At 63.8% G+C, this 57,443-nt stretch carries 53 protein-coding genes (2 of these 53 only partly in view); 26 read left to right on the top strand and 27 right to left on the bottom strand.

Annotation, left to right across the window (positions count from 1 at the left end):
* Together EG799_RS02290 and lepA are read left to right on the top strand one after the other, a co-directional pair.
* Positions 1-1,218, top strand: the 3' portion of a protein-coding gene (locus EG799_RS02290; protein WP_234028978.1) for an EAL domain-containing protein. The gene continues 990 nt to the left of window position 1, outside the view; 1,218 of the gene's 2,208 nt are visible here — the last part of the coding sequence; its start codon lies beyond the left edge, outside the window; it ends in the stop codon at positions 1,216-1,218.
* 48 nt (positions 1,219-1,266) lie between these two features.
* Entirely contained in the window at positions 1,267-3,087 is a 1,821-nt protein-coding gene (lepA, locus tag EG799_RS02285; protein WP_123878185.1) for a translation elongation factor 4, read from the top strand.
* A gap of 15 nt (positions 3,088-3,102) precedes the next feature.
* On the opposite strand, the gene EG799_RS02280 is transcribed toward lepA, so the two are convergent.
* The 6 genes from EG799_RS02280 to EG799_RS02255 all read right to left on the bottom strand — a co-directional run bounded on the left by EG799_RS02280 (position 3,103) and on the right by EG799_RS02255 (position 6,672).
* Positions 3,103-4,125 (bottom strand): nucleotidyltransferase family protein, encoded by a 1,023-nt coding sequence (locus EG799_RS02280; RefSeq protein WP_158610996.1) that lies wholly within the window; start codon positions 4,123-4,125, stop codon positions 3,103-3,105.
* Positions 4,115-5,203 (bottom strand): hypothetical protein, encoded by a 1,089-nt coding sequence (locus EG799_RS02275; protein WP_123878181.1) that lies wholly within the window; start codon positions 5,201-5,203, stop codon positions 4,115-4,117. The genes EG799_RS02280 and EG799_RS02275 overlap by 11 nt, the downstream gene beginning before the upstream one ends.
* A gap of 94 nt (positions 5,204-5,297) precedes the next feature.
* Positions 5,298-5,588, bottom strand: a complete 291-nt coding sequence (locus tag EG799_RS02270) for a hypothetical protein (protein ID WP_123878179.1) — start codon at positions 5,586-5,588, stop codon at positions 5,298-5,300.
* Between the two features lie 162 nt (positions 5,589-5,750).
* Positions 5,751-6,002, bottom strand: coding sequence for a hypothetical protein (locus EG799_RS02265; protein ID WP_123878177.1), 252 nt, complete (start codon positions 6,000-6,002; stop codon positions 5,751-5,753).
* A 171-nt stretch (positions 6,003-6,173) separates the two neighbouring features.
* The gene (locus EG799_RS02260; RefSeq protein WP_123878176.1) at positions 6,174-6,359 is read right to left on the bottom strand and encodes a Flp family type IVb pilin; all 186 of its coding nucleotides are present in this window, start codon (positions 6,357-6,359) and stop codon (positions 6,174-6,176) included.
* A gap of 127 nt (positions 6,360-6,486) precedes the next feature.
* A complete protein-coding gene (locus EG799_RS02255) occupies positions 6,487-6,672 on the bottom strand; it encodes a Flp family type IVb pilin (protein ID WP_123878174.1) in 186 nt (61 codons plus the stop codon).
* A gap of 293 nt (positions 6,673-6,965) precedes the next feature.
* On the opposite strand from EG799_RS02255, the gene EG799_RS02250 reads away from it, so the two are divergent.
* Positions 6,966-9,869: a TonB-dependent receptor domain-containing protein gene (locus EG799_RS02250; RefSeq protein ID WP_123878172.1), complete on the top strand. Its 2,904-nt coding sequence runs from the start codon at positions 6,966-6,968 to the stop codon at positions 9,867-9,869.
* Between the two features lie 135 nt (positions 9,870-10,004).
* On the opposite strand, the gene EG799_RS02245 is transcribed toward EG799_RS02250, so the two are convergent.
* The 4 genes from EG799_RS02245 to EG799_RS02230 form a co-directional block, all read right to left on the bottom strand.
* A complete protein-coding gene (locus EG799_RS02245; protein ID WP_158610995.1) occupies positions 10,005-10,922 on the bottom strand; it encodes a class I SAM-dependent methyltransferase in 918 nt (305 codons plus the stop codon).
* Positions 10,919-12,607, bottom strand: coding sequence for a 2OG-Fe(II) oxygenase family protein (locus tag EG799_RS02240; RefSeq protein ID WP_123878168.1), 1,689 nt, complete (start codon positions 12,605-12,607; stop codon positions 10,919-10,921). Before EG799_RS02240 ends, EG799_RS02245 begins: the two co-directional genes overlap by 4 nt.
* Complete coding sequence (locus EG799_RS02235) at positions 12,604-13,341, bottom strand: 2OG-Fe(II) oxygenase (protein ID WP_123878166.1); 738 nt, start codon at positions 13,339-13,341, stop codon at positions 12,604-12,606. The genes EG799_RS02240 and EG799_RS02235 overlap by 4 nt, the downstream gene beginning before the upstream one ends.
* Positions 13,342-13,436: 95 nt before the next feature.
* Positions 13,437-13,772: a UrcA family protein gene (locus EG799_RS02230; protein ID WP_123878164.1), complete on the bottom strand. Its 336-nt coding sequence runs from the start codon at positions 13,770-13,772 to the stop codon at positions 13,437-13,439.
* A 245-nt stretch (positions 13,773-14,017) separates the two neighbouring features.
* Here EG799_RS02230 and EG799_RS02225 point away from each other — a divergent pair, with 245 nt between their 5' ends.
* The gene (locus tag EG799_RS02225; RefSeq protein ID WP_123878162.1) at positions 14,018-14,821 is read left to right on the top strand and encodes an outer membrane protein assembly factor BamD; all 804 of its coding nucleotides are present in this window, start codon (positions 14,018-14,020) and stop codon (positions 14,819-14,821) included.
* Positions 14,822-14,884: 63 nt separating this feature from the next.
* On the opposite strand, the gene EG799_RS02220 is transcribed toward EG799_RS02225, so the two are convergent.
* Positions 14,885-15,220 (bottom strand): PilZ domain-containing protein, encoded by a 336-nt coding sequence (locus tag EG799_RS02220; protein WP_123878160.1) that lies wholly within the window; start codon positions 15,218-15,220, stop codon positions 14,885-14,887.
* A gap of 133 nt (positions 15,221-15,353) precedes the next feature.
* Between EG799_RS02220 and recN the strand changes: the two genes are divergently transcribed.
* The 4 genes from recN to ligA all read left to right on the top strand — a co-directional run bounded on the left by recN (position 15,354) and on the right by ligA (position 20,399).
* A complete protein-coding gene (gene recN / locus EG799_RS02215) occupies positions 15,354-17,018 on the top strand; it encodes a DNA repair protein RecN (RefSeq protein ID WP_123878158.1) in 1,665 nt (554 codons plus the stop codon).
* Positions 17,019-17,292: 274 nt separating this feature from the next.
* On the top strand, positions 17,293-17,769 hold the full coding sequence (locus tag EG799_RS02210) for a DUF4396 domain-containing protein (RefSeq protein ID WP_234028977.1): 477 nt from the start codon (positions 17,293-17,295) through the stop codon (positions 17,767-17,769).
* A 39-nt stretch (positions 17,770-17,808) separates the two neighbouring features.
* Positions 17,809-18,321, top strand: coding sequence for a hypothetical protein (locus EG799_RS02205; protein WP_123878156.1), 513 nt, complete (start codon positions 17,809-17,811; stop codon positions 18,319-18,321).
* Positions 18,321-20,399, top strand: a complete 2,079-nt coding sequence (ligA, locus tag EG799_RS02200; RefSeq protein ID WP_123878154.1) for an NAD-dependent DNA ligase LigA — start codon at positions 18,321-18,323, stop codon at positions 20,397-20,399. The genes EG799_RS02205 and ligA overlap by 1 nt, the downstream gene beginning before the upstream one ends.
* On the opposite strand, the gene EG799_RS02195 is transcribed toward ligA, so the two are convergent.
* From EG799_RS02195 to EG799_RS02180, 4 genes are all read right to left on the bottom strand, one after another.
* Positions 20,400-20,726 (bottom strand): PilZ domain-containing protein, encoded by a 327-nt coding sequence (locus EG799_RS02195; protein WP_158610993.1) that lies wholly within the window; start codon positions 20,724-20,726, stop codon positions 20,400-20,402. It lies immediately after the preceding gene.
* A 165-nt stretch (positions 20,727-20,891) separates the two neighbouring features.
* Entirely contained in the window at positions 20,892-21,806 is a 915-nt protein-coding gene (locus tag EG799_RS02190) for a 50S ribosomal protein L11 methyltransferase (protein ID WP_123878150.1), read from the bottom strand.
* The gene (locus EG799_RS02185) at positions 21,803-22,759 is read right to left on the bottom strand and encodes an MBL fold metallo-hydrolase (RefSeq protein WP_158610992.1); all 957 of its coding nucleotides are present in this window, start codon (positions 22,757-22,759) and stop codon (positions 21,803-21,805) included. The genes EG799_RS02190 and EG799_RS02185 overlap by 4 nt, the downstream gene beginning before the upstream one ends.
* Before the next feature lie 45 nt (positions 22,760-22,804).
* Positions 22,805-23,515, bottom strand: a complete 711-nt coding sequence (locus EG799_RS02180; protein ID WP_123878146.1) for an SDR family NAD(P)-dependent oxidoreductase — start codon at positions 23,513-23,515, stop codon at positions 22,805-22,807.
* A 109-nt stretch (positions 23,516-23,624) separates the two neighbouring features.
* Here EG799_RS02180 and sdhC point away from each other — a divergent pair, with 109 nt between their 5' ends.
* From sdhC to EG799_RS02135, 9 genes are all read left to right on the top strand, one after another.
* On the top strand, positions 23,625-24,005 hold the full coding sequence (gene sdhC, locus EG799_RS02175) for a succinate dehydrogenase, cytochrome b556 subunit (protein ID WP_123878144.1): 381 nt from the start codon (positions 23,625-23,627) through the stop codon (positions 24,003-24,005).
* Positions 24,006-24,013: 8 nt separating this feature from the next.
* Positions 24,014-24,430, top strand: coding sequence for a succinate dehydrogenase, hydrophobic membrane anchor protein (gene sdhD, locus EG799_RS02170; RefSeq protein ID WP_123878142.1), 417 nt, complete (start codon positions 24,014-24,016; stop codon positions 24,428-24,430).
* Positions 24,430-26,262 carry a succinate dehydrogenase flavoprotein subunit gene (gene sdhA, locus EG799_RS02165; RefSeq protein WP_123878140.1) on the top strand — a complete coding sequence of 611 codons (1,833 nt, stop codon included), beginning with the start codon at positions 24,430-24,432 and terminating at the stop codon, positions 26,260-26,262. The genes sdhD and sdhA overlap by 1 nt, the downstream gene beginning before the upstream one ends.
* An 8-nt stretch (positions 26,263-26,270) precedes the next feature.
* Complete coding sequence (locus tag EG799_RS02160; protein ID WP_123878138.1) at positions 26,271-26,768, top strand: hypothetical protein; 498 nt, start codon at positions 26,271-26,273, stop codon at positions 26,766-26,768.
* 45 nt (positions 26,769-26,813) lie between these two features.
* Entirely contained in the window at positions 26,814-27,659 is an 846-nt protein-coding gene (locus tag EG799_RS02155) for a glycoside hydrolase (protein WP_234028976.1), read from the top strand.
* A 191-nt stretch (positions 27,660-27,850) separates the two neighbouring features.
* Positions 27,851-29,371: an O-antigen ligase family protein gene (locus EG799_RS02150; protein WP_158610991.1), complete on the top strand. Its 1,521-nt coding sequence runs from the start codon at positions 27,851-27,853 to the stop codon at positions 29,369-29,371.
* Positions 29,372-29,373: 2 nt separating this feature from the next.
* Positions 29,374-30,096 (top strand): polysaccharide biosynthesis/export family protein, encoded by a 723-nt coding sequence (locus EG799_RS02145; protein ID WP_123878134.1) that lies wholly within the window; start codon positions 29,374-29,376, stop codon positions 30,094-30,096.
* 92 nt (positions 30,097-30,188) lie between these two features.
* A complete protein-coding gene (locus EG799_RS02140) occupies positions 30,189-32,276 on the top strand; it encodes a GumC family protein (RefSeq protein ID WP_158610990.1) in 2,088 nt (695 codons plus the stop codon).
* A gap of 3 nt (positions 32,277-32,279) precedes the next feature.
* Positions 32,280-33,470, top strand: a complete 1,191-nt coding sequence (locus EG799_RS02135; protein WP_123878130.1) for a hypothetical protein — start codon at positions 32,280-32,282, stop codon at positions 33,468-33,470.
* Positions 33,471-33,533: 63 nt separating this feature from the next.
* Here EG799_RS02135 and EG799_RS02130 read toward each other — a convergent pair whose 3' ends face one another.
* From EG799_RS02130 to EG799_RS02090, 9 genes are all read right to left on the bottom strand, one after another.
* Entirely contained in the window at positions 33,534-34,160 is a 627-nt protein-coding gene (locus EG799_RS02130) for an acyltransferase (protein WP_123878128.1), read from the bottom strand.
* 1 nt (position 34,161) lies between these two features.
* Positions 34,162-35,484 (bottom strand): O-antigen polysaccharide polymerase Wzy, encoded by a 1,323-nt coding sequence (gene wzy / locus EG799_RS02125; RefSeq protein WP_158610989.1) that lies wholly within the window; start codon positions 35,482-35,484, stop codon positions 34,162-34,164.
* Positions 35,481-36,719 (bottom strand): glycosyltransferase family 4 protein, encoded by a 1,239-nt coding sequence (locus tag EG799_RS02120; protein WP_234028975.1) that lies wholly within the window; start codon positions 36,717-36,719, stop codon positions 35,481-35,483. Before EG799_RS02120 ends, wzy begins: the two co-directional genes overlap by 4 nt.
* A 44-nt stretch (positions 36,720-36,763) precedes the next feature.
* On the bottom strand, positions 36,764-37,729 hold the full coding sequence (locus tag EG799_RS13940; protein WP_158610987.1) for a glycosyltransferase: 966 nt from the start codon (positions 37,727-37,729) through the stop codon (positions 36,764-36,766).
* Positions 37,730-37,741: 12 nt separating this feature from the next.
* Positions 37,742-38,560, bottom strand: coding sequence for an FkbM family methyltransferase (locus EG799_RS02115; RefSeq protein WP_123878122.1), 819 nt, complete (start codon positions 38,558-38,560; stop codon positions 37,742-37,744).
* A gap of 53 nt (positions 38,561-38,613) precedes the next feature.
* Entirely contained in the window at positions 38,614-39,210 is a 597-nt protein-coding gene (locus tag EG799_RS02110; protein ID WP_123878120.1) for an acyltransferase, read from the bottom strand.
* A gap of 1,258 nt (positions 39,211-40,468) precedes the next feature.
* A complete protein-coding gene (locus EG799_RS02100) occupies positions 40,469-41,773 on the bottom strand; it encodes a lipopolysaccharide biosynthesis protein (RefSeq protein WP_123878116.1) in 1,305 nt (434 codons plus the stop codon).
* A gap of 305 nt (positions 41,774-42,078) precedes the next feature.
* Complete coding sequence (locus EG799_RS02095; RefSeq protein ID WP_123878115.1) at positions 42,079-42,642, bottom strand: ATP-dependent Clp protease proteolytic subunit; 564 nt, start codon at positions 42,640-42,642, stop codon at positions 42,079-42,081.
* A 39-nt stretch (positions 42,643-42,681) separates the two neighbouring features.
* Positions 42,682-43,854, bottom strand: a complete 1,173-nt coding sequence (locus tag EG799_RS02090; protein WP_123878113.1) for an alpha-hydroxy acid oxidase — start codon at positions 43,852-43,854, stop codon at positions 42,682-42,684.
* 103 nt (positions 43,855-43,957) lie between these two features.
* Here EG799_RS02090 and EG799_RS02085 point away from each other — a divergent pair, with 103 nt between their 5' ends.
* A complete protein-coding gene (locus EG799_RS02085; protein WP_123878111.1) occupies positions 43,958-44,359 on the top strand; it encodes a BlaI/MecI/CopY family transcriptional regulator in 402 nt (133 codons plus the stop codon).
* Positions 44,356-46,077, top strand: coding sequence for a M56 family metallopeptidase (locus EG799_RS14255; RefSeq protein WP_123878109.1), 1,722 nt, complete (start codon positions 44,356-44,358; stop codon positions 46,075-46,077). Before EG799_RS02085 ends, EG799_RS14255 begins: the two co-directional genes overlap by 4 nt.
* Position 46,078: 1 nt before the next feature.
* Here the strand turns inward: EG799_RS14255 and ypfJ are convergent, their stop codons facing one another.
* Positions 46,079-46,936, bottom strand: a complete 858-nt coding sequence (gene ypfJ, locus EG799_RS02075) for a KPN_02809 family neutral zinc metallopeptidase (RefSeq protein WP_123878108.1) — start codon at positions 46,934-46,936, stop codon at positions 46,079-46,081.
* Between the two features lie 104 nt (positions 46,937-47,040).
* Between ypfJ and EG799_RS02070 the strand changes: the two genes are divergently transcribed.
* The 4 genes from EG799_RS02070 (at position 47,041) to EG799_RS02055 (ending at position 51,078) form a co-directional block, all read left to right on the top strand.
* On the top strand, positions 47,041-47,799 hold the full coding sequence (locus EG799_RS02070; RefSeq protein ID WP_181950863.1) for a 3-hydroxybutyrate dehydrogenase: 759 nt from the start codon (positions 47,041-47,043) through the stop codon (positions 47,797-47,799).
* A gap of 81 nt (positions 47,800-47,880) precedes the next feature.
* Positions 47,881-49,332: an IMP dehydrogenase gene (gene guaB / locus EG799_RS02065; RefSeq protein WP_123878106.1), complete on the top strand. Its 1,452-nt coding sequence runs from the start codon at positions 47,881-47,883 to the stop codon at positions 49,330-49,332.
* Positions 49,329-50,507 carry an RsmB/NOP family class I SAM-dependent RNA methyltransferase gene (locus EG799_RS02060; RefSeq protein ID WP_123878104.1) on the top strand — a complete coding sequence of 393 codons (1,179 nt, stop codon included), beginning with the start codon at positions 49,329-49,331 and terminating at the stop codon, positions 50,505-50,507. The genes guaB and EG799_RS02060 overlap by 4 nt, the downstream gene beginning before the upstream one ends.
* Positions 50,508-50,520: 13 nt before the next feature.
* Positions 50,521-51,078 (top strand): tetratricopeptide repeat protein, encoded by a 558-nt coding sequence (locus tag EG799_RS02055; protein WP_234028974.1) that lies wholly within the window; start codon positions 50,521-50,523, stop codon positions 51,076-51,078.
* A gap of 12 nt (positions 51,079-51,090) precedes the next feature.
* On the opposite strand, the gene EG799_RS02050 is transcribed toward EG799_RS02055, so the two are convergent.
* Complete coding sequence (locus tag EG799_RS02050) at positions 51,091-51,582, bottom strand: RNA pyrophosphohydrolase (protein WP_123878102.1); 492 nt, start codon at positions 51,580-51,582, stop codon at positions 51,091-51,093.
* Positions 51,583-51,712: 130 nt separating this feature from the next.
* On the opposite strand from EG799_RS02050, the gene EG799_RS02045 reads away from it, so the two are divergent.
* The 3 genes from EG799_RS02045 (at position 51,713) to EG799_RS02035 (ending at position 56,266) form a co-directional block, all read left to right on the top strand.
* A complete protein-coding gene (locus tag EG799_RS02045; protein WP_123878100.1) occupies positions 51,713-53,650 on the top strand; it encodes a 2-oxoacid:acceptor oxidoreductase subunit alpha in 1,938 nt (645 codons plus the stop codon).
* 178 nt (positions 53,651-53,828) lie between these two features.
* Positions 53,829-54,875, top strand: a complete 1,047-nt coding sequence (locus tag EG799_RS02040; protein ID WP_123878098.1) for a 2-oxoacid:ferredoxin oxidoreductase subunit beta — start codon at positions 53,829-53,831, stop codon at positions 54,873-54,875.
* 107 nt (positions 54,876-54,982) lie between these two features.
* On the top strand, positions 54,983-56,266 hold the full coding sequence (locus EG799_RS02035; protein WP_158610986.1) for a sugar transferase: 1,284 nt from the start codon (positions 54,983-54,985) through the stop codon (positions 56,264-56,266).
* A gap of 7 nt (positions 56,267-56,273) precedes the next feature.
* Here EG799_RS02035 and EG799_RS02030 read toward each other — a convergent pair whose 3' ends face one another.
* On the bottom strand, positions 56,274-57,443 hold the 3' portion of the coding sequence (locus EG799_RS02030) for a glycosyltransferase family 4 protein (protein WP_123878094.1). Its footprint extends 87 nt past the window's final position; only the last 1,170 of its 1,257 coding nucleotides appear in the window; the start codon falls outside the window, past its right edge — the gene reads right to left on this strand; the stop codon is at positions 56,274-56,276.

Raw genomic sequence — 57,443 nt, 5'->3', positions numbered from 1 at the left:
TCGGCGCAGGACCGGCGGGAAATCGAGGAGGAGCTGCGCGACGCGCTCGCCCGCGGTGATCTGGAAATGCATTACCAGCCCTGCGTCGATGCGAAGACCTACAAGGTTCGCGGATTCGAGGCGCTGATGCGCTGGAACCACCCGGAACGCGGCTATATCAGCCCGGCAACCTTCATCCCCATCGCCGAAGACAGCAACCTCATCGTCGCCATCGGCGAATGGGCGATGAAGCAGGCGTGCCGGGATGCGGCCGAATGGCCCGATACCATAGGTGTCGCCGTCAACGTATCGGCGCAGCAGTTCAGTTCGGACGAGCTGCCCCGCACGGTGTCGAACGCGCTCGCCGCGTCCGGTCTCGATCCCGCGCGGCTCGAACTCGAGGTGACCGAGAGCGTGTTCATGGGCGACACCTACGCGGTCGAGAAGATGTTCGGCGAACTCAAGAAGATCGGCGTGCGTCTGGCGCTGGACGATTTCGGCACCGGCTATTCCTCGCTCGGCTATCTGAAAAAGGCGCCGTTCGACAAGATCAAGATCGACCAGAGCTTCGTGCGCGGCTGTACCGAGGACAGCAATTCCAACGCCGCGATCATAACCGCCATCGTCAGCCTCGCCCAGGCGACCGGCATGGACACGACCGCCGAGGGGGTGGAAGCGATGGACGAGCTCAAGCTGGTCGCGAACCTCGGCGCGAAGCTCGTCCAGGGCTTCATCTTCTCGCGCGCGGTGCCGCAGGCCACGCTGATGGAAAAGCTGCAGGACGGCAATTTCACCTACGAACCCGTCGGTCCGTCCAAGCACCGGTCGGAGCGCCGTTCCGTGTTCCGGCGCATCGGCGTCATCCACGAGGATCATCACTACGAGGCGCTGCTGCGCAACCTTTCGCGCACCGGGGCGATGATCGAGGGACTGCTGGACGTTCCCGTCGGCACCGACCTCGTTCTCGATCTGGGGCAGGGGCAGCTCGTCGTCGGCCAGGTGCGCCGTTCGCAGGATGCGACGCAGGGACTGTCGTTCGAGACTCCGCTGGTCAGCGACGGCGCGGACGGCCTGTGCACGCGCCACCGCATTTCGCCTTACGCGCTCGCGGCTGCGGGAATGCCGCTGGCCGCGCTGCCGGCGGGCAATTACTCGATCCAGAGCGACCGGCACGGTCCCCAGCGCCCGCCGCGCTTCATGCAGGTCGATGTCACCTCCAGCTCGCAGCGGGCCAATTGAGCCGCTAATCCTGCTGACAGGGGCAATCCGGCCCGCTAATGGCGGCGCATGAGTACCGACCTGTCGCTGATCCGCAATTTCAGCATCATCGCCCATATCGACCATGGCAAATCCACGCTGGCCGATCGCCTGATCCAGGTATGCGGCGGGCTGACCGACCGCGAGATGAGCGAGCAGGTGCTCGACAACATGGATATCGAGCGCGAGCGGGGGATCACGATCAAGGCGCAGACGGTGCGCCTGAGCTATACCGCGAAGGACGGCAAGACCTACGAGCTGAACCTGATGGATACGCCCGGCCATGTCGATTTCGCCTACGAGGTCAGCCGCTCCCTCGCCGCTTGCGAGGGCGCGCTGCTGGTGGTGGACGCGGCGCAGGGCGTGGAGGCGCAGACGCTGGCCAACGTCTATCAGTCGATCGAACACGATCACGAAATCGTGCCGGTCATCAACAAGATCGACCTTCCCGCCGCCGAACCCGACAAGGTCAAGGCAGAGATCGAGGACATCATCGGTCTCGATGCGTCGGACGCCGTGCTGACCAGTGCCAAGTCGGGCATCGGCGTGGAGGACGTGCTGGAAGCGCTCGTGAAGCGCATCCCGCCGCCCACGGGAGATCGGGACGCGCCGTTGAAGGCCATGCTGGTGGATAGCTGGTACGATCCGTACCTCGGTGTCGTCATCCTGGTGCGGGTGATGGACGGGTGGTTGAAGAAGGGGCTGGAGGTGCGCTTCATGCAGGGCGGCACGCAGCACCTGGTGGACCGGGTGGGCTGCTTTCGCCCCAAGCGCAGCGATCTGGACGAGATCGGGCCGGGCGAGATCGGCTTCATCACGGCGCAGATCAAGGAGGTCGAGCAAGCGCGTGTCGGCGATACCATCACCACGGCGAGGAACGGCGCGCCCGCCCCGCTGAAAGGGTACAAGGAGGTGCAGCCGGTGGTGTTCTGCGGACTGTTCCCGGTCGATGCCGCCGATTTCGAGAAACTGCGCGAATCCATCGGCAAGCTCCGTCTGAACGATGCCAGCTTCAGCTACGAGATGGAATCGAGCGCCGCGCTGGGCTTCGGCTTTCGTGCCGGTTTCCTCGGCCTCCTGCACCTGGAGATCATTCAGGAACGGCTGAGCCGGGAATACGATCTGGACCTTATCACCACGGCCCCCAGCGTCGTTTACCGGGTCCATCTCGGCCACACGAAGAACGAGGTTGCGACGACGATCGACATCCACAATCCCGCCGACTGGCCCGACGTGAACCGCATAGAGATGATCGAGGAGCCGTGGATCAAGGCGACGATCTACACGCCTGACGAATATCTCGGCCCGATCCTGAAACTGTGCCAGGACAGGCGGGGGATCCAGACGAACCTGACCTATGTCGGCGGACGCGCGCAGGTCAGCTACGAATTGCCGCTGAACGAGGTCGTGTTCGACTTCTACGACCGGCTGAAGAGCATCAGCCGCGGTTACGCCAGCTTCGATTACGAGCAGATCGGCCTGCGCGAGGGCGATCTCGTCAAGATGAACATCCTGGTCAACAACGAACCGGTCGATGCGCTCTCGCTGATCGTCCACCGCTCCGTTGCCGAGGAACGCGGGCGCGGCATGTGCGAGAGGCTGAAGGACCTGATTCCGCGACACCTGTTCAAGATCCCGATCCAGGCGGCCATCGGCGGCAAGATCATCGCCCGCGAGACCATTGCCGCCCTGCGCAAGGACGTGACCGCGAAGTGTTATGGCGGCGACATCACGCGCAAGAAGAAGCTGCTGGAAAAACAGAAGAAGGGCAAGGCCCGGATGCGCGAATACGGCAACGTCTCCATTCCGCAGGAAGCGTTCATCGCGGCGCTCAGGATGGGCGAGGAATAGCGCGCCGCCGCGTCGTCAGGCCTTGTTGGGCTTCTGGGCGGCGAACATCCGGCGCACATATTGCGCCCGTTTGCGCGGTGGCAATCCGCGCTGTGCCCGCGCCACCGCCCCGACGGGCGGATCCACGAGCAGCGAGATCGCCGTCAGCGGCACCCGCGACAGCGGACGCTCCATTTGCCAGAGGCGTCGGCGAGATTGCAGCCGCGCGACCGGCCCGGGGGCGCACCCTGCGGGAAGGGGCACGCCGAACAGGTCGCGCAACGTCAGCAACTGGCAATCGAGTGCGCGGCGTGCGGTCGTGCCGGGGAACAGCCTCGCCAGCGCCGCGTAGTCGAGCGCACCGGTTTCGGTCACGACGGTCCGAAGGTCGAGCAGGTGTCGCAGATCGACCAGTCCGCGCCAGTAATCGCGTTCCTGTATCTGGTCATGTCCGATGACGAGCGCGGCTTGCAGCAGCGGCAGGGGAAGGCGGACGACGCCAGCGCCCAGCTGCCTTTCGGTGCTGAGCGTTTCGAAGTCGGCGTAACGCTGTCGCCCGCCCAGCGAGCGAACGCGGCAATGAAGGTCGATCCCCCCGGCATCGCGCTCCCGGTAGAATGTCGCCTCCCCACCGGCGGAATTGAGCACGCAATAGCCTAAGTCCTGCAAGGCCCCACGGGCATCGTCCCCGGCGTTGTCCGCGATCAGCAGGTCGAGATCGCAGAACAGCCGGCCGGCGACCGGCTGGGCGGCCTCCGCGAGGCCGGCGGCCCCCTTGAACAGCAGGGGTACGATGCCGCGGGCGTGAAGGGCGGCAACCGCCTCTTCGAGCTGCGCCCGCATCATCGTGTTGCGGGCGAGCGTTCGCGATCCGATGACCCCTAGGAACTGCCTCACGTCTCTCGGAATGCGACTGTCGCCGTCGAACAGCGCGGCGAGGGCGGGGGTGACGAGAAGTCGGTTCGCCAACGGCAGGAGTGCGGGCCAATCGTCGTCGGCCGGTCGTTCGCCCGCCAGGGCGGCGCACAGCAGCAGCAATCTTCCGCCGCTATCGGACAAGGCGTTCGGCCAGCAGGTCGGCCGCGTCGCTGGCGTCGGAATAGGTCAGGTCAGCCACGTCGCCCTTCTGCAACAGGGCGATCATGGCGTCCATGTCTTCCACCGAAGCACGTCCCGAAGACGAGCGGGAATCCGCGCACAACCTGCGAAGGAAGTCCTGCTTGCGGCCAGCCCGCAATGCAGCGGCCCCTTCGTGTCGGCGCTGGATTGCGACAAAGACGCAACGTTCGATTTCAGGCGGCGCGCTGTATCCGGGCAGGGGAAGGTATCCGACCTCGACACCGTCCTGCCGGGTGGTTCGGTGCATGGCGATGGCAGGGCCAGCGTCATCGCCGAAGCGATCCCAGCTTCCCTCCTTCAGCGTCGGGGGGAGGGGCAGGGGGCGGATTACGCCCTGCGCGGTGTCGATCAGCGCGATATCGTCCCCCGCGAGGCGCATTTCCCTTCGCGCGGCGCACATTGCAAGCGTCGATTTACCCGCGCCCGGTTCGCCCAGCAGCAGGACGAGCGTGTTTCCCATTATGAGCGAGGCGCAATGCAGTGCGATCGATGAACTGGTCGCGAGCACCGCCTCGACGACCCGGAAGCGAAAGGCCGCCGGCAACAGATCGGCGGGAACGAGCCTGCCTGGAAGCCCGGTAACGGTGACGATTCCGAGTTTCCTCCATGGCGCGGCGACGGCGCGAAGCGGGGCGCCTGCTGATCGAGGCAGATGCGACCAGGCGGAAAACCATGCGCTGCAATCCGGCGAAGCTTCGAGGCTTATCGCGCTCCGATCGAACGGGAGGATCGAACGCAGCGCCCGGCCGGGATGCGCGCCGCGCGTTTCCATCTTGATAGACAGCAAACCCTTATCCGAAAGATCGCACAGGAAGGCATCGAGCCACCCGGTGCCGTTTCGCATGCCGGTATCGAACTTGTCATACAGTCCGGCAAGAGGTTGTGGCTCGACCAGATCCGCCACGACGGCGGCGGCGCTGCCGTCCAGATCGTAGATTTCCTGCCGTTCTTCGGAGAACAGCGCGGCCGATCCCTCGAGCGCGAATGGCAGGGAAGTTTGCGACAGGCCTATCGACACGGTCTGGTCGATGCCGTCGCCCGGTGCAGACGATTCCCGCTCGTCGCCCGCGTCGAGGTCTGATGCCGGGTGCAGGACTGTTAACGCGAGATGACTACTTTACCCGTCCACGCCCCGGATTGCCAGGAGAGCTTCCGGGGCCGTCATTCATCGGAGGGTTGCCCGGGGGCGCGGGGTCGATCCCGTTACCGACACCGTTATTGCCCTTCGTGCCATGACCCTTGCCGTTGTTGCCCCCGCCGGATTTGGCGATGGCCGGAGAGGAGAGCGAGGTCGACAGCAGGATCGTCATGGCAGGTGGAACGGTCGCCGAATACTTGCCGCAAGCCGCGAGGAAAGAGCGTCGATCGCTCCTGAGGCCAGTCCGGGATTCTTCGCTTTCCATGATAGCTGCTCCGTTCGGTTCGAGCCAGTTTCGCCGTCGGGAACCGCGCCGTCAATTCGGCAATCGGTACGATGCGTTAACCCTGTTTGATAGGCGCGAGTGATCCTTAAGACTTAAACGACGCTGCGCACGGACGCGCGAAAAGGGGGTCTGACAGGAGGCCTAGTGGCCGCCTGTCTTGCCGCCGTCGGCGCCCTTCTTCCCCCCGTCGGCACCCTTCGCGCCGATGTCGGCGCCGCCCTTGATACCGGTATCGCCGCCGCCCGACTTGGCGATGGCTGGCGAGGACAGGGAGGTCGAAAGCAGCGCCGTCATCACCGGAGGCACCGTGGCGGAATATTTGCCGCAGGCAGCAAGAAACGCGCGACGATCGCTCTTGAGGTTTGCGATCTCGCCGGAAATTCGATCGGTCATTGTTCTGGTTCCACTTCGAGCCCGGTGATCCTGCGAAACCCATCGCGGGTCAATTCGCAAGATCACGCAGGACTTCGAAGCTATACCAAATAGTCGCCATCGCGGCCGTGAGCGGGACTTTCCTAAGCCTAAAGATTGGCCGGCCGGCAAGCCGCAATATCGTGTGGCGACCTACTGATTCGTCTGGTTGGCGGTCTGCAGTTCGGTGTCGACATTGTTGAACGTGGCCGACAATTCGTTGCCCAGCGATTGCAGGGCGGTAATCGCGGCAACGGCGATCAGGGCGGCGATCAGGCCGTATTCGATGGCGGTCGCGCCCTGCTCGTCTCGAGCGAGGTCGTGAAAGATGGCGAACATGACTGTGCTTCCTTCGCTGTGATCGGGACGATCCCCCGGGGACCGATGACGCCTGCATCACCCGGTGCTGGTGAATTCGCTCCTGAGAAAACTGGTTAACGCCCGCGTGATCGCGTCAGCGCGCCGTTCAGTTGTTCGCCGCTTCGCTGTACTTGTCGCCGACGCCTTCATATTGCGTCTCCACCTTGTCGCCGAGTGACATCATCACGCCGGCCAGGGCTACAGCGATGAGGGCGGCGATCAGGCCGTACTCGATAGCGGTTGCGCCCGTCTCGTCGTGCCAGATCGCGCTTGTTGGTCTTGCCGTTATCATTCGCAGTCTCCCTCGAATGGCGCGAGCCTAGGCCGCGAATGGTTAATTCCCGGTATCGAGCGCGGGCCGTCCGGTTTCCGTCATTCGCATGAACGGCGCATTGTTTCAAAAATGTCACAGCATTTGTCGACGTGAGGCCGCCGGGTGATCGACGATTGTGCAGTGCGTCGTGTTTGTGCTTTTGGCGCAATCAGAAAGGTGGGGCCGGACGACAGGCACGGCCATCGCACGACACGCGACACGTCGGGCGCCCGCCCTTTCGGCAAGTTTGCCCTCTTACCAGGAGCTAATTGATGCAGATTATCAGGAAAAAGGTCTCCCTGCTGACCGGCACGATCATGGCGACCGCCATGCTTTCCGCCCCGGTCTACGCGCAGGATGACGGCATGACCGAACCGGCGACCGAGCCGGGCGCGTCCACCCCCGGGGAGGCGATCGTCGTCACCGGTTCGCGCATTCAGCGCCGCAACGTCGAGACCGCCGCCCCGGTCGCCGTCGTGCAGGACGAGGAATTCGAACTGTCGGGCACGGTGAACGTCGAGAACGTCGTCAACACCCTGCCGCAGGTCGTTCCTGGCATCACCTCCAACTCGAACAACCCCGGCAACGGCACCGCATCGCTGAACCTGCGCGGTCTGGGCGAGGAGCGCACCCTCGTGCTCGTCAACGGTCGCCGCTGGATGTTCTACGATACCAACCAGATCGTCGATCTCAACACCATCCCGTCCTTCCTCATCGACAGCGTCGACGTGGTGACGGGCGGTGCGTCGGCCGTCTACGGTTCGGACGCTCTGGCCGGCGTCGTCAACTTCCGCCTGAAGGAAGTGAACGGCATCGAATTCGGCGGTCAGTACTCGATCACCGACCGCGGCGATGGCGACCGGTACGAGATCACTGGCGCGATCGGCAGCGACTTCGCCGATGGCCGCGGTAACGTCACCGTCTACGGCGAGTACTACAACCGCAAGCCGGTCTTCCAGGCCGACCGCGAGTTCTCGGCCTTCAACCTGGGCGGCGACCCGCTGGTGCAGGGCGGTTCGTCCTTCATTCCGGAATCGCGCGTCAACTATCAGGGCAACGGTTCGCTCGCCGGCACGCAGTTCGCGGGCGGCGGCAACTTCCTGTTCGATCCGGCCGGCAGCGCGCGCCCCTACACCGGTGCCGATGCCTACAACTTCGCCCCGGTCAACTACCTGCAGCTGCCGCAGGACCGCTACCTGCTCGGCGGCTATGCCAGCTACGAGGTGTTCCCGTTCCTCGAGGCCTACACCGAGGTCAGCTACGTCAACAACCAGGTGAACGCGGCGCTGGCGCCGACCCCGATCCAGGTCAACGCGAACCTCGACATCGATTCGCTGTCGCAGTTCCTCGATCCGAGCGTGGTCGCCGACCTTCGCCAGATCGATGCGACCGAAACCGGCGATCAGGCGAATGACGGCGCCGTCCTGTTCCAGGTCAACCGTCGCCTGCTCGAGGCCGGTCCGCGCCTTAACCAGGACGAGCGTAACGCCTTCCGCGTGGTCGGCGGTATCCGCGGCCCGATCGGCAACTACCTGAGCTACGACGCCTACTACCTGTATGCGCGCACCCGGAATGCGAACATCCAGCAGGGCAACGCCTCGCTGTCGAAGTTCATCGCCGGCCTCGACGGCACCGCCGTCGCCAATGGCGGAATTCCGATCAACGTGTTCGGCCTGAACTCGCTGACGCAGGACCAGGTGGATTCGTTCATCATCCAGGCCCAGAACGGCGACGAGTCCGAACTGCAGGTGGCTTCCGCCGCAGTGTCGGGCACGTTCGGCGACTTCCGTCTGGGTACGGCCGAGGCGGTCGGCTTCGCGCTGGGTACCGAATACCGTGAGGTCGCCTCGCGCTTCATCCCCGACACGTTCCTCGCCTCGGGCGACGTCGCCGGCTTCAACGCCGGTGAACCGACCCAGGGCGGCTACAACGTCAAGGAGGTGTTCGGCGAGCTGAACGTCCCGTTCGAGACCGAGAGCGGTTTCCGTGTGGAACTGTCGGGCGCCGGTCGGTATTCCGACTATTCGCTCGACGCGGTCGGCGGCGTGTGGACCTATGCCGGCGGTATCGAGATCGCCCCGACCCCGGACATCACCTTCCGTGGTCAGTACCAGCGTGCGGTTCGCGCCCCGAACGTGGCGGAATTGTTCGCCGGTTCGTTCGTGAACTTCCCGCAGGCGACGGATCCGTGCTCCACCTCGGCGGCCACCTCCGGCGCTCTGCGTGACCTGTGCATCGCGAACGGCGTTCCGGCCGGCAGTGTCGGCACCCCCGGCATCCAGCCCGACTCGCAGATTCAGGTGCAGGTCGGCGGCAACCCGAACCTCCAGGAAGAAACGTCGGACAGCTACACCTTCGGTGTCGTGCTGCAGCCGCGCTTCGTCCCGGGCTTCACGCTGACGGCGGACTATTTCGACATCACCGTCGACGACGCCATTCAGACCATCGGTCTGCAGACGTCGCTGGACCTGTGCTATCTCACCGCGGGGGACCTCAACGATCCGCGGTGTGCCGGCTTCGTCAACACGCGTAACCCGGACGGTTCGTTCAGCCGGACGAACTCGCCGCAGCTTGGCGGTGCGAACGTCGCCGAACTCGCCACCTCGGGCATCGACCTGCAGATGGCGTATTCGATGCCGATCCCGTTCTCGCTGTTCACCGATACCGGCGAGCAGGATCTCGAGCTGTCGTTCCTCGGCACCTGGTTCGAGAAGGCGGACACCGCCCCCGATCAGAACGATCCGGACAACGTCATCCGCTGCGCCGGCAAGTTCGGCGTGACCTGCGGTGCGCCGACCCCGTCGTTCAAGTGGACCTCGCGCGCGACGTTCACCGACGGGCCGCTGACGACCTCGTTCCGCTGGCGCCACCTGTCGGCAGTCAACGACGACGATCCCGCCACGGATTACTTCGTGGAACGGATCAGCGCCTACGACCTGCTCGACCTGACGCTGTCGTTCGACTTCAACGAGAACGTCCGCCTGACGGCCGGTGTGCTGAACATCTTCGACACGCTGCCGTCCACGCCGGTGTTCGATGCCAACGGGGTGGTGACCAACAACACCAACTCGCTGCTGCTGGGCGACCGCAACAATGCCGAGCAGGCCAATACCTGGCCGACCGTCTACGACGTGCTGGGCCGCGACTTCTTCGCATCGGTCCTGTTCCGCTTCTAAGCTGAACCGGCCGGGCGATAGTCCGAAAGAAAGGGCGGGGGACCTCCGGGTCTCCCGCCCCTTTTCGTAGGGAGGTCGGCGATCGCGCGGGGAGTGCGTCACCCTTGAAGTCTCTGTCTGGCGGGGCGTCAGCACCTATTTGGGGAGCGTCGCCTTAATGAAATCGGCGAAGAATTGCCCGCTATGCGGATCACGCAGTTGCTCGCGCTGTCCTATGGTCAGTCCGGCCTGCATTAGCGCCCTGACCACGCCTTCACCATTATCGGCAGCCCTGGCAGCAATTTCGAGCGAAGCAATGCGACCGCGCTCGTTCATCGCCTGGGCGACGATGTCGTCGATCAGGGCGATGACGTTTTGCGGCGCGTCCTGGCGGCCCATGACGATGCTTTGGCGAATGGCCTCGGCGATCTCCCAAGCCGCCGATTGCGGTCCGAACGCCTGCGCCCCGCGTTCGGGAGCGCTGGCGATCTCGGGCGGCAGGGCCGCAACGCCCATCTCTCGCAAGCGCTGGTTCCTGCGGGCAATCTCGGGCAGATCCTGTTCCTCGATCGCCCAGGCGATCTGAGCCAGACGCGCGCGGTTATGCGCGACAATCGGCCCGTCGAGCCGATGCGACATGATCGCGACCGTGCCCCCGGGGCGCAGCACGCGGGCGATCTCCTTCGCGATAACCGGCATGTCACCATATTCGAAGCCGAACTGGCTGGTGACGGCGGCGAAGCGCGTGTCGGGGAAGGGCAGCTTTTCCATCCGTACCCCGCCGCGCAACCTTACCCCGCGCGGGCCTTCGGGAAGGGCGGCGGCGCGGTCCGTGCCGACCAGCTTCAGATCGCGGCGGGCGCTCTGAATATCGCCCAGCACCCGCCCGTCACCGGTTGCGATGTCGAGCACCCTGACGCCCTTGTCTAGGCGCCGTGCGAAGGTCTGCCAGACGCCAGTCTGAACCGCACCGATGCCCTTCCATCCCTCCGGATCGCGTCTGCGGCCGCTTTTTCTGTGCAGGGCGTCGCGCTCCCAGAACGTGGTCCAGGCGTCATGAACATTCGAGGTCATGGTTCGCCCTCGCTGGCCGGAGCGACATCGAACGCGACCGTCATTCGCCATCCGGAGGGAAAGGGGCGGGTGCCGTGGTAGAGCGTGCTGGGAAACAAAGCGAGCCTACCCTTGCGTGGTTCGAGCGTCCGGAGCGGCGGCAGGTCGACGAGATGGCGGGGCGGGCGTCCAAGTTCGATCCAGCCGTCTTGCGACGAAGGGTCGCCGTGTTCCGGAAGGTCGCAGTAAAGCGCGGAGGAAACGATGCCCTCGGGGTGGATATGGCCCGCATGACGATCCCCGCCGCCCGACAAGCGCACCGACCAGGCCCGCGCGATGACCCAGCCCGCGTCGCGGTGGCGCAGCAGCGGGTGATCGGGATCGGCCGGGGGAAGGCGGTTCCTGAAGTCAACGAGTGCATCGCAAAGGGCAGCGTGCAGCCGTGTCAAAGCCGGCTCGGTCCGGTCGAACAGCCGGCCGCGCGTCTGCGTTCCACCCCGAAGCGATTGACCCAGCGGAAACGCCGCGTGGTCGTGCAGGTCGTGCAGCAGGGGAACGGTGCCGGCCAGAACGAGGTCGGCCGCGGGTAGCTCGACCATCTGGACGAGACCGTCCTGTCCGTGCAGCCATTCGGCCCTGTCGTCATCCATCATCCGCCAGGCCAGGTCGCGGACGGCCCAGGCTCCGATATTGTCGGGCTCCTCCCGAAGAAGACGCTCCAGCACGCCATCGGTCTTCCCGGGCCGGCCTTGCCGAAGGTGATGGCGTGCCTCCAGAAGCCGGCGTCCCGGCGTTTCGGGCGGCACCCGGTCGAACAGGTCATCCGCCCGGCAGGTCTTGCCCGCAGTACTGGCGGCGTCAGCAGCCAGGAGCGCGAAGCGTGGATCGTCGGGAAAGCGCCGGTAGGCGGTCTCGGCTTTTTCGAGGGCTTCCGAGAACTTCTCGTGTCGTTCGAGAACGGCGATATGTTCTGCGGCGATTTCCGGATCGTCCGGCCGGGCCATCGATGCCTGGGAGAAAGGGCGATCGAAGTCGTCCTCGCCCCGCGCCAGGCGCAACTGCGCCGCGAAGCGCAGCGCCGGTATCCAGCCCGGCGCCTGCGCGGCGAGCTGTTCCGCGATGTCCGCGGCGCGGGCGGAATTGCCCTCGGCATCCAGCGCTTCGGCCAGTCCCAGCCATGCCTCCGCATCGCCAGCATTGACCTCGAGAGCGCGTTCGAAACGGGCGACGGCATCATCCTCGCCCCGCTCGACGGCAATGCGCGCGCGGCCATGCAGCGCCCGCGCACCGGTCGGCGCGAGCGCGATGCTGCGATCGTACCAGGCAGCCGCCTGCGCCAGATCGCCCACCCCGCGCGCCGCGGTCGCCCGCGTTGAACAATAGCGGGCATCCCTGGCGGCGTGCCCTTCGATCGCAGAAAGAATGGTCAGCGCTTCGCGGTTCCGCTCCAGCCGACCAAGCGCAATCGCCCGGTTGACCGCATATTCGACATGGCCGCGAGCAAGATCGCACGCGCGAGCGAAGAAGCCTTCCGCCCGTTCGAACGCCCCGGCCCGCATGGCTGCATTTCCCGCGCTGTTGGCCATCGCGGCGTCTCGGGGGTGCTGTTGAACGCCCCGCGCCATCACCTCGAGCGCGCCGTGCCGATCCCCCGCCTGCGCCAGACGCTGCGCGCGAACGCGGTAGTCGTCGGGGGCAGTCGTCACCGGTCGCGCAACCAGCCGCTGATCGCGTACCGCCCTCTCGGCGCGAAAGGCGGGACATAGGTGACCGCGTGGGCCTGCGGCACGGCAAACAGGTTCAGCGTGTTGAAACAGGGCATGTAACCCTTCTTCATATCGCCGTTGTCGTCGAAGAAGACGAGGTAGCCGCCCCAGTCCGGATACCAGTCGTCGATCGTCATGTTGAGGACGTAGGCGATGCGCCAGCCTTCACCGACGTGACTGTCCTGATGCCGTCCGAGGAAGTGCTGGGGGCCGAAGCAACTGGCATTGCCATCCGCCTTCGCCAGCTCTGCGATACCCGTCACCTCGCGCATCAGCCCGAGGAAATCGGGCGCGTTGAGATGCTCAAGAAGGATTTCGTAGGGCCCCCCCGGATCCCATCCCTTCTGTACCGCCTCGACCAGCGAATACCGGTGGGAGCGGAAGGCGTAATCGCGCTCCGCCGCGGCCTTGTCGGTCCGCCTGACCATTTCGACAACCTCGTTGCCGACCGCGCGATCGCGCAGCTGGTCGGCCGGCCATGAGCGGGGTTCTGCATCGGCGCCGGCCTGGACGGCGATCCCCCAGGGCGTTGCCTCCATCATGATGGCTCTGAGTTCTCGTGCAGTCTCGTCGGTAAGGATATCGGAGATCTGCAGCCGCCGGTCGCGGGCGAAGTCCCGGGCCAGCGTTTCCCGGTCGAGATCGGGGTTGAGGCGAAACAGCGATCTGGTCATCGCACACGCCTATAGGAAAACCGGGCCGCTGGCACCAGTGGCCGGCCGGCCGGACGCTCCCGCTGATCGGAGGCGCGCCCGGCCCGCCGGATCGATCAGTCGCGTCTGGACGAGGCGAACTGCGCCCGTCGCTCCGCGCCCTGCGCGATGTGCCGGTCGACCTTGCGCAGGTTATCGAAGTAGCAGCGCCTGGCCTGCGCCGTCGGCAGGGTCGTGCCAGGCACCTGGACGTTCATTCCGCACACGTCGCGGGCAGTGCGTGCGACACGTTGCCTCAGGCGCCGCTGATCTTTCGCGGTGCCAATATCGAGATCCGCGGTATAGACCGCGACGCTGCGCAATCCGGTCTCGTTCGCGCGCGCAACGGCCGGCGAGGTGCCGACGCAGAGCAGGGCGGCAAGAGTGGCGGTGGCAATCAGGCTGCGGGTCATGGTCTTTCTCCGTCCTTCTCGTCCCACCACTGTATTACCTTGATAGAGCAGTGGGTGAGCATGCCAGTCGATTAAAGGCAGTCGCCGATCGGCAGGCGGTAACCTCCATCTGCGAGGGGATCATGCACGTCGATCAGTGTCGCGGCGCCACCCGACAGGGGCGCGGACAGCCCGCGTGGATCGCGCGGTGGATCGCTGCGCACTTCACTTGGCGTTCAGCGCACGCGTAGCTATAGCGCTGACCCATGATCACGAACAAAGCCCTTCGTGCCGCGCTTGGCTGCGCGGTTTCCGCGGCCCTCCTCGCCGGATGCGGCGGGGGTAGTCGACCTAGTGCGAATGCCGACGTCGCCTATGTCGCGCGGGACGTGGAATCGCTCTACACCGCGGCCAAGGACAGGCTCGACAAGGGTGATCTCAAGGTCGCGGCCGCCCTGTTCGACGAAGTCGAGCGCCAGCACCCGTATTCCCCGTGGGCGCGCCGCGCGCAGTTGATGAGCGCCTTCAGTTACTACGCCGCGCGCGATTACACGAGTGCGATCCAGTCCGCGACGCGCTTCCTGTCGATTCACCCGGGCAATCGGGACGCGCCCTATGCCTATTACCTTATCGCCATCAGCTATTACGAGCAGATCAGCGACGTCGAACGCGACCAGGCCATCACGCGGCAGGCCTTGTCCGCGCTGAACGAGGTCAACCGCCGCTTCCCGCGCAGCCCCTACGCCGCTGACGCGAGGCTCAAGATCGATCTCGTCAACGATCACCTGGCGGGCAAGGAAATGGAAGTCGGCCGGTTTTACGAAAGGACCGGTCAGTGGCTGGCCGCGCAATTGCGCTTTCAGAACGTGGTCGAGGATTACCAGACCACCAGCCATATTCCCGAGGCGCTCTACCGGCTGACCGAGACCAGTCTGCAACTGGGCGTGCCGCAGGAAGCGCAGCGCTATGCCGCCGTCTTGGGGGCGAACTACCCGGGGAACGAGTGGTACGACCGCGCCTACGAACTGATGCAGGACCACGCCCCGCAAACCGTTGCGGCCGGGGGCTGATCGACCGGCAAACCGCCGCCCTGGCAACCGCGGCGCGGCTGCAACGCGGGCGGCCGGCGCGGCTCAGGTGCCGTATTGCAGTTCCACCGATTCGACTTCGCGCCGGTTGGCTTCGAGCAGATCGCGCAATTCCGGAAGGTGCAGCGACCGGTTGAGCCGGACACCCGCCAGGCCGTCATGCGCCCAGCGAACGGTTCCCTCCAGCGCGGTATCGTCGGCCGTCTGGATCCAGACCTGCTCGCCGGCGACGTAATCCGCATCGCGCAGATTGCTGATGCGCGCGCCCTGTTGCGACAGTTCGATCAGCAGACCACTGGTATTGGATCCGCCGTCGCGTTCGACTTCGACCGGCAAGCGCATGGCATATCGTCTGTGTGATCTTATGGTGAGCACCGACATGGTGTTCCCGACCCTCCTGATTGCTACCCGATTACCGCAAAAACTGATTAATATTTCCTTTTAGGTCCAGTATTGAGCGACGGGCTATCGTTGCGCCGCGACAAACCGAGCCGTAAGAGCCTGAATCGACGCCATGCTGACCTCGCTCGCCATCCGGAACATCGTGCTGATCGAGGCGCTCGATCTGGGATTCGACGCGGGACTGGGCGTGCTGACGGGCGAAACGGGGGCCGGGAAATCCATTTTGCTGGATGCGCTCGGTCTGGTTCTCGGCAACCGGGCGGACAGCGCGCTTGTGCGCGTCGGGGAGGACCGGGCGAGCGTCATCGCCACGTTCGAATTTCCACACCTGCCCGCGCCGCTTGCGGAAGTCCTCGGGGATGCCGGGGTCGAGATCGAACCGGGTGAACCGCTGATCGTGCGCCGGCAGGTCAGGGCCGACGGCGGATCCAAGGCATTCGTGAACGACCAGCCGGTGGGCGTGGCGCTGCTGCGCGCAATGTCGGGCTCGCTTGTGGAACTGCACGGCCAGCACGATGACCGCGGACTGGTGAATCCACGGGGCCACCGCGCTTTGCTGGATCGCTACGCCGACGCGGATACGGCGGGGGTGGCTGACGCGTGGACCGGCTGGCGGCAGGCGCGCGATGCGCTGGCGGACGCGGAAGGCGCGATCGAACAGGCGCGGGCCGATCAGGATCTGCTGCTGGCGCATCTTGCCGAACTCGCCGCGATCGAACCCGCAGCGGGGGAGGAAGAACACCTCGCCAATGCCCGCACCGACATGCAGAAGGGCGAGAGGCTGGCGGGCGATCTCGAAGAGTTGCGGCTCGTCTGGGACGGATCGGATTCGCCATTGGCCCGCCTTCGCGGGGCGGCGCGCAAGCTGGACCGCATCGCACCCGAGCACCCCCTGCTCGCCGAGGCGCTCGCCGCGCTCGACAGGGCGGTCATCGAAGCGGGCGAGGCCGAGGAGAAGCTGGAGGCGGCGGCGGAGGCGATGACGCATGATCCGGCGGAACTCGACCGGATCGAAACGCGCCTGTTCGAACTGCGCGCGCTGGCCCGCAAGCACGGTGTCCAGGTCGACGATCTGCCCGAAACGATGCGCGGCCTGCGCGAACGGCTCGACGCGATCGAGCATGGGGAGGCGGGCCTTGCGGAACTGCGCCAGGCTGCCGAGCAGGCCGGTTCGGCCTATCGCGCCCGCGCGGAGGCGCTCCATGCGAGCCGCGTTGCCGCCGCGCTGCAACTCGACGCGGCGGTGGCCGCCGAACTCGCGCCACTCAAGCTCGACGCGGCGCGGTTCAGGACAGCGGTGGCGGCCCTGCCGGAAGACCGCTGGGGGCCGCAGGGGATGGACGCCGTCGAATTTCTCATCGCCACCAATCCGGGTGCGGACTTCGCCCCCCTCGCCAAGATCGCCAGCGGCGGCGAATTGTCGCGCTTCATCCTGGCGCTGAAGGTGGCGCTGGCCGAGCAGGGCGGTGCGGCGACGGTCATCTTCGACGAGATCGACCGCGGCGTGGGCGGGGCCGTTGCAAGCGCCATCGGCGAACGGCTGGCGCGGCTTGCCGATGGCGGGCAGCTGCTCGCCGTCACGCACAGCCCGCAAGTCGCCGCGCGGGGCCGTCGCCAGTACCTGATCGCCAAATCGAGCGAGGGTACGGTCACGAAGACGTCGGTGACGTTGCTCGACGAGGAAGGACGTCGGCAGGAAATCGCACGCATGCTGTCGGGCGCGGAGGTGACGCCGGAAGCCAGGGCGCAGGCGGGCAGGCTGCTCGAAGGGGTGTAGCGGAACCGCGATGCGACAGACCGCATTGGTTCACCATGCACGCCCACGATTTTCCGGCCTGGCTTCACACTCTATCCCTGATTTCCCTTTTCATGGCGTTCTTCTGCGCCGGATGGATCGTGATGGACGTCATCCGCCATCCGCAGAAGATGTGGATCATGAACCTCGTTTGGCCGCTGACGGCCCTGTTCGGCAATAACTGTGGCTCTGGCTCTACTGGTCGTTCGGACGGCAGAAAGGGAAGGGTATAGAAGCGCCCGAGGGCGATCCGCCGATGTGGGCATCGGTTGCGAAGGGCGCGTCGCATTGCGGGGCGGGGTGCACGCTGGGCGACATCATCGCGGAATGGAGTGCCTTCGCCGTGCCGGTGATCGCGACCTGGTTCGGTTATCGCTGGCTGTTCGCCGAGGAAATCCTGGCGATCTGGGTTCTCGATTACATCGTTGCCTACGCCATCGGCATCGTCTTCCAGTACTTCACCATCAAGCCGATGCGCGATGTCTCGGTAGGCGAGGGCATCTGGCAAGCGATCAAGGCGGATACGCTTTCCATCACCTCCTGGCAGGTCGGCATGTACGGCGTCATGGCGCTGGCGCAGTTCGTGTGGTTCCGGCAGGCCTATGGCGGGACCGCAGCCGTCGATCGGCCGGAGTTCTGGTTCGCCATGCAGGTGGCAATGCTCGGGGGCTTTCTGACGGCATACCCCACCAACTGGATACTGATCCGCAAAGGACTGAAGGAAAAGATGTAGCCGCTTCCCCCGCGGGGCCGATGGCGGCATAGACGGGCCATGACATTCGCTTTCAGAGCCTTCGCGCTGTTCGCTATCGGCATCGTGACGGGCGGTTGCGCGGGGCAGATCGGGCCAGCCGCGATGGCCGACGGGCCCGTTCCGCTCGCCCGGGATGAGGCTGGGCCGAAGCTGGCGATGTTCGAGCATATCCTGTCCAGCTATTTCGAAGCCGACATCGTCAACCCGCCGACCGTCTGCGTAGCCGAAGCGGCGGGGGCGGGAACGGAGCGCCTGCCCGAGGACGACGAAGCAGCGCTGATGGAGCGGTTCGCCGGACTGGCCCCGTTGCCGCGCTGCGTCGAACGCACCTCGGGTATCCGCGACGAGGCCACGGACGAGCCTGCCATGCTGTTCGTGCTGAACGGCTTCCGCTGCGACAGCGCCGTCGACTGCTCCGCCATAAGTTCCTACCGTTTCGGCGATACCCGTTCGGATACGGTCTTTCACCGCGCGCATTGGAGCGGGGGGCGGTGGTCGTTCTCCAGCGATTCGCGGGTCATCGCCGAGTGATGGCGAATGTGGGTTCAGAAGCCGACGCCGCAAACGAATTGATGCGGCTGGCGAAGCAGATCAGACGCGCGAACCGAATGTATCACGCGGAGGATGCACCGGAAATCAGCGATGCGGAGTACGACGCGCTCGTGCGCCGGAACGCTGAACTTGAAGCGGCCTTCCCCCACCTCGTCCGGCCCGACTCACCGTCGCAGGAGATCGGACACGAGGTGGGCACCTCGCCGTTGTCGAAGGTGATGCACGAGGTGCGGATGATGAGCCTCGACAATGCCTTTGCGAACGACGAAGTGGCCGAGTTCGTCGCACGGGTCCGCCGGTTCCTCTCGCTGGACGAAGGGGAAGCCATCGCTTTCACGGCGGAGGACAAGATCGATGGCCTGTCCTGCTCGCTACGCTACGAGAAGGGCGAACTGGTTCTCGCCGCCACACGAGGCGACGGGCAGGTGGGCGAGAACGTGACGGCAAATGTCGCCCATGTTCGCGACATCCCCCGGCGGCTTCGGGGGAGCAACGTGCCCGAACTGTTCGAAGTGCGCGGTGAAGTCTACATGGCGAAACGGGATTTTCTCGCCTTGAACGCGGCGCAGGACGAGGCGGGCGAAAAGCTGTTCGCCAATCCTCGAAACGCGGCGGCAGGCTCGCTGCGGCAGAAGGACGCGCGCGTCACCGCGCAGCGCCCGCTGCGCTTCTTCGCCCATGGCTGGGGAGCGGCGAGCGCGGTCCCTGGCGAAAGCCAGTCCGACGTCATGCGGCGCATTGCCGACTGGGGGCTGCCGGTCTCAGCGCATCTGAAAAGGTGCGTCGATCTTGAGGAAATGCTGCTTGCTTTCGAACGGCTGGCGGACGAGCGGGCGGGGCTGGGCTACGAGATCGACGGCGTGGTCTACAAGGTCGACCGGCTGGATTGGCAGAAGCGGCTCGGCTTCGTCGCCAGGGCACCACGCTGGGCCATTGCCCGCAAGTTTCCTGCCGAGCGGGCGGAGACGACGCTGGAAAGTATCGATATCCAAGTCGGACGAACGGGCAAGCTTACTCCTGTTGGACGGCTCTCGCCCGTACTGGTCGGCGGCGTCACCGTTACCAACGTTACCTTGCACAATCGCGACGAGATCGATCGGTTGGGTGTGCGCCCCGGCGACCGGGTGGTCATCCAGCGCGCCGGCGACGTCATTCCGCAGGTTGTCGAGAACCTGACGCGCGATGAAAAGCGCGTGCCGTTCGTCTTTCCCGATCATTGTCCGGTCTGCGCGAGCGAGGCGGTGAGCGAGGAGGGCGAAGTCGACGTGCGATGCACCGGCGGTCTCATCTGCCGGGCGCAGCGGTTCGAGCGTCTCAAGCATTTCGTCAGCCGTGGAGCGCTCGATATCGACGGGTTGGGCGAGAAGACGATCGCCGAGTTCCTGGACCAGGGCTGGCTCGGCAACGGGCCTGCCGACATCTTTCGACTACGCGACCATCGCGACGAGATTCTCGCACTCGAGGGGTGGCAGGACAAGTCTGTGGACAACCTGTTGGCTTCGGTGGAAAAGCGGCGCTCACCCGATGCCGCCCGGCTGCTGTTCGGTCTCGGCATCCGGCATGTCGGCAGCGTCACCTCGCGTGATCTGATGACGCACTTGCACACCCTTCCGGCACTGCGCGACGCGGCGGAAAAAGCGCGTGCGGGTGACGAGGACGCGGCGCTCGCGCTCACATCCATCGACGGCGTCGGTCCGGCAGTTGTGAACGCATTGGGCGACTTCTTCCACGAGGAGCACAACCGTGCGCTCTGGGACGATCTTCTCGGCGAACTCGACGTGCCGCGTTACGAAGTCGAGCAGGTCGACAGCGCGGTGGCGGGAAAGACGGTGGTGTTCACCGGCAGACTTGAGACGATGAGCCGTGACGAGGCCAAGGCGCAGGCCGAACGGTTGGGGGCGAAGGCGTCGGGTTCAATCAGCGCCAGGACCGATCTGCTGGTGGCGGGACCGGGGGCCGGTTCGAAACTGAAAAAGGCCGGGGAGCTGGGTATTGAAGTGATCGACGAAGCGCGCTGGGCAGAGATCGTCGCGCAAGCGGGCGCAGACGCGCGCTAGCTACGGGCTTCGGTCGATATCCCCCTTTCCCAGGATGCGCAGGTCGAAGTGCTGACGGATGTGTTCCATCACAGCCGGGTAGAGCGGACGGTCGAACCGTAGGCCGACCAGCTCGCCCTCGCGCCAGCGAGCCACCGAATCGACCGGGCCGATCGGACCAATCTTGATCGTTACGGAAGTGTTTTCGGGCAGCCTGCCCATGCGGTCGCGAATGCGGCAACCGCGTTCGGAAATGTCGAGAATGGTTACGTCGCGCGCACCGGTTGTGGTTCGAAGCCGTCCGACGATGGCGATGTCGTGTCTGCGCTCGATGCGATCATGGCTCAAAGGTTCGGTCCCATCGCAATGTATCGACCGGCCGACCGCGGCTGGCCACTTGCTCTTGCAACGGAGTCCTTCAGGACTACAGCATTGTATTCAAGAAGTTTTTTCCAAACCTTTATCAAGTTTCCCACCAGGAAACGCCGCGCCCCTTCGGCGCGCTCGTCCTCGTCAGCGGACCTGCCCCACGAAGCGGTGTCTCAGCCACAGGACCGACCAGTCGCCACGAAGGATACGCTTCTGCAAGCGGAATCCGACGCGGCGATAGGCGGAGCGGACCGCCGCATCCTGCGTGCGGAGCAATCCGGCGAGTACGATGCTGCCGCGGGGGTTCACGGCCTCGGCGAAATCCGGAGCGAGATCGATAAGCGGACCTGCCAGGATATTGGCGATGAGAAGATCGAACGGCGCGCGCCGCGCAAGCCTCTCGTCGGCCAATCCATCGGCGACGAGCATCGTCAGTTCGCCCCGCTTATCCCCCAGATCAATTCCATTGAGCGCCGCATTGGCGACAACCGCCTGATCGCATACCGGGTCGATATCGCTCGCGGTAAAGCGACCGTGGGGCCACAGGGCCATGGCGGCAAAGGCGAGAAGGCCGGTGCCGGTTCCGATATCGGCAACCGTGCGCGGACTGACCCCCTGCCGTGCCATGACATCCAGCATGGCCAGGCACCCAGCGGTGGTGGCATGCTGTCCGGTGCCGAATGCCTGCGCGGCGGGGATGCAGAACTCCACGAACGCGGGGTCGTCGGCCGGGCGGTGCTCGGGGGTACGCACGCGGAAACGCCCCGCGGTGATCGGGTCGACGCCCCTCTGGCTTTCGCTGACCCAATCGCTTTCGGGCAAGGCTTCTGCGATCAGCGGCGGAGGATCCGCGGAAAAAAGCGCGCGTACGGCCTCGCGATCCGCCTCGGTAGGCTTCGTTGCCGTATAGGCATCGAGACGCCAGCAATCGGGTTCGTCCGGATCGACCTCGAACCCCGCCAGGACGGTGGTATCGTCCCAGCCTTGCATTTCGTCCTGCCGCGCCAGCGCCCCCTCGACTACCTCCCTGGTGGCGACCGCCGACAGTTTCCAGCTCATTCGCGCGCCTCCCCCGTCAGTCGCGTTTGCAGTTGCCCTAGCACGGTTTGCGCATAGCGCCCGCATTTTGGTTCGCTGGCGAATTCCCCCGCGAGCGCCTTGTCCCGCATGCGGCTGGCCGAGGGATGCGGCGTCAACAGGATGTCGCATTCGAGAGCAGCAATCCGCGCGATACTGTCCCGGTATGCGCGCAGATAGGCCGGGTGATCCGCAAACCGGTAATCGTCACGGCTCACCGGGGTGAGACTGTCGGCAAACACGATGGTGCGGCAGTCGGACCCTTCGCAGCTTTCCCACTGCCAGCTGAGCGCCCCGGACGTATGACCGGGGGAGGCTATGGGCGTGAAGGCCATTCCCGCAAGCGTGACCGGGTGACCGGGCGTGACGGTATCGATCAGGTCGGCCGGAATTGCTCGCATCGGGGGATTGCGGCCGGATTGCGGATCGTCCGGGCTCGCCTGGCCCGACGCGAGGACCGGGGCGGCCTTCGGCGAGGTCACGACGCGCGCGCCCGTATTGCGGTTCACCCACCACAGGCCGCCGACGTGATCGAAATGTTCGTGACTCGTCAGCACCGCGACGACGTTTTCCGGCGCGAAACCGAGATTGCGAATGTTCTCCAGCACACCGACCGATCCCTGCCGCGTTCCGGTATCGATCAGCACATGCCCCTCGGGTCCGGCAACGAGCAGTGCGCTGATGCCGCAAGTCCCAACGTGATAGGTATTGCCGAAGACGCGGAAGGCCGGGGCGCGCTGGTCCCAGTCGTCCCAGTCACCGCAGGCCGCGGCCCAGTCCGCCGGAGTCGCCGCAAGATCGCGCGCGCGATCCACCACGGCGGAACTTACCTTTTGCGGCGGCCCTTGCGGGGCAACGCAGGACGACAGGCCCAGGGCTATCGCGAACAAGGAGAGGCAGGCCCACCGGCCCGGCGCGCCCGATTGCGCGCTCATCGGGGCGTTTCGGGGAGAGGGAACCGGCATCCGGCGATCCGGCTCCTACCGGACATGACTGGCACCATTGGCGTCGATGGTCGCGCCGGTCATGCTAGCCGGCGCGTCGAGCGCACAGAAAGTCACGATTTCGGCGATCTCCTCCGGTTCCGCGACCCGGCCCAGCGGGATGTCCGCCAGCAGGCCCGGCCCGCCCCGGCTGGCCAGGTAGTCACCCGCCATCGCCGTGTCGGTAAAGCCCGGCGCTATGGCGAAGCTGAGGATATTGTCGCTGCCGTAACCGCGCGCGATGGTCTTGTGCATCGCAAGCATCCCGGCCTTCGCCGCCGCGTAGTGCCAGTGCGACGGGGAATCGCCGCGATGCCCGGCGCGGCTGGCGACATGGACGATCCGCCCGCCCCGTCCGCTCGCGCGCCAGTGACGTACCGCGAAGCGCGAGAGTTGCGCCGCCGAGGTGAGGTTTATGCGCAAGGTGTCCTCCCACCGGTCGAGCCATTCGATGTCGCTCGCATCGAGCGGACTTTGTTCGAACAGACCGGCATTGTTAACCAGCACGTCGATCCGTCCCTCCATCCGGTCGACGGCCTGTTGCCAGAGCATCTGCGGGGCGGGCGGGTCGGCGAAGTCGGCTGCGATCGTGTCCGCGTCCACCGCGCTGGTCGCATGCCCCACCACGTTCGCTCCCCTTGCGCGAAGGCTTTCGACGATGGACCTGCCGATACCGCGGCTCGATCCCGTGACGAGAATATTGGTCATGCCCGGGGCATAGCGGGCCGATCATCGCTGCGAAAGGGCGGGCCGCCGCTTGCCCTCGTCCGCGAAAACGCTATCTGGGGCGCGAACCCACCCTTGGATGGAACAAAATATGGCCGACCGCCCGCTCTCACCGCATCTGGGAATATGGAAATGGGGACCGCACATGATGGTCTCCATCCTCCACCGCGTCACGGGTGACGGCATGGCGATCGTGGGCCTCGGGGTCCTGCTGTGGTGGCTGGGTGCGCTTGCAGGCGGAGAGGAATCCTACGCCGCTTTCTACGACCACGCCTCCGCCTGGTACGGGATCGCTGTGCTGATCGGGTTGACCTGGGCGTTCTTCAACCATGCCTCCTCGGGCATCCGGCATTTCGTACTCGATCTCGGCGCCGGGTACGAACTCGACACCAACCGCGCGTTTTCCTGGGTATCCATGGCGTCGGGGGTGATCCTGAGCGTGATCTTCTGGGCCGCGATCCTTCTGCTGTAGGACTGAACATGGGACGTAACACAACACTCGAACGCGCGGGCGGCAAGGGCACGGCGATCGGCCAGGTCCGCGGACTTGGCTCCTCGCACGAAGGCCCGCATCACTGGATGCTTCAGCGCTTCACCGCCATCGGCAACCTGGTCACGGTCGTGTTCCTGGGCCTTTCCCTGGCCTTCCTTCCCGACCGTTCCTACGCCAGCGTCAGCGGTTGGCTCGGCGAACCCCTGCCCGCCTTCATGATCGCGTTGCTGGTGATCTCGACATTCTGGCACGCGCGCCTCGGTCTTCAGGTGATGATCGAGGATTACGTGGATTCGCCGGGCAACAAATTCGCCGCCGTGACCCTTCTCAATCTCGTCGCCGTGGCAGGGGCCGCCTTCGGCCTGTTCTGCCTCGCCCGCCTCGCTTTCGCAGGAGCCGCCTGATGGCCCGCACCCAGACGTTCGAAATCAACGGCCGCGCCTATCCCATTACGGATCATACCTACGACGTTGTCGTGGTCGGCGCCGGCGGCTCCGGCCTTCGCGCCACGATGGGGGCGGCGGAGGCGGGTCTGCGCACCGCGAACATATCGAAAGTGTTTCCCACCCGCTCGCACACGGTTGCGGCGCAGGGCGGCATCGCGGCGAGTCTGGGCAACAATACGCCCGACCACTGGCAATGGCACATGTACGATACCGTCAAGGGGTCGGACTGGCTCGGCGACCAGGACGCCATCGAGTATCTCGCGCGAGAGGCGCCGCAGGCCGTGTACGAGCTCGAACATGCTGGCGTGCCGTTCTCCCGCAACGAGGACGGCACCATCTACCAGCGACCCTTCGGCGGTCATATGCAGAACATGGGCGAAGGCCCGCCCGTACAACGCACCTGCGCCGCGGCGGACCGCACGGGGCACGCAATGCTCCACGCGCTCTATCAGCAGAGCCTGAAATACGACGCCGATTTCTTCATCGAATATTTCGCCATCGACCTCATCATGCGCGACGGAGCATGCGTTGGCGTGATTGCCATGTGTCTCGACGATGGCAGCATCCACCGTTTCCGCAGCCACGGAGTAGTGCTGGCGACGGGCGGATACGGCCGTTGCTACTACACCGCCACCAGTGCGCATACCTGCACCGGCGACGGTGGCGGCATGGTTCTGCGCGCCGGTCTGCCGTTGCAGGACATGGAATTCGTGCAGTTCCACCCGACCGGCATATACGGCGCCGGCGTGCTGATTACCGAGGGCGCGCGGGGCGAGGGCGGTTATCTCACCAATTCGGAGGGCGAGCGCTTCATGGAGCGGTACGCTCCGTCGGCGAAGGATCTCGCCAGCCGCGATGTCGTTTCGCGTTCGATGGCGCTCGAGATGCGCGAAGGGCGCGGCGTGGGGCCGGATGGCGACCACATCTATCTTCATCTCGACCATATCGCACCGGACGTTCTGGCGGAGCGGCTTCCGGGCATTACCGAGAGCGGCAAGATCTTCGCAGGGGTGGACCTCACGCGCCAGCCTTTGCCGGTGACGCCGACCGTTCACTACAACATGGGCGGTATCCCGACGAACTATCACGGCCAGGTCGTGACCCTGGGACCGGACGGTGATCCCGATCATGTCGTGCCCGGGCTTTACGCGGCAGGCGAAGCGGGCTGCGTGTCGGTTCACGGCGCCAACCGCCTCGGCTCCAATTCGCTGATCGACCTCGTCGTCTTCGGCCGGGCCATCGGTATCCACCTCAGGGAGAACCTGAAACCGGGCGCCAGTCATGAGGAACTGGCCAAGGACAGCGTCGATTTCGCGCTGACCCGGCTCGATCACTTCCGCCACGCCAAGGGCGGATCGCCCACGGCGGAGGTTCGCAAGGCCATGCAGCAGACCATGCAGAAGCATGCCGCCGTTTTCCGCAATTCCGAACTCATGGCGGAAGGTGTCGCGCAGTTGAAGGCCGAGAACAAACGGATGGAGGACATCCACGTTACCGACCGCTCGTTGATCTGGAACAGCGACCTGATCGAGACGCTGGAACTCGACAATCTGATGGCCCAGGCCAACGTGACCATCGCGAGCGCGGAAAACCGCAAGGAAAGCCGCGGGGCTCACGCACACGAGGATTATCCCGATCGCAACGATGCCGAGTGGATGAAGCATACGATAGCCTGGTTCGACGGCTGGGGCGGCAAGGGCGGCGACGTGAAGATCGACTACCGGCCGGTCCACGATTACACCCTGACGGACGACATCGAGTACATCGAGCCGAAGAAGAGGGTCTACTGAGCGAACCCATGCGATTGTCTTCGCTCCTGTTCGTTCTGGTCGTGGGCCTCGTCGCCTGTAGCGACGGACTGGCGCATCGAAATCCCGGCGAACCGCTCCCGAGTTTTCAGCTGATGGGGATGGAGCAGGGCGAATCGACAATCGGGGAAGCGGTTTCCTCGGGCCTTGTCGAAGGCTGCGATCCGGCAGTGGCGAATACGGTCTGCAGGCTGCCCCGCTTCGGCTACGGGCGAATTCGGCAGGGCTTCCTCCTGCTGGAATTCGAGGACAGCCGCATGCACGCGGCGAAATTCTGGTTTCTTTCGGACAACTTCCCGGTGATGACCGAGAACTTCGACCGCTATTACGGAAGTCCCTGCCGCAAGTCGGGCAAGGAGGGAGTCGGTCGGGGCCGGGTATGGATCTGGTGTTTCCAGCAGGGCGATCTCGTCCTGCAGGAACGCCTGCACCTGCGTCACGGTGTGCTTCAGCGCGGGGAAATGCGCTTCGTCCCGAATGCGACCTAGGCGTTGCTCAACGTCGACCAAGGTCCAGCGGGACCAGGGAATGCCATGCGGGTCATTTCCGCCCTGGCGGCCCTCGCACTGACCGCCTGCGCGTCCACCGCCGTGCCACCCCCGAACGGCTTCTACACCAGGCAGGTCCTGGCTGCCGGCATACCCGTCCGCTCCAGCGCGCGCGTTTCGCAAGTGGCGCTCGATGCAGCGCGGGAGATGATCGAGGGCATGCTCGGCGCCCGGCCCGATCTCGCTGCCGAACTGGTGAGGCAGGACTACACCGTTTCGGTCATCGCGCAGGACGAGGCGCTGCTCGATCTTCCGGAGAATGCGGACTGGACAAAGCCTGCGCGCGACGATCCCCGCCTGACGCGTTGCGAGAAGCTGCATTACGATGAACGGATCGGTCGGCTGACCGACCGCCAGTACTGGGACGCGCGCGCCCGGGGTATCGGCGGGCAGCGAACCGCGGTGGCCGAGGAGGATGTGCTGGGCCTGCGCTCGAGCCGCTATTACGGCGAGACGATCCTCGTCCACGAATTCGCGCACAACATTCTGTTCGCCATTCAGGACGTCGACCCCGCGCTCTACGCCGAGGTCGAGATGGCCTACGCCAACGCGCTGGCCGACGATCTCTTTCTCAACGAATATGCGACGACGACCGTGCAGGAATACTGGGCCGAGGGGACGCAGACCTGGTTCGATTCCAACCGCCTGATCGTGGTGGACGGACGGCAAATCCTGAACCACGACGATCTGGAAGCGTATGATCCCCGGCTCTACGCGGCGCTGGCAAAGGCGTACGGCAGCAACCACGCATTGCGGTCCGACCCGTTTCATCTGAGCGAGGCACGCGTGCCGCCTGGCCCCATCCCGGAAAACACCGCCGAGGTATGTTGACGGGCTCGCCGCCGGATGAGCCGGCCGGCGAAGGGAACCGGGCCCCGGGCGAAGATCAGGCCAGAGGGTGCCCGGTCCATACGCCCCGCGGTTGAAATCCGCAGAAAACTGGAATTTCTTCCGGAGCGGTCTCGGGGAAAATGATGGATGCGCGGTTTGCAAATCGAACGAATTGCGGCAGACGCGGCGGGATGAATCGATCTTCGTCCCGGCAGCATCACAAGCGCCGCACGCGCTCTTCCGGCGCGCGCCGAGGCCCGCAGTGGTTCGCGCTACAAGGTCATGCGGCTTTCGTAGCCTTCGTGGTTCTGTGCATTTTCATCATGCTTCTGGGCGGAGCGTCGCGATACGACGTGCAGACCCTGCCCTGGCTGCGCACGGGCTGCATCCTCGTGCTTGCAGTTGCGGTGTGGAAATTGCCGCCCGGTAACCTGCGGGCGGTCAGGTGGCCTCTTCTGCTCGTCCTCGCCCTTGCCCTCGTCATGGTCGTGCAAGTCATTCCCCTGCCGCCTGCATTGTGGGAGAGCTTGCCCCATCGGGACATCATCGTGGAGATCCAGGAGGCTGCGCGAATGCCGGAAGTGTGGCGACCGATCACCTTCTCGCCGGCCCGCACCCTCAATTCGCTCGCATCGCTGAGCGTCCCGCTCGCCGTGCTTGCCATGCTGGCATGGCTGACGCGCGAAGAACGACGAAACGCCTTGTGGGTATTCGTGGCGATGGGCGCCTTCAGTGCGGTGCTGGGCCTTCTGCAACTGGTTCTTCCGGGTTCCGACAACCTCTATTTCTATGACATTACCAACGCCGGTGATGCTGTCGGGGTGTTCGCAAATCGCAACCACAACGCGGTTTTTCTCGCCCTCTGTCTGCTGGCTGTCCTCTGGCGCGAACGCACCGACCGCGAGCGGATGGGCCCGTCGCTGCGGATCTGGGCGTGGGCGGCGGCCGGACTTCTTCTTGTCGGGATCTTGGTCAATCCATCGCGCGCGGGACTGCTCATTCTGGCACTGGTGATATTGATCACCGTCGCGAGCAGACTGCTGTTTCGCGACCCTGCATCCGGCCATCCGGATAAAGCGGCCGGGCGCTTCCCGGTTGTTCGAAAGGTTGCGGGAACTCTCGTTCCTTTGATCTGCGTCGTATTGCTGGTTGCCCTTTTATTCGGACAGGGACGGGTTGCAGCGTTTTCGAGGTTGATCGCGCAGGATCCCCTTGGCGAGCAACGCGCCCAGTACCTTCCCATCTTCCTGCAGATGGCAGATGCGTTCAAGATCTGGGGCGCAGGGTTCGGTGCATTCCAGGAAGTCTTTCGCCTGTTCGAGCCGGTCGAACTGCTCGGGCCGCGCTATCTCAATAACGCGCACAACGATTGGCTTCAGGTCGTCATCGAGGGTGGATTGCCTGCTCTGCTTGTCGTGCTTGGAGGAATAGTCTTGCTCGCACGCAGGGCACTCTCGCTTCTGGACCGCAGCGATCAGAACGCGAACGCGAAGCGGGAAACGGCGCTCGCGCTGCTGCTTGTGGGACTGATCGCAGTCGCCAGCCTGTTCGATTATCCCCTGCGCACGCCTATCTTCATGGCATTGCTGGTCTATTGCCTGGTCCAGGCGCTTCGCCCGCCGAATGACAGCGGGGGATACAGGTTGCGTAAAGGCGACCAAGTGCTAGGGCACCGCGATGCCCGCGTCAGGAATACGGGCAAGGGATTGTAAAGTTGCACTATCGTCACGTCATCGCCGCTTTCTGCGGGCTCGGGCTGTTGTCTGCCTGCGCCTCGTCGAAACCCATCGGTATGGCTCCGAACGTTGAGGTTGCACAGTTGTCCGGCCTCCCGGTGCCGAGCGGGGCGGATTATACACCAGACGTTCGGTTCAGCACGTTGCGGCCGCTCGATACCCTGCAGGTCGATGTCTTCGACGTCCCCGAACTGAGCAAAGAGGTACAGGTCGGGGTAGGCGGGACGGTCGACTTCCCGCTGATCGGCACGATCGACGCGCTCGGCATGACGACGGAGGAATTCGCGGCCGAGGTAGAGCGGCGGCTGCGCGGTTCCTACGTGCTGGAACCGGATGTGACCGCCCGGCTGACGGCGCGATCGGAACAGCTTTTCACGATCAGCGGCGAGGTCGACGATCCGGGGCGTTACCCGATCAACGCGCCGATTACGTTGATCGAGGCGGTGGCGATCGGCAACGGGCTGGCCGAATACGCGAAGCGAGACGAGGTGCTGGTGTTCCGCACCGTGGACGACGTGCGGTATATCGGCGTCTACAACATAGGTGCTATCGAACGCGGAAACTATCCGGATCCGCAGATCTACCCCGGTGACATCGTCGTCGTCGGCGATTCGCCGAATCGTCGGCGTCTGGACCAGATTCTCGCGATCTCGTCCGCGGTCCTTTCGCCGCTCGTGCTCGTCGAGCGGGTTTTGAGGTAATCATGCCACAGTACCCCACGCAGCTCCCGGCTACCGAAGCCGAGCCCGTTGCCTCGAAGGCCGCGCCTGAATTTCATGGTTCTAGTTCCTTGGTGGCCCCCATCGTCGAGCAGGTCTTGCAGGCGATCAAGAACAACCGCTGGCTGATACTTGCCATCGTCGCTGCCAGCCTGGTCATCGGCCTCGTCGGCACCATGCTCGATACGACGCTTTTCCGTGCCACGAGCAGGATCGAGATCAGCCGGACCGACAGCAGCATCGTCGACGAGGAAGGAACCGCGTCGGAGATGCGGTTGCGCGACCAGCAGTATTATCTGACGCAATATCAAATCCTCCGCGCGCGTTCCCTCGCCACGCGTGTCGTGCGCGAACTCAATCTCGCCCAGGACGAGCAGTTTCTCGAGACCTTCGGCCTTACCGCGCTTCCCGAAACCAACCAGGAAGAGGCGTTGGCCTCAGTCCTGCTCGGCAATATCGATATTGCTCCGGTGGAACGCTCGTCGCTCGTCGACATCAGCTTCACCAGTCCCAACCCGCGCGTATCGGCGCAGATCGCGAATGGCTGGGCGGAGGCGTTCATCGCGTCCAATCTCGACCGACGCTACGGAGCGTCCATCGAAGCGCGTCAGTTCCTCGAGCAGCGGCTCGCCGAACTCCGTCAGCGGCTCGAGGAAGCCGAGCGGGAACTGATCGCATACGGCGCCAGCAACAACCTGTTCACGATTGAGGCACCCGTTCAGGGCGGCAGCGGCGCGACGGCTTCGCAGACGCTCGTCGCATCGGACCTGCAGGCGCTGAATGCGGAACTCAGCCGGGCAACGGCAGAACGCATCGCCGCCCAGAGTGCGCTGGCCGCTCCGGGTGGCTCCTACAACATGTCGGACGAAACGGTTATCGGACAGTTGCGTCAACAGCGTGCGTCGCTGGTCGCAGAACGTGCGGAACTGCGCACGCGCTTTGCCGACGACTACCCTCCGGTTCGTGCGCTGAACGCTCAGATTTCCCAGCTCGACAGCGAAATCTCTGCGGCGCAGAGCAGGGCTTCCGGATCGGTGCGTGACAGGTTCGAGCAAGCCCGCGCGAGGGAGCAGCAGCTTCAGGAGCGGGTCAATCAGCTTCGCGGCGAATTCCAAGATCAGCGCGTCCGCAGCGTGCAGTACGGCATCCTGCAACGCGAAGTGGACACCAACCGGGAACTGTATAACGGTCTGCTGCAGCGATACCGGGAACTGGGCGTGGCCGATATCGGTGAAAGCAACGTCTCGGTCGTCGATGCCGCGCGCGTCCCCCGGGCGCCGTATTCGCCCAATCTCATGCAGAACCTCCTGCTGTCGTTCGTCATCGGACTGCTTGTCGCCGCGGCTGTCGTATTCTTGCGAGAGCAGCTCGACCAGAGCCTGCGCGACCCGCGCGAAGTGTCTTCCCGTCTCGGACTTCCCGTGGTCGGCAGCATACCGATCAGCGATGGCGATTTCGTCGAAGAGATCGGCATGCCCTATACCGCCCTCTACGAGGCTTATTTCGCTGCGTTCAGTTCGCTGGTCTCGATTAACAGGGGCGCACTGCCCCGCTCGCTGATGATCACGAGTTCCCGCCCCGGCGAGGGCAAGAGTTCGAGCGCCATAGCGATGGCGGCGATCGCGGCACGCCAGGGGAAGAAGGTCTTGCTGGTCGACGCGGATATTCGCAACTCGGTCATGCAGTCCTATCTTTCCCTCGATTCGAACATGGGCCTGTCTCAGGTTCTGCGGGGCGACGCCTCGTGGCGCGATACCCTGCTGCGTTCCGAGGAAGCGCAGGGGTTCGATATCCTCCCTGCCGGCCGCAAGGCGACCTCTGCGGCAGAACTGCTTTCCGGACCGAACTTCTCCACTCTGCTGGACGAACTGGAAAAGCATTACGACCTGGTCGTGATCGACGGGCCGCCTGTGCTCGGTCTCGCAGACGCGCCCCTCATTGCCGGTCTTGCCAATTCCGTGCTCTTCTCGCTCGAAGCTAATGCCGGGAAGTGGCGTTACGTCGAAAATGCCATCGACCGCCTCGTTCAGGCGCATGCCAGCATCATCGGCGTTCTCGTCACGAAGCTGGATGAGCGCAATTCGTCTTATGGCTACGGGTACGGATACGGGTACGGTTACGGATACGGCAATGATCGCGACTCCGTGCCGGCGGAAGCCTGAGCCGTGAAGGCGATCCGGATCGTAGCGGCGTTGACGGTGGCCGCTTTCGCTCCCCTGGTCGCGCTTCAGGCGATGGGAAATTCCGGGGTACCGTCTCCCGCCGTCGCCTGGAACGGCTTCAATGTGGCCAAGCTCGCCCTGACCCGGCTCAATCTTGCAGCCGGCGCACAGGGAGCCGCGAGCCCCGTCACCGTGGCAGCGAAACCGACGCAGGCGACTTCGCCGCAGCCCGCATTGGACGGGTTCAAGGTGCGGCCACCGGGTATGGCACTAGCCCACGCCGCGTATGCGAAAGAGCCGTTGGCCAGCGATGCGGCGTTCCTCTTTACCGTCGATGCTATGGATCGCGGCGATACTGCGCGCGCCAACCGACTTCTTGCGCTGACCGGCGATCTGGACAAGCGCAACTCCTATACTGGCCTGTTGCAGATCCAGGCTGCGCTGGAGCGAGACGATCTGAACGAGGCGTTTGCGGTGATCGACAGGATCGCGGTGGTCAAGCCATCCTTCGTGCCGGCGATGGTCGCGTCGATCGCCCCGCTGCTATCCAATCCCGGAATGGCTCGGGAACTGGCCGTTGCCTTTGAACGCGATCCCGTCTGGGCGAACGATTTCTGGCTGCTGAGTTCACGTGTACCCACGGCACTGGAGGGTCTGCTCGCCCTGCGTCGCCTGACGGACACGGGTGTGACGGAAGCGAGCGATAGCGGACTTCTGACAGCAGCGGTGCGCCAGAAGCGCTTTGCCGACGCGCTGGCAATCTGGCGGGGCCTGCCGGGAAACGGTGACAACGATCTGGCCTACATCGATTCCGAAGAATACGCCCCGGTCGGATGGCAATTCGAAAAAGGTGGCCGCAAGACGATGGCGAAGCTTTTGTCAGGGGGCTACCGCGTCTTTGCCGCATCCAATTCGACAGGTGAAATCGGACGGCAGCTCCTCGATTTGCGACCGGGCACCTACAGGCTCGTCGTTGACGGCGATGCTGATACGGTATCGCGGATGCAAGCCACTCTGCAATGCGCCGACGCGGAACAGGCGGATCGCTGGAGGGATACCGGCGAGGCGCTCGAATTCACCGTGTCCGATACGGCGTGCAGCGTCTACTGGCTGAAGATCGGGGTCAATACGTGGGAAGACCGTTCTGATCTCGACGGGAACCTCACCCGGCTTTCGTTCACCAAGATCAACTGATCACCGACATGTCGGGACGGCAAACCCCCGGCCGGTTCGCGCTTTCCGTCCATGCAGACAGCGTCAGTCGGTAGCTTCGGTCAGGCGTTTTCTGATTTTCGCGGGCGTGCCCGCAATAAGGACACCGTCCGGAAAGATGCCGCGAACCACACTGTTCGCACCAACGATACAGTCCCTGCCGATAACTGTGCCCGGAGCGATATAGCAGCCTCTTCCGATCCAGGTGCAATCGCCGATGACGATGGGCGCTGTTGTGTATCCCTGACCTCGCACGCCCGAACCCGGAGAAAATCCGTGTTCCTGATCACGGATCGACACATATTCAGCTATGGCAACGCTGTTGCCGATCGTGACGCCGTCACTCGCCACCACGATGGAGCCGTTGTTGATGGTGGTATCATCGCCGATGCGGATGACCGCCTTGTCGTTTGCAGCGAGCGTCACACCGTCCCCAAATCCGCAATCGCGACCGATCTCGACGCGGCACGGCAGGAGCCCGAAATGCATGCGGCCGAAGAACGCCGTGCTGAACGGCGCTGGCTTATGCCAGGCGAGGACGCGCAGATTGTTCCATAGCAGTCGAAGTTTCAGGGCCGCGACGCGAACGCCGAAGGAAAGGCAACGCAACGTGAAGTCGGCGAATCCCATTTCCTTCAGAAAGGTACGCGCGCGTAGAGAAAGCCCCCCCATGTCAGCCACTTAATCGCGAACGATACCGCGGGCGGGGAACGGTGTTGTGATGGCGGGCGCCGGCCCCGCTCAAGAGTCCGCTCAGTTTTCTCAGGAACACGATAGTGAGGAGGAACAACGGCAGAATGACGAAGAAGGTATCGTAACCGTGGGTAATCGAAGTCAGCAAGTTCGGCAGCAGGGCGAGGTATAGGACCTGCGCCCAGATATCCCCTTCCGATCCGCGGACGAAAAGTCTTCCCAGATAAAACGCGATCAGGCCGAAAATCAGAGAACCGAAATATCCGAAATCGCGAAACGACGTGCCAACGCCCGTTCCGGTCGTACCGGTCTTGTAGAAATAACTGTAGCGGGATTGGAGATTGTCGGTCTGCAATAGACCACTCTTGATCTGCAAATCCTCCTTGAGATTATCGCCGAATATCTGCCTTGCGACATACTGGCTGACAAAGCTGTTCCAGAGCGTACCTCCGTATGCGTAATCCCCGGTATCGCGGGCCAGCTGTACCGAATAGGCGGCATTCCGCACATCGTAGCCGTCGCCGATACTGTCGCGGATGCTTTCCTCGAAATCGATCTCGTTCCAGAGATCTTCCTGGAAGATGGACACGGTTTCGCCGGTGGATTGCGAGATCCGCTGTTGGGCATCGCGTAGCGGAGCGATCGAGAAGACGAATACGAACGCCGCCATCAGCCCCGTCAGGATCAGCGGCTTGGACAACACTATCCGCCGTGCGAACCACATGGCGCCGACCGTCACGATCGCCAGGTTGATAAGCGCCGACCGGCGCAGATAGACCACGAGGAAAGGTAGGCAGATGCTGATGTTCACCAGCGCGAGTGCGATCGTGGCCGGCGTGCGGTGCCTCATGACGAGTATGAGCGAGAGCGCCAGCGTAATGGTGCGGATCTGAATGAAGAAGGTGATGATGACCGCGGGACCGGTCCATTGCTGATTGGCGTCCAGCGTCGTTCGCAGTTGCGCGAGGGAAAACCACAAGACCGCCATCACGACCGTGAGAATTGCCAGGGGGGCAACCAGAGACTGCCAATCGGGAGGGGCCGCCAGCGGTTTTTTCGATGACGATCGCGTTGCCAGAAACCATCCCGCCAACGTCATTCCAAGGCATAGCAGTCCGGTGACGGCCAGCGCGTTCAGCGATCCCTGCGTCAGTGTCAGGGGTTCGTTGATCAGAATTACCTGGGGGGAGAACCACAGGCCCATGACCAGTCCGAAAAGCGTGGGCACCTTGATATAGCCGAAACGCTGCAAGAGCCCGGCGATCCCCACCAGAAGGGACATGAACAGCAGGAGATAGGTCATCGGGTAGGTTCGTTTGTTTCTGCGGGAACGAGCGCGGCACCCAGACGCTGGCTGAAGCCGTCCCATGAATAGGTCCGGGCGAGCACCCTTGCGTCAGCCGCCATTCGGTTACGCACGCTCCGATCTTCCACAAGGCACTCGATCGCTTCGGCAAGGGCAAGCGGATCTCTTTCGGGAACGATGTAGGCTTCTTTTCCATCACGCGCCACACTTCCCGCAGCTGCGGTCGTGACCAGAGGCAGTCCGGAAGCCATCGCTTCGAAGGTGACACCTGCCGAACCTTCGGCCAGCGAGGGGAATGCGAAGATGTCCGCACGGGTGAACTCTTCGCGCAACTGCTGATGGTTCAGTTTTCCGAGAAAGACGAGCTCTCCCGTCTCCGGCCTGGCCGCGATGGTGTCGCTCACCTGTCCGGCCACGCGGAATTCGTAGGGTTTTCCCTTGTCCCGAAGGAGCCGCGCGGCCTGTGCGAGAATGTGGATACCCTTGCGCAGCGACGCTTCGCCAGCGAACAGTATGCGGCCCGGTTGCGCGTCGGGTTCGATGTCGAACCAGCGCGGATTGGCGGCATAGTGCAGCAGCCTTGTATCGGCCCGGTCCACCGCGAAATTCTCGACCAGATCGTCCTGAACGAACTGCGACGGGCAGAGGAAGATGTCTGTCGATTCGATCACTTCATCCGTCGGCGGGCGCAGGCCCCTTTGTTCCAGGACGTCGTCGCCCCAATAGCGATCATCCTTTTCCCACCCCGGAAATCTGCACCGCTCTTCGCGGACGATCCTTTCGGTAGAGGGGGCGATATTGACGTCGGTGATCGTCGTCAGGTTCTTCTGCTTCGCTGCTGCCAGCAATCCTCGCGCTTCCATCAACTGGACGAGCACATGGTCTGCCCCGCCGAAACCGGCCCGTAGCATCGATCTTGCAGCGAAACGATGGGCCCGGTCGATGGCCTCCACCCGCTCCTCCACATTCTGGACTCGCAGCGCGCGCTGCAATTTCCAGGACCACGACGGGAAGACCTTCGTACGTCGCGCGACGGCGTCCGGCATATTCCGGCTCAACATACGGGTTGCGGCAGAGCCGCCGAGAGCCTTCAGGGGGGCACCAAGCAGCTTCAGCCCCGGGGTTGCGTAAAGGTCCGTGTACAAGGCTTCGAGCATGCCTGCCTCCGCCAGCGCGGCAGGCATGGCGTACTGCCGGCGTGAACCGAATTGCACGGCGAGAACCCTCGGCAAGCCTCCCGTTGCCGGTCGTGGCGGATGGTCGGTCGATGGAGCGATCACAGAAGCTCCCGCAAACGTCTTTTGGCCGAAGCGGCTTGGTCGCGGGCCTGATCGAGGAAACGCGGCAAGCCCGGGCGACGCGATGGTCCCCCGTCCTCGTTCCACCGGGCATAGTCGGGTGCGATAGTGTTCTCGATGACGTCGAGCCATTGCGACGCCAGCTTTTCGCGCGTGAAGCCTACGGCCCGTTGTCGGCCGGCATCAACGATGCGGGCATAGTGCGCCGGGTCGGATCGCAAACGTGCCAGCGCGAGTTGCAATTCCTGCTGCGTTTCCACGCGGATGTAATCGACGCCGGCCCGTCCGATCGCGCTGAACGCGCTGTCCGTTCCGGCGACGAGGGGAATGCCGGCGTTCCATGCGTTGAACAGCTTGCTCGGGGGTTTGTTGTCGTGGGCGTTCCCATCGAAATCCCGGATGGCAACCAGCAGATCGACATCGCTCATGTCATGCCACCGGTCGGGCGGAATGACGGCCACGTTCGCCACGGCATCGGACGAGGAACCCTGCATGGAACCGTCCAGGTTGTGCTTGCCGATCCTTCCCCCGTAGGCAATCCGCTCGACCGACCGACGGCCGTCCGCACGCGGAATCATGCCGGGCACGGGCCAGTACGGCAGATAAGCTTGCCGCGGCCCGCACCGTGCGTTGGGGTTCTGGAGAATTTCGAAATCGCAATCGAACAGGCGGGGATAGTCGGCGCGCACGCTTATGCGATACTCCCCGCCGCGCGATCCGACAGTCTCGCGCCAGGTCATGCAATGCGCGAAATTCATGCGTTCGGGCCGCGGCGCGGACGAGATGGTCATGCCCTCGCGGTATTCGCGAAGGATCAGGTAGGACTGCGCCGCCCAGTTGAACCGACCGCCCAGCCAGTATGGATAATCCTCGCCGACCCGCTGCGAGGGCAGGGCGCCAAGTTCCCGTGCGAACGCAGGGGGGACGATGAAATGGATCGACATCGAAGAAGGAGCCTACTGTGTGTCGGCTGTCCGACGCGCGATCGCATGACTGGCTCCGGGTGCGTCGGGAGCGATCGACATGAATTTCTCGCCGCCGATATCGATATCGATCCTGCCGGTCATGGCATCGGCATAGACCTCGCTGGTACCGGGCACGATCCGGTCATGTAATTCGGTAACGATCACGTCGGCCCTGGCGACCCATTCGGGGCGACCCTGCAACAGGGCATTCTCTCCACCCTCGATATCCAGCTTGACGAGATCGAGACCCTGCGCGTCGTAGCGAGCGAGGATGTCCTCGACAGTCACAGCTTGTACCTGCTCGATGGGCCGGGTCTTCCCCCGATCAGCACTCTCGGCGACGAGCGTAAAGCCCCACTGGCCCTTGTCCCGATCGTTCAACGTCAATTCCCCGGCGACGGGCGCCAAGGCGGCATTGACGACCTCGATGTTGGCATAGGGGGCACAATTCCGGCTCGCGAGGGCAAAGTTCTCCGAACTGGGTTCGAGACAGACGATTTTCGTGCGGGGAAAGCGCCGCGCGAGGAGGATGGAGACAAGACCGATATATCCCCCCGCGTCGATGATGAGCCCGTGCCGATCGGACACGACCGGCATGACCTCGTCGAACTCCCCGAGCAGGCAGGTCCGCACGACGCGCAGGTCCGGCGTATTCGGCCGGACCAGCAACGGAATGCCGCGAAACGACAGCCGGTGGGCGGTTCCGCGCCGCTTTCTCAGCGTATCGACGGCGAAGCGCGCTGCCGCGACGGGGTTGCCGGCCGCGATTAGCGCGGCTTCGTAATAGCGATTGGTGGATTGAACGGGCATCGATGCTCTTTGCTGACTGCAAGCGCGTGATTCAATAAGGATATTGGCTGCGTTCAGCCTTCTGCACGCTGAACCTCGCGTTGACCGATGCGGCGCGCGGGAACGCCGCCATAGATTGCCATCTCCTCGATGCGCCGACCAGTCACGACGCCACCGGCAGCGATAATGGCGCCGTCACATATCTCGGCCCCGTCCAGCACGGTTACGTTCGCCCCGAGCCAGACATCGCTGCCGATCGAAATTCCCTTTCGCGTCGATCCCTGTCCCCTGATCTCTCTGTCGGCGGAGATGTTATGATTGGACGGAATGATGATCGTCCCCGCGGCAATGAGTACGGACTTCCCGATAACAAGTCCGCCGTGACCATAAAGGATGCAACCGGGATTGACCGACGATCCGCTCCCGATTGCTATTGTGCCGCCATAGGCGAGAAGGCGGGCGCCCGAATGGATCAAGACGTCATCGCCGAGCGTGATTTTGCCACCCGCTCCTGGTCGCACGAGGGCGCCCGGCATGATCGTGACGTTTTCGCCGATCTCTACTCTGTGAACGAACGCTACCACCTGCGTGTGAATTCGCGCGTAGGCCAGGCCGAATAACCGATGCAGCCCTCCCAGAAGTCCCCAGCGCCCGAAGAAACCGCTATTCACGACGCTTGGCTCCGCGCCGCATACAGGCTGGTCAGCAGCATCAGATTTCGATGATTGTCTGTTCCCGCCTTGCGATGCGCGTCAACGATGGCGCGAAGGTCAATACCTTCGAATGGGGAGCGGGAATTCAGACGTTCCGCTGCGAGATGTGCCATCCGCTGGAATTCGGGCCGCCGTCGAAAGGCCTCGTTGAAATTGAGGTAGTTTTCCTGCCTGTTGACCATGCCCGGGACGCCGAACCGACGCAGCGCGGCCCTGACCTTGGTTTCCAGTTGCTCGGTAAGCGAGCCTGTTCGGCGCGGTCGGGCGAGCGAGAATCCAGGTACGGTCTTGGTCGGCAGCGCCATCATGTCGGGAAATCGCCCGAGCAGGATACGAAAGTACAGCCCGCATCCAAGGCGCAACGTTCCGGGAAGCGCCATCATGAAGGAGCTCCATTCCACATGCGTAAAGGGGGCGACAGTCTCGAGATTTTCACCCGCGTACTGAACCGGCTCCGTATAGGCAGCCTGCTTTACGGCGTAGAGCAATTGTTCCTCGAACGTCATGATTGCGGGATCGTCGATAAAGGGTCGTGACGGCATGCGCGCGGCGAAAGCGGCACGGCTGTCGGTTTCGCGGATTGGGGAGGGGGCCCAGCGGCTTTGCCTCACGAACCGATCGACCGATGACCTGAAATCCGCGCTCTCGTTCGCCGGAAGATACTTGCTGCCCGCCGTCGGATCGCCGAGATAACCCACCCAGACAGCGGAATCATCACCCGCGAAGCGTTCCTTCACGAGGCGGAACTGCGTGGCGGTCCATAGCTCGACCAGAAAGGGAAGCATCGCCGCCGTTTGCGCCATGTCGTCGAGCGTGATGGGCAAATCGTCCAGATTGACGAGTTCGTGTCGGACGCCGGCTGCCCTGGCAACGGCCCTGGGGAACTCATAGTCGTATGTGCCGGGCACGCCGAAGCTGACGGCGACGATCGTTTCGCGATCGACATTCTCGCACAGCCACGCGAGGATGGCTCTGCTGTCGACGCCGCCGCTCAACGGGACGACATGACGCCGGGCGCCGGTGGCCGCAAGGGATCGTGCCATCGTCGCCTCGAACCGCTCCTTCGCTTCGCCCAGCAGGGAAATTTCCGAGCGCTTCGCCAGATCGCGCTTGAGGGCGGCGAATTCTTCCGGTTCGCCCGCGATGCCACGAAGCATGGCGGGATCCCATGTGGGAACATATCCGGCCCACAAAAACGCCAGTTCTTCATCGACAGTCAGCATTGTGTACTTTCTGCGAGCGACCGGTTTGCAAAGCGAAGCATCAGCACGAACCAGAGCAGCGACTGGAGCGCAAAGGCAAGAGCTGCGCCCAATGCGCCGAGTTGTGGGACTAGCGGCAGGCACAATAGCAGGAAAAGGGTGTTCGCCGCGATATGTGCCACGAGGGTAAGCGAAGGCCGCTTCATCGCCATCACGATGGGATTGAGGGGCAGGGCCAGGCCGGTAAAAACCATTCCGGCGAGATAGACCAGCGCGACCGGCCAGGCATCGGCATAATTCGCGCCGAACACCAGATCGAGGAAGAAGGATCCCAGGACGAGAAATCCGGCCAGAATGGCGAGATTGACCCCGCCCATCAGCAACGCCGCCTGCCGGGAAAGCCTGCGTATTCCGCCTTCGTCCCTCTGGCCTACCAGCCGGGCGATCTGCGGAAAGATGGCCACGTAGAAAGGCGTTTGCAGGAGGCCGGTTACCGAACCGATGGCCTTGGCGACGCGATATATGCCCGCCGAATAGGCCGAACCCAGCCCACCCACGACCAGAATGTCGACCCGCCGAACGATAAGGGTCAGGGTGGAATTGAGGTTCGTGACCAGCAGGAAACGCAGGAACCCGCCGCGTTCATCGCGCATGGCGGGACCGGTCAGGGAGATGCCCTGGCGGCGCAGGACCGCGATCGCTCCGATCAGCACTATCATAGGCGGGATTGCCATCGCCGCGATCGCCATCGCCACAAAATCGTCCAGCGAACCTCCCTGCCAGGTGAGCCACAAGGCCCCCACGACGGTGACCGCCGGCCCGACGGGAGCGGAAAACGAGAGGTAGCCGAACCGGTTGAACAGTCGCAGGATACCCGTTGCCGATGCGGTAACGGCATCGGCTATCAGCGGGATCAGGATCAGGAACGCCAGCGGTTCGAGTTGCGCGGGAAACAGGCTTAGCCGCAGCGCGATGGCAATTCCCATCGTGGCGATCGCGACGAAACCGAGATGGGCCAGAATGTCGCAGAGCGCGGAAAAGCGCACGATCTCTCCGAGTCGGGCATCGTCCTTGTCCGCCACGGCATGTCCCGAAAAGCTGATGATCGCCTGCCAGGAATTGAGATTGGCCAGTTCGCTGACGATCTGTGCGGTCGCGACAAACATCGCGAATATGCCGAAGGCCGCCGGACCCAGCGCCTTGCCGATCAGCGCGACCGCAACGAGATTGAGCGCCGATGCACCCGCGTTCCCGCCGAACAGCTTGCCGGAATTGGCCAGGAGCTGAGAAAAATCCGCGCTCGCAATGCGTTTCAGCACCCCGCTTCACCCGAACACCATGGCGTATCGCGACCGCAACGGACCGACCAGCGTCGCCGTTCGATCGGACGATGTATCAAGTCCCCTGCTGGCCTCGATGAGATCATTCCGTTTTCCACATGGGGTCGCATCGCACCGGGTGTTTGAGAGGAATCTCTTTACCGGAACCAGTCTGGTTCGAATGCGAACGCCAAACCGTCCGCGCCTGGCGCTTTAGTGATCGCGGGGGGATTGGCAAGCGGGGCCGCCCCTTTGAACTGGCGCCGCTTGTGCACTTCACGATGCTGTCAGCCGTCGCCGCCAGCTCAGATCACGTCCGCGATCAGACCGATTTCCTTGGCTTTCTGACAGCCGAGGTACCAGTTGTCCTGCGCCTTCGAACGGACGGTTTCGAAATCGACATCGCTACCTTCGACCAGGGCGCGGAATCCTGTTTCCTCGATCTCGATCGAATGTTCGATCTCATTGAGCGCCGCTTTCAGTTGCGCGGTGCAGGATCGCAAGGGACCGGACAGGTTGATCGTCTTGGTGATCTGCCGCTCGTGGATGAGAAGGCTGGTATCCTGCGTCAGAAACCGCTTGTCGATGGGGAAGCCGGCCATGAATGTCGCCCCGGCGGAATAGACCGCCGATTTGCCGAGGAAGAAGATTTCGCGGTCCGCTTCGCGCAACAGACGGATATCGTCAGCCATGGCGCGCGCCACTTCCGGATTTCCGCCGAGCGTGGTGATGGCAACGACCAGCGGCCCCTCCTTCGGCGCGCCGGCAAGCTGGTTGCGAAATTCGTTGTACATCGCTTCGTCCACGCTGCCGATAAGGCGAAGCTGGGGACTGCACCGGATGGTTTCGGTATCGGATCGTTCGCTCATGTCAGCCCAACCGGTCTGCCGGGCCCGCGTTCCGAATCGTCAGCGGAAGCGCAGATTATCCCGGGAAAGCTCCGCAACCGAATGTTTGCCCATGAGCTGCATCGCACGCGTGATCTCCTCGCCCAGCAGGGCAATTGCGCGACGGACGCCAGGCTCGCCCCCTGCCGCAAGGGCATAGAGGTAGAGTCTGCCACCGCTCGCGGCCTTCGCGCCCAGGCTCAGCGCCTTCAGAACATGGCTGCCCCGCCGTATGCCGCCGTCCAGGATCACCTCGATCCGGTCGCCGACTGCCTGCATGATCTCGTCCAGCTGGTCGAAGGGCGCGCGCGATCCATCGAGCTGGCGCCCGCCGTGATTGGAAACCATGATGGCATCGGCCCCGATGTCGGCGGCGCGCCGCGCATCGGCGGCCGACATGATGCCCTTCAGACAGAAGGTGCCGCCCCAATCCAGTCGCAGGCGCTCTGCCTTCGCCCAGTCCAGTTCGGGCTCCAACATCGAGTTGAAGTAGTCCTGCACCGATAAGGCGAAATTGCTGCCGGCGGCCACGTGAGCTTCCAGGTTGGGCAGGGAGAACTTTTCCTTCGTCAGGTAATTCCACGTCCAGCCCGGATGGCCGGCGTAGGAAAGCGCACTGGAGGGGGTCAGGCGAGGGGGGCTCGTGAAACCGGTCCGCTTGCACCTCTCCCGGTTTCCCGAAACGATCGTATCGACGGTCAGCGTGACGGCATCGAAGCGGGCGTCTTTCGCCATATCGAGCAGGGCGGCGTTGAGCCCGCGATCCTTGTGGTAGTAATATTGCAGCATCTTGGGCCCGGCGTAGTTTGCTCCGATCTCCGCGATGCTGACGCTGGAGAGACTGGATACGCCGAACCACAGCCCCGCTTCCGCCGCCGCCGCCGCCACTGCCCGTTCCCCCTGCCAGTGGAACAGTCGTTGCAGCGCGGTGGGCGAGAGCATCAGGGGAAGTGCGCTTTCTCGCCCCAAAACGGTGACCGACGTATCGACTTTTGACCCGGCGAGGACGTCCGGAACAAGGTCTACGTCTGCAAACGCGTCGGTGTTCCGCTGCCGGGTCATCTCGTCATCGGCCGCGCCGTCGATGTAATGGAACACCGGAGCGGGGAGGCGATGCCGAGCCAATTCCCGGAAATCGGCGATGTTGTGGCAGTCGGCCAACTTGCGGACGCGATAGGCGAAGCGATCCCTCATCCCGATTGCCTAGCTTGCCGCCCTCACGAAGTCACTTGCACCTGTGGCAGGTTTCGATTACAGGTGTAGTCAAAAGGACGTTTCGACCGTCATGGAGGATGCCATGCCAGCGAGGAAGACCGGGGCGGAGGATACCGCGCCAGAACGGATCAGCGATGCCGAACACGCGGTCATGGAATCGCTATGGGCGCGCAGTCCGCAATCCGCTGCCGAGGTGTGCGAGGCGGTGTGCCAGGATCGCGACTGGTCGATCGCCACGGTCAAGACCTTGCTGTCCAGACTTGTAGGCAAGGGCGCTCTTGCGACCGAGCCGGACGGGCGTCGGTTTCTCTACTCACCATTGATCGAGCGCGCGGACTACGTCGGCGGGGAATCACGCCGGCTGGTCGATCGCCTGTTCGGTGGACGCGCGGCGCCGCTCTTTGCGCATCTGGCCGAGAACGAGGCGCTCAGCGATGACGACATCGTCGAGATCGAACGCCTTTTGCAGGAGCTCAAGGGGTGAGCGCGCTTTCGGATTGGCTGCTCGACACGTTCCTTTACACCGCAGCTTTGATCGCGCTGGTCCTGCTGGCGCGCCGTCCGGTGGCACGCCATTGCGGGCCGCAAATCGCCTATGGGCTCTGGTTGCTGCCGTTGCTCCGGTTCGTTATGCCGCCTGTCGTGTTGCCGGCCTGGATGGCGCCGGCCGAGCCTGTGGCGGCGACCCCGCAGACAATGGCCCCCGCGCTTGTTCTTATATCGGATGCGCCATCCGCCGCCGCGCCCGTTCCCGGCCCGGCACTCGGCATCGAAGTGGGCGACCTGCTGGCGCCCCTGTGGCTGGCCGGCGCGGTCCTGTTCCTTTTCTGGCGCGTGCGCGAATATCTCGCAATGCGCGCAGATCTGCTTTCCGAAGCCATGCCGGTAGGAGAAAGCGGCAAGGTGCGCCTGGTGGAAACGCCGGCGGTCAGCGCCCCCGTCGCCTTCGGCGTGCGCGACCGGGTGGTAGCTCTGCCGCCTGCCTTCATGGCGCACCATGACATTACGGCCCGCGATCTCGCGATAGCGCACGAGCTTGCGCACCATCGCGGCCACGATCTCGTCGCCAATATCGCGGCTCAGCCGCTATTGGCTCTGCACTGGTTCAATCCGCTCGCCTGGTGGGGCTGGCGAGCGATGCGTCGCGATCAGGAGGCTGCGTGCGATGCGCGCGTCGTCGCCGGACGGGCGCGGTCCGAACGTGCGGTCTATGCTGAGGTGATCGCCGGCTTCGCCGCCGGACGTCATCTGGCCTTGGCCGCACCGATGGCCTGTCCGGTGCTGGGCGAGAAATCGATAGTCCATCGCTTACGGAGCCTCACCATGACCGACGTTACCACCGCTCGCCGCCGCATCGGCATCGCCGCAATCGCAACCACCGCTATGGCTCTGCCGCTGACCGCCTCGATCAGCTACGCCGCCGAGGAGGCACCGACGCCGCCCGAGCCGCCCCTGGCGCCCGGCGCCCCTTCCGCCCCGAGGCCGCCCGAAGCGCCGCCGGCACCGGTTGCGCCCACACCGCCCCTGGCGCCGCAAGCACCGGATGCGCACGACGTGCACGGGCACGGGCACGGGACCGTGATCGTCGAGGATAGGAACGGCGAACACCGCGCGCTGACCATCGAGGGCGATACCCCTCTTTCGCAGAGCGAGGTGCGGGCTCTTCAGGCAGAACTTCGTCGTAGCATGGACGATGCGCACGACGACATCGAGCAGGCGCGGCAGGACGTCGAGCGGGCGCTCGAACAGGCGCATGCCGAACGTGAATATGCCCTCGAACATGCCCAACTGGCGCGCGATGCCGCAATGCGTGCAGCAGCGCAGGTCGAGTTCAGCTGCGAGGGGGATCAGCCGGTTGTCGAGCGGCGGTTGTCCGATGGCCGGCGCGCGATTGCCATCTGCCAGTCGGCGGTGACCGCTCAGGCCCTTGCCGGTCTCCATCAGGCGCGCGAGGCACTGGCTGCCGATCGCGACATTTCGGCAAGCGAACGCCGCGAAGCCATGCGCGAAATCGACGCAGCGATGCGCGAAATCCGGTCCTCGATGCGAGAGCTACGCGGGGTAGGCCAAATCTCCATGCGGACGGGTTCCGCGAGCGGACCGAATGCGGTGCGGGTCGCGGTGAGCTACCGGGTGGCGGCGCCGACGCCGCCTCTCCCGCCGCAGCCGCCGCGTTTGCCTGTCAATATCGTAGAAAGCTGAATTAACCGGCTTGTAATATACGGTTGTCGCACTGCGTGTCGTCGCCGGATTGCATTCCCAGCCTCAGCGCTTCCATACGTTGCCGGCTGGTGCCGTGGGTAAAGTTATCCTCCGAAACGCGCCCACCGGTCAGCCTGTCGTCCCCGATGGCGGCGGCGGCGTTCATCCCTTCTTCGAAATCGCCGGGTTCGATGGCGTTGCGGTTCTGCCCGGCCCAGACCCCGGCATAGCAATCGGCGTGGAGCTCCATCATCACCTGTAACTGGTTGGCTGCTCCCGGGTTTTGCTGCTGCGCGCTGCGGATCTGGTCGGCGATACCGGTGATCGCCTGAACGTGATGCCCGTATTCGTGCGCCATCACGTAGTAGCGCGCAAAGTCGCCGCCCGCCCCAAGCTGGTTCTGCATCGTGTCGTAGAAGCTGGTGTCGATGTAGATGCCCTGATCCTGCGGACAGTAGAACGGACCGACCGCGCTTGACGCCGATCCGCATCCCGACCCGGTCCCGCCACTGTAAAACCACAGCTTCGGCTGTCGGAAGCGATCCCCCAGGCCTTCTTCCTCGAAGCGCCGTGCCCATGTCTGATCCAGGGACGCCAACGCATTGCAAGCTTCCGTCGCGTACCGGTTGTCATCGCAAATGTCAGCCGCGCTCTCGTTCGATGCGGATCGCTCCGTCGGTGCCGATCGCTGCGCCTGTTCGACGGTGCCGAGCATCTGCGCCGGATCTACGCCGAAAACCAGCGCACCTATCAGCACGATGACTATACCGCCGCAACCCAGTTTCCCGCCAGGCAGACCGCCCCTGCCGCCGCTGCGACCGACTTTGATGCTGCCCGGATCGAACGGCCTGAGTTTCACGAGACGCCTCCCATAGATCCCGCCCAAAAGCCGAGAATTGTTCTGGACCCTTGCCCTCATGGCACTAGGAACCGGTTGCAGACCCAAATCCCGTGGAGATACGAATGTTCCTTGCAGGCCGCCGCGCTCTAGTTACCGGATCTACTTCTGGCATCGGCCTCGCCATCGCCCGCGCGCTTCACGCCGAGGGCGCCGAGATCGTTCTCAACGGGTTTGGCGATTCCGACGAAATCGCCCGGTTGCGACAGGAGATGGGGGGCGCCCCGTATTCGGGCGCGGACCTGACCAACGTCTCTGGCGTGGAAGAAATGATGGAGACGGCTGGCGCGGTCGATATCGTCGTCAACAATGCCGGGATGCAGCATGTTTCCCCGGTGGAAAATTTCCCGGTCGAGAAATGGGACGCGATCATCGCGCTCAATCTGTCGAGCGCGTTCCACACCGCGCGCCTCGCCGTGCCGCACATGAAGGAGAAGGGCTGGGGCCGCATCGTCAACACCGCCAGCGCCCATTCCAAGGCCGCCAGCCCATTCAAGACCGCCTATGTCGCCGCCAAGCACGGCCTTGCCGGACTGACAAAGACACTGGCGCTGGAACTGGCCGAGCACGGCGTGACGGCAAATTGCATCAGCCCCGGCTATGTCTGGACCCCGCTGGTGGAAAACCAGATCCCCGACACGATGAAGAGCCGCGGCATGACGCGCGAGGAGGTGATGAACGACGTGCTGCTGGCCGGTCAGCCGACCAAGAAGTTCGTCCAGCCCGAGGAAGTCGCCGCGCTCGCCGTGTTCCTGTGCCGCGACGAGGCGCAGAACATCACCGGCGCGAACTACTCGATGGACGGAGGCTGGACGGCTAAATAAGCGCGGTCGCGGCCTAGCGATCGGGGGATCACGTCGTTACATGGGCCGCCACGACTCAATCCCCTCGAATCGGTGGCATCTATGGAAATCGAAACCGGCCTGACTTTCGACGACGTCCTGCTGAAGCCGGCGGCAAGCGAAATCCTGCCCAGCCAGGCCAGCACGCGCACGCAACTGACACGCGAGATCGCCCTCAACATCCCGGTCATCTCGTCTGCCATGGACACGGTGACGGAGGCGGAGATGGCCATCGTCATGGCGCAGATGGGGGGCATCGGCGTGCTGCACCGCAATCTGACCGTAGAGGAGCAATGCGATGCCGTGCGCCGCGTCAAGCGGTTCGAAAGCGGCATGGTGATCAACCCCATCACCATCGCGCCCGACGCCACATTGGGCGAGGCGCAGGCGCTGATGGATCGCCACAACATCAGCGGCATTCCGGTGACGGACGCTTCGGGCAAGCTGTGCGGCATCCTAACCAACCGGGACGTGCGTTTCGCCGCCAATCCGCGCCAGCCCGTCAGGGAATTGATGACTGCCGACGATCTGGTCACCGTCAGCGAAGGCGTGAGCCAGGACGAGGCCCGCCGGCAACTGCATGCCCACCGTATCGAGAAGCTTCTGGTCGTCGATGGGGACTATCGCTGTGTCGGGCTCATCACGGTCAAGGACATCGAGAAGGCGGTGCTCAACCCCGACGCGACGAAGGATGCCGGCGGCCGCCTGCGGGTCGCGGCGGCGACCACCGTGGGCGACAAGGGATACGAGCGGACCGAGGCGCTGGTCGACGCCGAATGCGATGTCATCATCATCGACACCGCACACGGTCACAACAAGGCGGTCGCCGAAGCGGTGGATCGGGTGAAGAAATTGTCGAACCACGTGCAGGTCATCGCCGGGAACGTGGCGACTGCTGAAGCGACCAGGGCGCTGATAAATGCCGGTGCGGATGGTGTAAAAGTCGGGATCGGGCCCGGCTCCATCTGCACCACGCGGATCATCGCCGGCGTGGGCGTGCCGCAGCTTACCGCGATCATGGACGCCGCGAGCGCGGCGGGCGACGTACCCGTCATCGCCGACGGCGGTTTGCGTACCAGCGGGGACGCGGCCAAGGCGCTGGCGGCGGGCGCGTCCACCGTCATGGTTGGCAGCCTGCTCGCCGGGACGGAAGAGGCGCCTGGCGAGACGTTTCTTTATCAGGGCCGCGCCTACAAGGCATATCGCGGTATGGGCAGCGTGGGCGCGATGGCTCGCGGGTCCGCCGATCGCTACTTCCAGCAGGACGTGTCCGATCAGATGAAGCTGGTGCCCGAAGGGATCGAGGGGCAGGTCGCGTTTAAGGGGGCGGCACGCGATGTGGTCCATCAACTCGTCGGCGGCGTGAAGGCGGCGATGGGCTACACGGGTTGTTCCACCATCGCCGATCTGAAGACCCGAGCGAAGTTTATCCGCATCACCAATGCCGGTCTGTCGGAAAGCCATGTTCACGATGTCAGCATCACCCGCGAAGCGCCGAACTACCCCACCCGGTGAGGGATGCGGCCCGCCTCGCCTCGGCGATAGAAATACTCGATACGGTCATTTCTGCCGCCCGCTCCGGAGGGGCGCCGGCAGACCGGATCCTGGCCGACTGGTTCAGATCGCACCGTTTCGCCGGATCCAAGGACAAGCACGCGATACGCGAACTCGTCTATGACGCGATCAGGGCCTGCGGTCCCGTTCCTCCGACGGGGCGCGCGGCGATGGTGCGCCTGTCGAAACTGCGACCGGAACTGCGCGACCTCTTCGACGGGTCTCAGTATGGTGCGGCGCCGATCGATGACGGCGAGCAAAGCGCCGATGGCGGTATCGCGCCGCACTGGCTGGAACAACGCCTTGCCGCCTCGGACGTCGGGACCGAAGCGGCCTCGGCTTTGCTCGGACGGGCACCGCTCGATCTTCGCGTGAATGCCTTGAAGTCTTCGCGCGAGGGCATTTCCCTGCCGGAGTCCGGCGAGAAGCTTGCTGCACCGCACGCCCTGCGCTTCCCGACGGGGACCAGGGCGGACCGGTGGAAGGCCTACGAGCAGGGGTTCGTGGAAATTCAGGATCATGGCAGCCAGCTGGCATGTCTGGCGACCGAAGCCCGGCCAGGCGAATGCGTCATCGATCTTTGCGCGGGGGCGGGCGGAAAGACGTTGGCGCTTGCCGCGGCGATGGACAATCGCGGGACGCTCGTCGCTGCCGATACCGATCGCGGACGGCTTTCCAGACTGGGGCCGCGGGCCGAACGGGCGGGGGCGCGGATTGCCGACACCGTGTTGCTCGACCCCGGTAAAGAAATGCAGGCACTCTCGACCTGGAAAGGCGCCGCCGACCGTGTCATCATCGATGCGCCCTGTTCGGGCATGGGCACGTGGCGCCGCAATCCCGAGGCGCGCTGGCGCCTTGGCGAAAGGGAACTGGAGCGGCTTGCTGCGCTTCAGCAGCGGTTGCTGGGCGTGGCCGCCGATCTGGTGAAGCCTGGCGGAGTGATGACCTATGTCACCTGTTCGCTTCTGGACGAGGAAGGGGCTGTGCAAATCGACAGGTTTCTCGCGGGGCATCCCGACTGGACTGCCCGCCGACCCGATCTGCCGCTCGGGCAGCCGCGCGGGAAAGGAGTTCGTCTGACACCGTCCCGGGACGGAACGGACGGTTTTTTCATCGCCTGTCTATGTCGGGCGTGATACGCCTTTCCCGATGACCGATACTCCGCCAATCGCCGCGGCCAACGACCGGTCACGATGGAAGGAATTGTTCATGCGTTACGCGCCCGCCGCCGCCCTGTTGTCGCTGTTCGTGGCAGTGAGCGCGAGCGTGGGTTTTGCCGAGGATCATCAACCCGATCCGCGTGCCGCTGCGCTGGTGGCGGAAGGCCGTTCGCAGATGCAGGCAGGCAACGTGCAGGATGCGATCAGTTCGTTCGAGGCAGCGCTCGCCGTCGATCCGGCCTACACCGCGATCTATCTGGACCTCGCTTCCGCGGCGCGGGCGGAGGGATTGCAGGGTAAGGCGATCCACTTTTACCGCGAAGCGCAGGAGCGCGATCCGGAGAACCTCGCAGCGATCGCGGGTGAGGGGGAAGCCCTGGTCGAGAAGGGCGCGATATCCGCCGCGCGCGAAAACCTGAGCCGGCTGCGCGATCTTTGCGGCAGCGATTGTGCAGAAACCGCGACACTGGCTGCCGCGATCGATCGCGGTCCTCTGGTGATGACGGCCGAAATGGTTACCCAGGATGAAGAGGTGACGCAGAACTGATCGGACGGATTTCTACAGCAGTCGGAGTCGTGGTTTGAATTCGGCCACGACCGCTTCGTAGATCGGTTTCTTGAACGGCACGATCAACTCTGGCAGCAGATCCGGATCGACCCACTTCCATTCGCAGAATTCCGGATGTTCGTGGGCCTCCAGGTCGATGTCGGCATCACTGCCGGTAAAGCGGACCAGATACCACTTCTGGCGCTGCCCCTTGTAACGCCCGCCCCACAGCTTGCCCTGCAAATCTTCCGGCAGGTCGTAGAACTGCTCCTGCTCCATGCGATGGACAATCTCAAGGTGTTGCGGGCTGGCCCCCGTTTCTTCGCCGAGTTCGCGGAGCATGGCGACATCGAGATCCTCGCCCAGATCGACGCCGCCCTGCGGCATCTGCCACCAGTCGCCTTCGCGATTGTCGATGCGTTTGCCGACGAAGGCCTCACCCCTTTCGTTAACCAGCATGGTGCCCACGCATGGGCGATATCGGAGATATTCGGGATCCTTCATTCACCGGGTGATAGGATCGCGGGAAGGCGAATTCCAGTCATTGCTCGCTGGACAGAAAAACTTGATTGTCCTTGGTGACTTGGGAACCTAGGTCGCCCGCTCACGCTGAAGGCAGCAGGAAAGAGGAATAATGGCGACACAGCAGGCCGAGCGACGGCCGGACCTTTCGAAGCGGGACGCCATTGTCGTGCGTTTCGCCGGTGACAGCGGCGACGGGATGCAACTGACCGGCGGCCAGTTCACGTTGTCCACCGCGCTTGCGGGCAACGACCTGTCGACATTTCCCGATTTTCCCGCCGAAATTCGTGCGCCGCAGGGTACGTTGTTCGGCGTTTCGGCATTTCAGATCAATTTCGGAAGCCGGCAGATCAACACCGCTGGCGACGCGCCAGACGTTCTGGTGGTGATGAACCCGGCGGCCCTGAAGGTAAACCTGGAAGCGTTGCGGCCGGGCGGCCTCATCATTGCCGATACGGGGGAATTCACGAAGCGTAATCTCGACAAAGCGAAATACGACGCCAACCCGCTGGAAGACGGAAGCCTCGCCAGGTGGGACGTTCTCGCGTTCGACATTTCAGCCCTGACCATAGAGGCGGTGAAGGATTTCGGGCTCGGCAACAAGGATGCCCTGCGCTCGAAGAACATGTGGACGCTGGGCCTGGCATTATGGATGTTCGATCGCGATCGCCAGCCGATCGTCGACTGGCTGAACGACAAATTCGCCAGAAAGCCCGATATCGCCGCTGCCAATATCGCGGCGCTCAACGCCGGCCATGCCTATGGCGAGACGGCGGAATTGTCCGGTCCCCTGCAACAGGTTGCGATGCCGCCGCTGGAGCAGGAACCCGGGCTTTATCGCACGATCACGGGAGCGGAGAGCATTTCACTCGGCCTAGTCGCCGGAGCGCAGCTCGCCGAACTTCCCCTGTTCTTCGGCGGCTATCCGATAACCCCGGCCAGTGCGATCCTGCACCATCTCGCACGGCTCAAGGAATTCGACGTCATCACATTTCAGGCGGAGGACGAAATCGCCGCCATCTGTGCCGCCATTGGCGCGAGCTACGCGGGGCAGCTTGGCGTCACCAGTTCTTCCGGCCCGGGCATCGCGCTGAAGACCGAGGCGATGGGTCTGGGAATCATGGTCGAATTGCCACTCGTCATCGTTAATTCCCAGCGAGGCGGCCCGTCCACCGGACTACCGACCAAGACCGAGCAAAGTGACCTTTACCAGGCCGTCTACGGGCGAAATGGCGACGCCCCCATGCCGGTACTGGCCGCTCGTTCGCCGGGCGACGCGTTCGACGTTGCGATCGAGGCTTGCCGTATCGCAACGCAGTACATGACGCCGGTCATGTTGCTGACCGACGGTTATATCGCGAACGCCGCGGAGCCATGGAAAGTCCCGGATCCTGCCGCCTACGAGCGGTTTCCGGTCACTTTCCTGCAAGAGGCACCGGCAGGTGAGGAGTTCCATCCCTATATCCGGGACGAAAAAGGTGCGCGACCCTGGGTAAAACCGGGCACGCCCGGCCTCATGCACCGCGTGGGCGGGATCGAGAAGAACGCGACGACAGGGAATATCGACTATTCGCCCGACAACCATCAGGCGATGACCGACGCGCGCAAGAACAAGGTCGCCGGGATCGTCGTCGCGGATCAGGAAATCGAGCTTGGCGAGCCGTCGGGAGAACTGGCCGTGGTAGGCTGGGGCAGCACCTTCGGCCCGATCCGCCAGGCAGTCAGTCGGTGGATCGCGCGGGGGCGCAAGGTCAGCCACATCCACGTTCGTCACATCTGGCCCCTGCCGGCGAATCTGGGCGAGATGCTCGGCCGCTTCGATCACGTGCTGGTTCCGGAAATGAACACTGGCCAGCTCAAGACCTTGCTGCGCGACCAGTATCTCGTCAGGTGCGAGAGTCTGACAAAGACCAGCGGCCAACCGTTCCAGATCGCGGAGCTCGAAGAAGCGATCGAGGCTTACTTCGACAGGATCGACGGAAACGAGGGCGGTCAGGTGCCAGTAAATGACGAGCAGCTTCCCCCCATTTCGAGTAGCGCCGACAATTGAACCTGTTGGTGTCGCAAAGTTTTCAGGATAGGGCTCGGTACCCGCTTTCCGCACAGGAGATTGCTAGATGCGACATCAACGAACGAAGAAGAACCGGGTGGCCCTTATCGTCTTTTTTGTGGCGATCGCCCTGGCCGCTTTGTTCTGGATCATGAACTGATACGTTGAAAAGCGAACCATGAACCAACTGACGAAGATCGAAACGAGCCTGAAGGACTGGGAAACCGACCAGGAGGTGCGCTGGTGTCCGGGTTGCGGGGACTACGCTATCCTGAAGGCGGTGCAGCGCACCCTTCCGCAACTCGGAGCGGACCCGGCGAACACCGTTTTCGTCAGTGGCATCGGCTGTTCCAGCCGCTTCCCCTACTACATGGAAAGCTACGGCTTCCATACGATCCATGGCCGCGCGCCTGCCTTTGCGACCGGAATCAAGCTGGCCAACCCGGATCTCGATGTCTGGCTGGTCACTGGCGATGGCGATGGCCTTTCGATCGGCGGTAACCATCTCATGCATGTCCTGCGCCGCAACGTCGACATGCAGATCCTGCTGTTCAACAACGAGATCTACGGCCTCACCAAAGGCCAGTATTCGCCCACCAGCCGGGAAAACACGAGATCGCCCTCCACGCCTCTCGGATCGGTCGATCACCCGGCCAATCCCTGCGCTTTCGCGCTCGGGGCGGGGGCGCGGTTCGTGGGGCGTGGAATCGACGTGTCCAGGAACCTGCCCGATATCCTCACCGCCGCTCATGCCCATCGGGGCGCGGCCTTTATCGAGATCTTCCAGAACTGCATCGTCTACAACAAGGACGTGTTCGATGATTTCGCGCGGCCCAAGGGCGCCGATCAGCAACAGCTTTGGCTCTCACACGGCGAGCCGATGCTCTTCGGCAGCGAAAAGACCGGCGGCGTGAAGGGACTGAGGCTCGATCCGTCACGCTTCGCTTTCGAGGTCGTCGATGTGTCTGACGGCGATTGGGAAGCGGCCGGCGTCGTTGTGCACGATGCCACCAACCGCGTGCTCGCTCACATGCTCGTCGAATTGCCTTTCGGGCCGTTCCCCATGCCGCTCGGCGTCATCTACGACGATCCCAAACCGACATACGAGGCAGCCGTCCATGACGAGAAGCGCCGGGCTAGCGAGGGCAAGGAAGCAAGCTTCGCCAAACTCCTTGCCAAGGGCCAGACCTGGACGGTTGACGGCACCGCGCAGGATCCGGTCTGACGCGGACTTGCCAGTGTTATGCTGACTGCCTAAGCCCGCGAAAGATCGAACCAATCGGCTGAAAAGCTGCCGGTTCGTACGCTTGGGATACATTCGATTTTATGCTGATGGCAGCCCCGAACAGGCTGATACAGGACCGGCGCAGCTTCATCCGGTCCTTCACCGTGCAGGTTTGCGCGTGCATCGTGCTGGGCTCGGTAGTTCCGACATTTTTCTATTTCGGAGGAAACGCGCCGTTCCTTCAACCGGGGCCGATCAAGCATTCGCTGATCGCGTCGATCATCGCGACGATCGCTGCGATCTTCTTTGCGCGGCGGGTAAACATCTATCCCGGTGTCAAGCAATACGGCACTGTCATTCCGACATTCGTTTCGAGCTTCGGCATCGTGGCGATGGGCATTCTCGCCCTGCGTATCGAATACTCGATACCCGTTTTCGGCATCAACGCCTTCTGGTCCACGGTAATCTTCCTCTGCTTCGTCGGCCTCGACGCACGCTCGGACGACAATGTCTTCTACGCCGTGCGCGGTGGCCGTATCGAACGCCTCGGCCAGATGGGGCTGAAGACCGTGCCGTTGCGCGAACCGATCCTGCCAACGGGGCAGGGCGCGATGATCGTCGCCGACCTTCACCATGATCATGGCCCGGACTGGGAAGCCATGCTGGCGCGGGCTGCATTGGCGGGCATCCCCGTGTTTCACTTCAAGCAGGTCTACGAGGCAGCTACCGGAAAGGTGCAGGTCGAGCATCTTTCGGAAAACAGCTTCGGATCGCTTCTGCCCAACATGTCCTTCTTGCGGGCGAAGCGGGTGGTCGACGCTTTGCTGGTCCTCGCCCTTGCGCCTCTGCTGCTCGCCCCGATGCTGCTGGTTGCGCTGTTCATCAAGCTGGAATCGCCCGGACCCGCCCTGTTCCGGCAGTATCGCAGCGGTTATCGCGGGCTGCCTTTCAAGGTCGCGAAGTTTCGCACGATGCGAACCGAAAGCCTGTCGACCAGCGAGGATGAACGCCGCGCCAGTGCCATGACGAATGACAACGATCCCCGCATCACGCGCGTCGGGGGGTTTCTTCGCCGCACTCGCATCGACGAATTACCGCAGATGTGGAACATCCTGCTCGGTCAGATGAGCTGGATCGGACCACGGCCGGAAGCCGTGGACCTGGCGAACTGGTATCGCCGCGAAATCCCGTTCTACGATTACCGTCACATCGTGAGACCCGGCATCACCGGGTGGGCGCAGGTAAATCAGGGGCACGTCACCGACCTTCATGACATCGACGACAAGCTTCAGTACGATTTTTATTACATCAAGAACTTCTCGTACTGGCTCGACCTGCTGATCCTTGCCCGTACTGCTTTCGTTGTCCTGAGCGGACATGGCGCGCGGTAGTGCGCGGCTAGGCTAGCAGTCGGTCGACCAAAGCGTCCCACGCCTCGTAAACCGAACGACGACTGAACTTCTCGACCACCATCGACCTGGCGTTGCGGCCTTGCGCAAGCCGCTGTTGCGGCCTGTCGGCGTAGTCGCAGAGGGTATCGACGAGATGGTCGGACGCTCCCTGCTCGATGATGGCTCCGCATTTTCGGTCATGAACCAGCGGCGCGATCTCGCCATCGCTGTCGCCGATGAATACGACCGGCCGTCCGCTGGCCGCGGCACCGTAGAACTTGCTGGGCACGATGAGACCTTCCAGTGCCGGCCGCAACGACACCCAGTGAACGTCGGGAACGGTAAGCGAGAGGTTGAGCCGCTCGCGAGGCTGATAAGGTTTGACAACGAAATTGGTGAGGCCGCGGCGAGCGATTTCCGCTTCGAGGTGGGGGTGCAGATAGCCACCACCGATGACCAGGAACCGGATGTCGTCCCGCCCCATAGCCTCCAGCCGTTCCGCTGCATCGAGTACCGTGTCCACCTCGTGCGCCCGGCCGAGATTGCCTGAATATCCGACCACGAGATCGTCAGGACCAAACCCCCATTCGCGCCGCAGCGGGTTGTCGATCGCGTCTACTGGTGTGATCGCTTCGTCATCGGTCATGTTGGGAATGACGACGATCCGTTCCTTCTTCACACCTGCTTGCCTCACGATCTGTGCCATTCGCTCTCCGATCGCGATATTCATTGTGGCATCACGCAAGGAACGGTCGCGTGAAGCGCGCACCATTGACGCCAAAAGGCCGTTCTTACGGAGAACAGCGAAGGCTTCTGCGACCTCCGGATAAAGATCCTGCAACCAGGTTGCGCGCCTGGCTCTCTTCAGACGTGCGGCCAATCCGACCGGCGCGGAAAGAACCGGAGGATCGGTCTTGGCGATGACTACATCGCCTTCGCGGGCGAGTGAGAGAACCTTTGCAAAGGCACCGATATAGAAGCCGAGATAATCGGCGACGCGCCCAATGACATTGGCACGCCCGAACCGCGGTGTCGTGACACGGTGGATCACAACACCCTGACGGACCTCGTTCGCCGGGTAGGGCGCTTCGTCGCCTTCGTAGGAAAGGCGACTGGCGATGACCTCGACCCGATAACCCCTGCCGACGAGGTAGAAGGCGATATCGCTGAGAATCTG

Source organism: Aurantiacibacter spongiae (assembly GCF_003815535.1).
In the GTDB taxonomy this organism is placed as follows: domain Bacteria; phylum Pseudomonadota; class Alphaproteobacteria; order Sphingomonadales; family Sphingomonadaceae; genus Alteraurantiacibacter; species Alteraurantiacibacter spongiae.
Note: the sequence above shows the minus strand (reverse complement) of the source record. Positions and strands in the feature narration are given on the sequence as shown.

Excerpts from the sequence above, each read along its gene's own strand:
- lepA (WP_123878185.1), top strand. The coding sequence starts at position 1,267 with ATGAGTACCGACCTGTCGCTGATCCGCAATTTCAGCATCATCGCCCAT.
- EG799_RS02270 (WP_123878179.1), bottom strand. The coding sequence starts at position 5,588 with ATGGAAAGCGAAGAATCCCGGACTGGCCTCAGGAGCGATCGACGCTCT.
- EG799_RS02265 (WP_123878177.1), bottom strand. The coding sequence starts at position 6,002 with ATGACCGATCGAATTTCCGGCGAGATCGCAAACCTCAAGAGCGATCGT.
- EG799_RS02260 (WP_123878176.1), bottom strand. The coding sequence starts at position 6,359 with ATGTTCGCCATCTTTCACGACCTCGCTCGAGACGAGCAGGGCGCGACC.
- EG799_RS02255 (WP_123878174.1), bottom strand. The coding sequence starts at position 6,672 with ATGATAACGGCAAGACCAACAAGCGCGATCTGGCACGACGAGACGGGC.
- EG799_RS02250 (WP_123878172.1), top strand. The coding sequence starts at position 6,966 with ATGCAGATTATCAGGAAAAAGGTCTCCCTGCTGACCGGCACGATCATG.
- EG799_RS02245 (WP_158610995.1), bottom strand. The coding sequence starts at position 10,922 with ATGACCTCGAATGTTCATGACGCCTGGACCACGTTCTGGGAGCGCGAC.
- EG799_RS02235 (WP_123878166.1), bottom strand. The coding sequence starts at position 13,341 with ATGACCAGATCGCTGTTTCGCCTCAACCCCGATCTCGACCGGGAAACG.
- EG799_RS02230 (WP_123878164.1), bottom strand. The coding sequence starts at position 13,772 with ATGACCCGCAGCCTGATTGCCACCGCCACTCTTGCCGCCCTGCTCTGC.
- EG799_RS02225 (WP_123878162.1), top strand. The coding sequence starts at position 14,018 with ATGATCACGAACAAAGCCCTTCGTGCCGCGCTTGGCTGCGCGGTTTCC.
- EG799_RS02220 (WP_123878160.1), bottom strand. The coding sequence starts at position 15,220 with ATGTCGGTGCTCACCATAAGATCACACAGACGATATGCCATGCGCTTG.
- recN (WP_123878158.1), top strand. The coding sequence starts at position 15,354 with ATGCTGACCTCGCTCGCCATCCGGAACATCGTGCTGATCGAGGCGCTC.
- EG799_RS02210 (WP_234028977.1), top strand. The coding sequence starts at position 17,293 with ATGTGGGCATCGGTTGCGAAGGGCGCGTCGCATTGCGGGGCGGGGTGC.
- EG799_RS02205 (WP_123878156.1), top strand. The coding sequence starts at position 17,809 with ATGACATTCGCTTTCAGAGCCTTCGCGCTGTTCGCTATCGGCATCGTG.
- ligA (WP_123878154.1), top strand. The coding sequence starts at position 18,321 with ATGGCGAATGTGGGTTCAGAAGCCGACGCCGCAAACGAATTGATGCGG.
- EG799_RS02190 (WP_123878150.1), bottom strand. The coding sequence starts at position 21,806 with ATGAGCTGGAAACTGTCGGCGGTCGCCACCAGGGAGGTAGTCGAGGGG.
- EG799_RS02185 (WP_158610992.1), bottom strand. The coding sequence starts at position 22,759 with ATGAGCGCGCAATCGGGCGCGCCGGGCCGGTGGGCCTGCCTCTCCTTG.
- EG799_RS02180 (WP_123878146.1), bottom strand. The coding sequence starts at position 23,515 with ATGACCAATATTCTCGTCACGGGATCGAGCCGCGGTATCGGCAGGTCC.
- sdhC (WP_123878144.1), top strand. The coding sequence starts at position 23,625 with ATGGCCGACCGCCCGCTCTCACCGCATCTGGGAATATGGAAATGGGGA.
- sdhD (WP_123878142.1), top strand. The coding sequence starts at position 24,014 with ATGGGACGTAACACAACACTCGAACGCGCGGGCGGCAAGGGCACGGCG.
- sdhA (WP_123878140.1), top strand. The coding sequence starts at position 24,430 with ATGGCCCGCACCCAGACGTTCGAAATCAACGGCCGCGCCTATCCCATT.
- EG799_RS02160 (WP_123878138.1), top strand. The coding sequence starts at position 26,271 with ATGCGATTGTCTTCGCTCCTGTTCGTTCTGGTCGTGGGCCTCGTCGCC.
- EG799_RS02155 (WP_234028976.1), top strand. The coding sequence starts at position 26,814 with ATGCGGGTCATTTCCGCCCTGGCGGCCCTCGCACTGACCGCCTGCGCG.
- EG799_RS02150 (WP_158610991.1), top strand. The coding sequence starts at position 27,851 with ATGAATCGATCTTCGTCCCGGCAGCATCACAAGCGCCGCACGCGCTCT.
- EG799_RS02130 (WP_123878128.1), bottom strand. The coding sequence starts at position 34,160 with ATGGGGGGGCTTTCTCTACGCGCGCGTACCTTTCTGAAGGAAATGGGA.
- wzy (WP_158610989.1), bottom strand. The coding sequence starts at position 35,484 with ATGACCTATCTCCTGCTGTTCATGTCCCTTCTGGTGGGGATCGCCGGG.
- EG799_RS13940 (WP_158610987.1), bottom strand. The coding sequence starts at position 37,729 with ATGTCGATCCATTTCATCGTCCCCCCTGCGTTCGCACGGGAACTTGGC.
- EG799_RS02115 (WP_123878122.1), bottom strand. The coding sequence starts at position 38,560 with ATGCCCGTTCAATCCACCAATCGCTATTACGAAGCCGCGCTAATCGCG.
- EG799_RS02095 (WP_123878115.1), bottom strand. The coding sequence starts at position 42,642 with ATGAGCGAACGATCCGATACCGAAACCATCCGGTGCAGTCCCCAGCTT.
- EG799_RS02090 (WP_123878113.1), bottom strand. The coding sequence starts at position 43,854 with ATGAGGGATCGCTTCGCCTATCGCGTCCGCAAGTTGGCCGACTGCCAC.
- EG799_RS02085 (WP_123878111.1), top strand. The coding sequence starts at position 43,958 with ATGCCAGCGAGGAAGACCGGGGCGGAGGATACCGCGCCAGAACGGATC.
- EG799_RS02070 (WP_181950863.1), top strand. The coding sequence starts at position 47,041 with ATGTTCCTTGCAGGCCGCCGCGCTCTAGTTACCGGATCTACTTCTGGC.
- guaB (WP_123878106.1), top strand. The coding sequence starts at position 47,881 with ATGGAAATCGAAACCGGCCTGACTTTCGACGACGTCCTGCTGAAGCCG.
- EG799_RS02055 (WP_234028974.1), top strand. The coding sequence starts at position 50,521 with ATGACCGATACTCCGCCAATCGCCGCGGCCAACGACCGGTCACGATGG.
- EG799_RS02050 (WP_123878102.1), bottom strand. The coding sequence starts at position 51,582 with ATGAAGGATCCCGAATATCTCCGATATCGCCCATGCGTGGGCACCATG.
- EG799_RS02045 (WP_123878100.1), top strand. The coding sequence starts at position 51,713 with ATGGCGACACAGCAGGCCGAGCGACGGCCGGACCTTTCGAAGCGGGAC.
- EG799_RS02040 (WP_123878098.1), top strand. The coding sequence starts at position 53,829 with ATGAACCAACTGACGAAGATCGAAACGAGCCTGAAGGACTGGGAAACC.
- EG799_RS02035 (WP_158610986.1), top strand. The coding sequence starts at position 54,983 with ATGGCAGCCCCGAACAGGCTGATACAGGACCGGCGCAGCTTCATCCGG.